This is a genomic window from Mucilaginibacter sp. P4_D1 (assembly GCF_056401935.1).
The window spans coordinates 1-57671 of the sequence record NZ_JBFUIJ010000014.1; the positions used below are offsets into that span (position 1 = coordinate 1).

The following is a 57671-nucleotide window of genomic DNA, read 5'->3' on the forward strand; positions in this document are numbered from 1 at the left end:
CGGAAATATCAAACAGAACCACGGGTTCCGACGCTTCATGCTCCGTGGGAAAGAAAAAGTAGCGATAGAATGGGGCTTACTTTCAATCGCACAAAACCTAAGAAAAAAAGCTGCCTAAAGGCCTTCTTTTCACTCGTTCTTAATCAATAATATTCGTTAGTTCGAAATCAACATCAAAAAACTACTTGAAATCGATTTATCCGCCGTAAAATAAAAAGACCGCATCATTTGATTTATGATACGGCCTCAGCTTTTTTATGGGTACTATAAATTAGTGTTTGTCGAAAAACAATTTAGTGGTAACCAAATCGCCACCAATAGCGGCCGAAGCAGCTTTATAGTTAGCACCGTTTACGTTACTTTCGGCAATTGGGTAAGGGAAACGTACCGGGAAAGCGCTTGACGCTGTAGATGGCGCAACCAATGCAGGTACATCCAGTCTACGGGTTTCTATCCATGCATCCCAGCCCCTGTTATAATCAGCAATCCATTTTTGGTAAGCAAGATTAGTTGCGGAATACGGATTAGTTACCAGATAAGTGGTTGCATCACCTGCTCCCCAATAGGAGTATGATGCCTGAACACCGGCAGCATAATAGGTTGCAGCAGTACCGGTAGTAATGTAGCCTTTAGCTGCAGCCTCGGCCAAATAAAATGATACCTCAGCATAATCAAGTAACAAACCCGGGAACGTTGCGGCAGTTATTGTTGGATTAACATGCGAATAGGTGTCATAATTAGATTTTGCACCGGGAGCACTACCCAGGTAAGTAGCAGTTGTACCTGTTACCGGAGTATAATATTTACCCACGCGCGCATCTAAATGATTATTCAAATAACTTATAAGCGTGTTACAACCAACATAGTCAAACCTACCGCTCTGAATTATATCAACATAAACGGGGTTAGTGTTTGGTGTTGCCCCAAGGTAAGCAAAAGTAGCATTGTCGCTATTGGAGGTAAATACACCACCTGCAACAGCCGCCGCCGCAGTTGAAGCTGCAGTGGTTGGGTCAGAATCAGCAATTGTTAACGCCATTTTCAATTTGAAAGAATTGGCGAACTTCTTCCATTTTGTTGTATTACYCGCGTATATTACATCGGCACTGCCAAAGCTGCCGGCACCTGTGTTTAACGCTGCGATGTCAGCATCTAAACGGGTAAGCAAATCTTTGTAAATAGTGGCCGCATCATCATACTTAGGGAAATTATTATTAGCATCAAATGCCTGGGTATAAGGCACGTTACCAAAAGTAGTTACCAGGTAATAAAAAGAATAAACCTGCAGAATATCCAGTATTGCTATATCATTTTTCTGAATATCGGCACTACCTACTGAAGCATCGGTAGGCACAATAGTTTTAGCCAACCTGAGGTTATTTAAAACATCGCGATAAAGCGCATTCCATTCTGCACCATTTATATTACGGGCATTGATAAGGTAATTACTTTCATCGGTATAAGTGGTTTCTTGCCATTGCTGCTCAATTAACCGGTAGATATTGGTATTTACACTTGATGTAGTAACTGTATTTGTTAAAACGCGCTCGGCCTGCGTAAATAATGAGGCGGCCGGAACCGTTGGGAAAAGCTTTGGGTTCGTATTTAACGAAGCCAGGTCTTTATGGCATGCCCCAAGCGAAAGGATTGGAAGCAATGCCGCGATAAAATATTTTTTCATAATCGTTAGAATCTTACTTTTAAGTTAAGGTTAAACATTCTGGCAGTTGGGAAAGCACCACTTTGATAGCCTTGCAGGTTACCTGAGCTTAAACCTTCTTCAGGATCGGTATAAGGGGTGTTTTTATGGATGATCCATAAGTTACGGCCACTTAAACCTACATCGATCCCTTTAACACTGCCAAGCCGCGAAATAACAGATTGAGGCAAAGAGTATGCAATTGCTGCCTCGCGTAATTTTACATAACCGGCGTCGTAAACGAAACCAGCTGCAGGATTATGCTCGTAGCCATATAAGCCAGAACCAGTGTTATCTGCTCTAACAGTATTTTGAGCTCCTGTAGATGTAACACCTGGTAAAATCACACCACCACCATCTGCCAATGCATTTCTTGATGGTTTACCCAGGTCATTTGTACCTACAGTTTCAGGATACAAACCAGTATCCATACCATAATAGGTATCTAACGAGAATACGCTGCCGCCTTTTTTAACGTCAACCAGGAAGCTTAAGGTAAATGATTTATACCTGAACGAGCTGTTGATACCGCCAGTCCAGTTTGGATTTACGTTACCCAACACTACGTTATTACTTGCCGAAAGTTCGTAATAACCATCACTTCCAACAACCTGCTGGCCGTTTTTAGTAGCAAGTGCGTTTCCGTCTTTATCAACATAACCATTACCACGAATATCGCCATAAGGGCGGTCAAGGCTTGCATTAAGCGAAACACCACCCTGGAAAGAACCCAGCTGAAGATTGGTGGCCTGCTGACCAGAGCCATCAGTATAAAGTTTTAATACTTTGTTTCTGTTGCGGGTAAAGTTAACATTCAGCTTCCAGGTAAAGTCTTTTGTCTGTACCGGCGTGCCGTTCAACGAAACCTCGATACCTTTATTTTGAATAGTACCAGAGTTAATGTAAGCGGCGTTATAACCTGTAGCGGTTGATAAAGTAACAGGAATCAGTTGGTCAACAGTTTTGTTGTTATAGTAAGTGAAATCAAATCCTAAACGGTTATTGAAAAATGCCATTTCCAAACCACCCTCAGATGCTCTTGTACGCTCGGGCTTTAATTTTGCATTGTTTTGAGTTGTACCAACAAATGCCTGAGGGCTTGAGCCAAATGCTGTAGTAAGCGAATAATAATTGCTTGTGCTTTGTGGTGTACCGCTGTTACCAACTTCGGCGTAGTTAACCCTTACTTTACCATATGACAGCCATGAGTATTGTTTAAGCAGCTCAGAGAAGGTAAAACCTAAGTTAACAGAAGGATAGTAGTATTTATTACTATATGAAGGCAAAGCCGAAGAAGCATCACGCCTTAAAGTACCATCTAAAACCAGCATTTTTTTCCATGTGAAAGTAGCGCCGGCAAAAATACCGTCTGTTTCAAATGGAACATAAGTTTCAGTTGGGGCGTTTGGTGTATTTTTAGAGTTAGATAAACTATAAATACTTGGTACAATCAGGCCACCGTTTGTAGTAGCTGCAATTGACTGATAAAGATTTTTACGTACGTTAACACCTAACAGACCTTTAAAATTAAGATCCTTGGTTATATTATTGTCGGTTGTTGCCAGGAAATCAAAGTTGGTTTCATTAAAATTCAGGTTTCTCCTGGTGTATGATGATAAACCAACAGAACCAACCTGCCTGCGTTCTTCCTGAAGCTGGCTCCAGTTATCAACAGTTACACGGCCTAATAAATTCAGCCAATTTGTGGCTTTGTAGTTTAGGCTAACATTACCAAAGTAACGGTTACGGGTATCTGTTTCAAAGTTTTGGTAACGGATAAAGTATGGGTTATCCCAATAAATTGGAACCAGATTGGTTGGACTTGCCCAGTTCCAGGTAATATTTTGACCACCAGAAGCAAAGTACTGATCTTTAAGCTCCTTGATATCGTTATTTACCTGGTACCATTGCCTGAAAGAGTTCAGGATGTTATCTGATTGATAACCGCTTCCGTAGCGTCCTTTACCATCTGTACGGGTATAGCTGACATTAGCGGCTGCAGTTAGTTTACTGTTGATGTTATATGTTCCGCCAAAGTCAAGGTTGTTTTTCAACTCGTTACTGTTAGGCATAAAACCGGTTTGGTTATTACGGGTATAACCTAATTTAAAAGTACCATTTTCGCCACCATTGGTAATGAACAAACTTTGGTTATTGCTTATTGGGTGTGTGAAAAATGTATTGGGGTCATTGGCAGCAGCAACCCAAGGTGTAGCTTTACCAAAATTAGGAGAGTATTTGCTAAACGCATCCCATTGGTAAACCTTCAGGTTTGGATCAAAGGCATGGCCGTATGAAGCATCTTCGGTTAAAGGATCAACCAAATCTTTAACACCGTCGCCATTGATGTCCCTATAAAGGAAATAACCGCTTGGATCTTCATAATAGGTTCCGTAACCACCACCGTATTGTTTTTGGTAGGTTGGCAAAGTTGATTTATCAACAGCACCGTAACCGTAACTGGTGTTAAAAGTAATACCAAGACCTTTATTAACTTTTTTGGTTGTAATTAAAATTACACCGTTGGCACCGATAGAACCGTATAACGCAGTAGCAGCAGCACCTTTAAGAACGGTAACCGACTCAATATCATCCGGGTTGATATCTGACGCAGGCGAACCATAATCATAACCACCTGTACCGGCCGCTACTGAGCTCGAGTTGCTGTTACCCTGGTTACCACCGCCAGAACCACCGTTGTTGTAAGGCACGCCGTCAACAACAAATAACGCCTGGTTATTGCCGAGGATTGATTTAGTACCACGTAAAACAACGTTTGTTGAACCGCCGAGGGCATTGTTCTGCCTGATTTCTAAACCGGCTACCTTACCTGACAAGCCGCTCACAAAATTACCGCTACGTTGTTTGCTAACTTCGTCGCCGGTTACTTTTTGTGCAGCATAGGCTTGCTGGTTACGTGTTCTGTTTAAGCCCAGCGCTCCCGTTACTACAACCTCGCCAAGTTGCTGGCTCGAGGCAATTAAAACAACATTAACTGTTGGTCCGTCTGCAGGCAGCGTTTGGGTAATGTAACCAAGAAAGCTAAATGACAATAAAGCATTGTTGGGCACGGATAAGGAGAACCTTCCGTTTGCATCGGTTTGGGTACCGGTTGTAGTACCCTTAATGCTTACTGATACCCCTGGCACCGGTAAGCCATCTTCCCTGGCCGTAACCTTTCCGGTTACGGTATGGTTTTGCGCATAAAGCTGTGTTGCAGCAAGTAAAAGAATGCACAAAGTCGTAAGTAGACTTTTTTTCATGAATAATGTGTTAGTTAATAGTTAAAAACTTTAAGAGGTTAAATCTATATGGGATTTATAAAAAATCAAATAAATAATTGTAACATTTCGTTTACATAAATATTATTTCACAAAAAGTATATTTTTCATAAAAAGTTCATAAACATTTATTTTCTTTGCATGTTCTTACGCTATTACTAAATCATTTAGTTAATAATAAGACAGTTAATAAAGTTAATTAGAACAGGGAAGATGCGCGAGGCATTTTCCCTGTTTGCTTTTATTACCTATTCTACAAAATGGGCCAAAAAACAGACTTCATTCTTCATAAAAGATAAGACATACCATAGCCAATCAAAGCACCATTCACAGGCAAACATTTTAAAGCACAATAAGTTCTTTATGCAAATATGCCAACATAGCCACAAAAAAGCCTGGGAAAGCCGACCAAAATGGAGTTATTAACTAATATCTATTATTGCAAATAATTCATATTAAATAACACTTTCTTTAAAGTAAACGAAATGTTACAATTCATTAACTCGTTGAAAAATAAATGGTTAATAAAAAAGGGCTTGTGAAAACACAAGCCCTTTTAAAACCATACAATATTGGGAATTATTTTTCGTTGCTCATCGAAAAAGGCACATCGGCGTCTTTGGTGCCACGTTCTTTATTGGGGGTGGCAATCATATCAAAATTCAATTCGGCACCGCTTAAAAGGCCTTTATGGCTCACCCAGTTATTGGTGTAGGGCTTGCCATCAATAGTCAGGCTGTTTACATATTTGTTGGCAGCACTGTTGTTGGGCGCGGTAATAGTCACCGTTTTACCATTCTCTAAATTGATGGTTACCTTTTTAAATAAGGGCGCTCCTAACACGTACTGATCGCTGGCAGGCGTTACAGGGTAAAAGCCCATGGCCGAGAAGATGTACCAGGCCGAGGTTTGCCCATTGTCTTCATCGCCGCAATAACCATCGGGGGTAGCTTTGTACAGTTTATTCATGGTTTCGCGGGCCCAGTATTGGGTTTTCCATGGCTGGCCTGCATGGTTGTACAGGTAAATCATGTGCTGGATAGGTTGGTTGCCATGCGCGTACTGCCCCATGTTGGCTATCTGCATCTCGCGGATTTCGTGAATAACGCCGCCATAGTAGCTATCGTCAAACGTGGGCGGCATGCTGAATACTGAATCGAGTTTGGCTGCAAATTGTTGTTTGCCACCCATCAGGTTTATCAAGCCCTGTATGTCATGAAAAACGCCCCAGCTGTAGTGCCAGCTATTACCTTCGGTAAAGGCATCGCCCCATTTAAAAGGATTAAACGGCGCTTGAAATTTACCGTCCTCATTTTTACCGCGCATCAGTTTAGTTTGCGGATCAAATACATTACGGTAATTCTGGCTGCGTTTTTTATAAATATCAATTTCTGATTTTGGCTTGCCCAAAGCTTTACCTAATTGATATATAGCAAAATCATCGTAAGCATACTCTAAGGTACGTGCAGCATTCTCATTTATTTTAACGTTGTAGGGCACATAGCCAAGGGTGTTATAATATTGCACTCCCCTGCGGCCGGTTGCGTTTGGCCCTTCGTTGTTGGCACCGTGTTTAAGCGCCTGGTACAATGTTTCAATATCGTAACCACGCATACCCTTCAGGTACGCTTCGGCAACTACCGAGGCCGAGTTATTGCCTATCATACAATCAGCATAACCAGGGCTCGACCATTCGGGCAGCCAGCCGCCTTCTTTATAATCATTTATCAGGCCTTCCTGCATCTCTTTATTGATAGACGGATAAACCAGGTTCAGGAACGGATACAAAGCCCTGAATGTATCCCAAAAGCCTGTACCGGCAAATAAATAACCGGGCATCACTTTACCATTGAAAGGGCTGTAGTGAATTTTTTCGCCTTTGGCATCTATCTCGTACATTTTGTTAGGGAAGAAAAGCATCCTGTACAAGCTGCTGTAAAATGTTTTGGTTTGCTCTACGGTGCCGCCTTCTACATTCAGCCTGCTCAGGGTTTTGTTCCAGGTGTCTTTGGCTTTTTGGCAGGTAACTTCAAACTTATCGTCGGCCAGTTCGCGTTTCAAATTTATTTCGGCCTGTTCAATACTTACAAATGACGAAGCAACTTTTAAATGCACCTGCTCGCCGTTGGTGGTTTTCAGGGTGATAACCGCGCCCGCGTGGTCGCCCGTATATTCCAGCTGGCCGTCGTCTTTTTTCCAATCGTGCCATGCCGATGCCAGCGCGAAAGGTTTATCTACATAAATAACAAAGTAGTTTTTGAAGTTAGCCGGTACAGCGCCGCTGTTTTTGGTGCTGTAACCTACAATCTTTTGCTCACCGGGAATAATCTTTACGTATGATCCTTTGTCAAAAGCATCAATTACAATATGCGAGCTATCGCTTTTGGGGAAGGTAAAGCGGAAGCTTGCAGCACGCTCGGTTGGGGTAATTTCGGTGGTTACATCATAATCGGCCAGGTAAACGCTGTAGTAGTAGGGTTTAACAATTTCGGCTTTGTGCGAAAACCAGCTTGCACGCTCTTTTTCGTTCAGCTTTAACTTGCCGGTTTCGGGGAAGATGGAAAACATTCCATAATCATTCATCCATGGTGATGGCTGGTGGGTTTGCTTAAAACCCAGGATTTTATCAGCATCATAGGTGTACTGCCACCCATCGCCCATTCTACCGGTTTGCGGTGTCCAGAAGTTCATGCCCCATGGCAGGGCAATGGCCGGGTATGTGTTTCCGTTTGACAAGGATGGCTTGGATGCTGTACCCATCAGCGGGTTAATCAGGTCGACAGGGTCGGTTACTTTTACGCTTTGCTGGGCTACGGCCACAAAGGGCAAAGCAGCAAAAGCTAGTAGGAATAGTTTTTTCATTATTTAGTTAGGATGTTTTATTTCAGTCACTATTAAAAAGCCGCAATCTTACAATTTTTACAGCTAAAACGGGGTGCTAAATGGTTTTCTCACGCGCAAAAGTACGCATCATTAATGCTATAAAAGTCGCTTGTTTTACCATTTTATGCTAACTTTTACACCATCGGGACTATTGGCAAAACCAAGGTATAAGGTATTTGAGGATGTATCCCATGATGTTTTAACATCGGTAATAACCAGTCCCTTATCATCTGTAACAATAGTTTCCTTCGGCTGGGTCGGCAACAAAACGCGTAAGCTGTTAAGCGTTTTAGCAGGACTTTTGGCCACAAAGGAATAACCGTCGGCAACCACCTCCTCGTCATAGATCCTTGATGCCGAACTTAATACCTGCGGAACATTTTTCTTGGTTACCCGGCCAACGTTATATAACAATGCCTGCTCGCCGGGATTGATCACCTTTTCGGCCAATATGGGAAGTTGCGGATCGAACAGATCAATTACCGGGCCTTTTACGGTATAAGGCTTGCTATCGGCATTTTCATCCATTACAGCTACAATATCGTAAGGGCCACGGGCCAGGTACAAGCTATTTTTAAATGTTAAAGTACCTGCATGGGCATCTTTTTCATAGGCTTGTTTAACGGTGCTGATGTAATTACCATCGTTAGCTGCCTGCAGTACGTATTCTTTTGGATTTTGCCTTAACACATATACTGCGCCTTTGCCAACGTTAAACTTTTGGCTGTCGCCGACGGGGTTTATTCCCAGCAGTTTAAATAAGTGTTGCGACGGCGCTTTGAAGTTATTGCCCTTAGTATCCCACCATTCCATTACAGATTGGTAAGGGTCATCATCCCGACCGCAATAAATGAGCACGCCGCCCTGCTTTACCCAGGCTGCTAATTGCTGGTGAATTTGGGCTGCTACGGGCTTCATATTAGCATAGCTCATCACCAACACATTGATATTTTTAAGCGATGCCGCATAGCCCAGGTTTTCCATATGCACCGTTTGTACCGGCACGCCATGTTTTAGCAGTGGCAATGTTTGGCCGTAAAAGTTTGAGAACTGCGGATCCTCGAATCCGTTGTGCGTAGGAAAACGTTGAAACATCAGCGTATTACTCATCAACACGCCAATGCCATTTACGCCGGTCACTTTATTGGTTGATGGTGGCATGCTGTTGAGGGCGTTAACCATCACCTGCATTTGGGTAGAGTAATACTGAGGGATCAGGATCTTTTCGTTACTATTGGCAACCTTGTACGGATGTGTATAAATGCGCTCGGGCCAGGGCATCACCTCATAATCAGATACGGTTGGGTACAACAGCTTTGCTGTAAAAGTGGCCTGGTAATTTCGCTTGTAATCGCTCCAGTCCTTTTGCCTGTCTTCAATTGGGTCGGTTAAAAAAAACATTTTGCGGCCGGTTGGCGCTGTCATGGATACCATCGACCCATATTCCAGGTAGGCGTTTTCAAATACGCGCTCTTTTTGCAGGCCGTTAAAATAAGTCGGCTCGCGCGAGGTACCCGTCCACACCTGGGCTATGTAACCATCAATACCAGGCAACGAAGCCAGGCTGGCCTCGGGGCTAACAATTTGCCACGACGAATAGTTAACCAGCGAATGCGTGGCGATAAACACTTTTATATTTAAGCCCTTGCTTTTGCCATAGGCTTTAGCGTACGATGATACTTTTTCAATGGCATCATAATACAGGTGGTACTTTAATTTGCTGGATAGGTAAGTATTCTCGGCCGATGCATCCTGCGGCTTCCAGGGGAAACCGTAATAGCTTTGCCATTGGGCTTTGAAGCCCGCGCTATAGCCCGCACGTGCCCAAAATTCAGGCTCTTCTAAAAATATATTGGTAATGCCAACATCAATTACTCTTTTAATAACCGCTGTTTTCATATACTCGATGAACGAGGCATCGGGCACCGCATATGGCATATCCCTGCCATGAAAAATGGTATCGCCCTTTTGGGTAACCTGCCCAACGCCCAGGTGGTTTTTACCATCCCATTTACCCAGGAAATAATCTTTGTAATCGCCCCAGGCTATGCCGGTCATGAAGTTGGTTTGATAACCATGGTCGCGCCAGGTTTGTACGCGCTGTTCAAAGGTCATGCCGGGGTGGTCGTTGGTTCCGTAAACAATGGCAATGTCGCTGCGTACGTCAATCTCGGGCATCCAGGGGCTGGCGGTTTGGAAAGCAGTCTTCTCTTTTAACGGTGCCGGTGCCTGCTGCGCAAAAACAGCAGACGCCAGCATTGTTAAACAACAGGAAACAAAAATGTTTTTCATAGGTAGGTGCAGGGCGGTAGATGCCGCTTATTACCATACAATGATAGCATAGGTGGTATTAAAACAGGGGTTAATAAATGGGTTAACCCGGTTTAAATTTCATTAACCCGTTGAAATTAATGTTGTGTCAACCATGAAATGACAGAAAGTCTTTAGTCGGAAGTCTTAAGTTCTCAGTCAAAAAGCACAATTCAGATTTAGGACTTACGACTGATGTTATGTTAATCACGTAATGACGGATAGTCTTTAGTCGAAAGTCTTAAGTTCTAAGTCAAAAAGGACAAGTCAGATTTACGTGTACTTCTGACTTAATACTAATCGTTCTGTTAACGCCCCTTATTTCCCGCAAATTTTATCAAATGGGATGGGGTAATCAATCCCCAATGATCTTTTATATTCGGCTATAAAATCATCGTAGCTACGGCGGGCGTGTTCAATACCCCTGGTGCGCCTGATGGCTTTCAGTTTATATTTAATGCCGGCATCGCTAAACGGGTCGATATTTAAAATCAGCCGGCTTATCTCCAGCGCCTTTTTAAACTGTCCCTCATCATAGGTGTTTTTTATTACAGGCTGCAAAGCCGGCATTAGTGCTTCTTCGTACCCCTCCTTAAAATCATCCAGCCAAACATCGGGCATAGCCGGCAGCAGGCCGCCACGGGCCATCAAATCAAAATGCTGAACCTCCAATGCAGCTGCACCCTGCCTGTTATTAAGGCTGGCCTGCACCACAAAATAATCACAAAAAAAGGTATCTGAAACAGTGAAGCTATACGTATCATTAATGTAAGCCAGCTCAACCCCATCCAGGTCGGCAAGAATACTTCTCAGGTGATTTAAGGTAACACCCCTGATATTTTTTGTTTTGGCTACATCTTTATCGGCCCAAAGGGTGGTTGAAATGCGCCTGGAGGTTACACCGTTTTTATCGCGGCTGTTCAGTAAAATTAAAATAAATAGCTGTTTAATTTTAGGGCTAAACAGGTAGGTAATATCCTTGCCGTTTCTATCATACACCGCAAATGCGCCCAGCAAGTAAACCGCATTAATCTTGTTGCCAATAATTTCTAAGGCGCTTTCATCCTGGGTTAAATCAGCAGTTTCCTGCACCGGTTTGGCTTTTTTCCTTTTCATGTAGATGAATGCTCCACCGGCCACAAGCAGTACCGCCACCAGCCCTGCAACGTAGCTATACAAATTGGTTGTTGTACTTTTAGCCTGTTTCGATTTTAAATAAGCGGCATAGCTTACCGGGGGAAATGCCAGCGAATACATTTTGATACCCGATTTTACAGGCGAAGTAAACTCCTGGGTGGTGCAATAAAATTCGTTCGCGTCGCTATTAAAAAACAGGTTAACATCGGTTTCAATCCGTTCGGATGTTACCGCAATCTCGCCGCTTACAACCTCGTATGATCCATCTTGAATAGCATATTTATAAAGCTTCAGGCTGGTTTTAGGTCGCTCGTGCGGGTAACACAGCACATAAAAATATTTTCCATCCTTTGATGGTACAAGGTTATTGGCAGGCACAAAAGCCTCTTCATCAGGCTTAATTTCCCATAGTTTTTTGATGGTGCGGCTGCTTAGGTTAACCCGGTACAAATCATAAAAATGCATGCCACCTACAACCTGGCTGCCCGATTGATTGCCGATGCCGCCGAATATATACACGTCGTTATTCGCGTCGGCAGCGCTGCAGGCCGAAAAAAACCGTGGATCGATATGGTCGCCGGTAAAAACCACAGGCTGCCAAACCTGTTTCAGGGTATCAAACTTAAAAAAATCATTATAGTACCTGAACGAGCCATAGCCGCCAAATAAATAAAGATCATGGTAATCTTTATCATAAAACACATTGTGGTGATGCCGTTGCGATGGCAAGGCAGCGTTTCCTTTAACGTCCCAGTTTAAGCCCGAAAGATCAAGCGATACCAGGCCGGAGGGGCGGCCCGGGGCGTTGTTAACCTCATATACATACAGTTTATTTTGCCTTGGGTTAATAATGCTTTTGCCCAGTAACAAGGGCATAGGTAAGGTATTTTGATAGGGGCTGGATGATTTCTCCTCATTCCTTACATTATATTGCGTTACCGAGTTGCTGCCAAACAGCACCATGCGTTGTTTTTGCTGATTAAAGTTTAGCCCCACAACCTCGTTAAAACTTTTTGACAACCGCGGCTTCCAGAAGTACGATTCATTAATAAGCCAAACCGGGTTTTCCACAAAACCAACCTCGTCGCCACTGCTGCTGTGCACGTTTTGGCCTTCCCACTCATCTAACGGGAACGAATAAGTTTGAGAAGCATCGCCAACTTCCAGGTTGCGGATAGCCATATTGGGCACATCGGAGTAACGCGAATTTTTGCCAAAGGTAATTACCGGGCTGATGCTGCCTGTGAAACCAAAGCCCGAAGCGCCATACGGTTTACCGTTAACCCACACGGTTGCTTTATCCCCACGCAAGTCCAGTTTGATTTTGATGGCTGTCCATGTCCTTTTTGACAACTGGGCGGCGCTCAGCGGGATGGTGATTTTATTGCTCTTACTGTCGATATTGAAATTTAAGTAAGGGGTTCCGTTCAAATAAATATAACTGAGGCTATAGGAGGCGTTTTTACCATCGGCAAGGTTTAAAACATAGCCCAGGTGCGAATTATCCCATAAAGCCAGTTGGAAGGCGATGGTTAATTCATCATTAAATGTGGGGTTTTCCTGTTTAAAAACGGAATAGGACGTCCGTTTTTCCATTAAACTATCGTTCGAGTTGAATTGTAAACCCTGCGCTTGTAATTTTGAGCCCGAGCCAAGGCAGGCAGCAAAAACCAAAATCCTATATACCCAGGGATGAAGTAATAAAATCCGGCTCGCTTTTGTCATTGAATACACTTGTCTAAAATCCCCGGGACCAGGGGAATGGCCCGCTGTTGAACGCAAGTGCTAAAATATGTTTTTTTTAAGTATGGCAAACGGGGAATTTCTTTATTACCTCTCCGGCCCAAGTTTATTATAGGCATCTACAAGAATTGCCTCTTTTTCCTGTATCGTATAATATTCCGCACACAGGCTTAACCCCTTGTCARTGCGCTCCATTGTTACCTTGACAAAACCATGCCGGGTGTCACACGAATACTCCAGTTTGGCACCATTCAGAACTTCGCTTTCGGCGCTAAAACGCGCGTCATCGGTACGGGCCATAGGATGTAGTTCATCAAAACCACCGGCACCGGCTACTATGTATGGCACATTGATACCATTTGGATAACGCTTGCTGATACGCTGGTAATTATGCACGTGCCCGCTAAAAACCATATCGGGCCAAACATTGGTTTCGGTAAATGCGCCCTCCAGGAATTCGATCATAGGCAAGCTGGAACCGTGGTTAACATCGGCCGAGTATGGTGCATGATGTATACAAACCAACAATGCCTTTTCCGGATGGTTTTGTGCAGATGACTTTAATTCCTGCAGGAACCAACCCTGCTGCTCAGGCGTTATTACGCCATATTTGGGCACATTGCTATGCAAGCCAATTATAGTGGCCAACGGGGTATCCAACGTCCAGTAAATATTGGGCTGAACCATGCTTTTCCGCGGGCTGTCGCCGGCAAATGGTATTGCCCGTTGTTGGGTATCGCAAAAAACAGCAGCAAAGGCATTCAAACTTTGGTATGGCTTATCGGCATTGGGGTTTATGTCACTGTCGTGATTGCCGGCTATGGCGAATACCGGGCCGGGGTAATTGTTATAGGGATCAAAAAACTGGCTCTTGTAATATTTTTCTTCGCCATGGCTATACACTACATCGCCCAGGTGATACAGGAATGAAGGTTTGTTTGCTGCCTCCGAGGTTTGATACTGGGAAGCCATGGCATTGGGTACCCTTTTCTGAAAATCCGGATCGCGAAAGCCGCCGGTATCGCCCACTACATGAAATACCATGCGGTTATCGTTCATATCAGGCAATATGTCGTTAACATTTAAATGGTAGGGGTACTTTCCGGACGGCGACGGAGGCGGCAAAAACTTATAGGTATCGTCGGGCTGATCTTTTTTAAAAACGGGGGTGGTATATTTAGGGGATATTATCATTTAGCGTTAATCATCGAAAGACCAAACATACCAAACAAATATAAATTGAGGGTGAACAAAAGTTTAAACGCAGGGTACCTTCGGTTTATGCCATCGGGCTATTCGTGCAGCACCAGGATAGCTTTAACTGATTTATTCATTACCTGGTTTACCGTACTTCGGGTAAATAGCCGGTAAACAATGTTATGATGATGTTTAACCAGGCAAAGGATGTCGGTTTCGTGCGTTTGTACAAAATCAACAATGCCGTTTATGGCGCTGCTGTTGTTAATATAGTTAAAATCAAGTTCGGCATTTTTTATTAAGCCGCTTAATTTTGCCTCTCCTGTCTTGATATGTTTATCGTCGGGTTTATCTGCTACATACAATACCTGCATTTTAGCGGATTCAAATGCCTGCACCATCTCGTTCAACGCGTTTACATCTTCGGCAGACAGGCGGGTTTCAAAGTCTGTGGCCAGCGTAATCACCGGCACCCTGGAAAACTTACTTTCCAACGGAATAATTAAGGTAGGCGTTTTCACCCGGCTTACCATCATACTTGCGTTACTGCCCACGATACCGGCAATACCTGTTGCACCGGTTATACCCATCACCAAAAGCTCCACCGGGTTTTTAGCAACATAACGTGTTATTACGTTTTTCAAAAAACCAACATCGCAAAGTGTGCTAACCTTTACCGAAGCATACACTTCCTGCCGGGTAAATTCGGCCGCCCACTCCTTTAATGCCTCCCTTTTGTTGTTGTAATAATCTTCAATAAAAATAGCGTTGTAAGTGCTGTTGTTAATGCCTTCGGTAGGGTGTATGGCATGTATAACGCAAACATCCCTGTTTAATACAACGGCCAGCTCCATAGCGTAAGCCATTGCGTTGGCAGCGCTTTTTGAAAAATCGGAAGCAACAAGAATCTGTTTCATTTTCGGCCTTTTAAATAAACAAATGGAAAAACATGAATAATAAAGATGCTAAAATTATTGCTACCGGTAAAGTAAGCACCCATGCCATCGCAATATTTTTTATTGTTTTATTATTAAGACTGCCTTTACCGCCCGAAGCAACCATAGCCCCGGCAATGCCGCTTGAAAGCACATGTGTAGTACTTACCGGCAAGCCAAATGCCGTACTAAGGCCAATGGTTGATGCCGCAACAATTTCGGATGTAGCACCCTGCGCATAGCTTAAATGTTCGTTGCCAATTTTTTCGCCAATGGTAACTACAATCCTTTTCCAGCCAATCATGGTGCCCAGCCCCAACGATATGGAAATTATAGCGATTACCCACACCGGCGCAAAATCTGTAACATGCTCCAGTTCGTCAGAGGCCGATGTAAGCGTGGTCCGGTCATTTGTGGGTAACTGCATCTTATTGTCTTTAAGCACCGCCCTGATTGCTTTTACGGTTCCTTCTACCTGTTTACGGTAATTATAGGTTTTGGCTACATCTGTTTCATTTTTTTCGGCCAGCGAGGCTTTTGCCTGGGCAATTATAGCTGCCAGTTTGATAAATTCACTGTTGGGGGCATTGCCTGTTGCCGTGTTTTTAGTTATCACGAGGCTGGCCTGGTTAAACGCCGCCAAAACTTTATCATTACTTATATGATGATTAACAGCAAACCTGGCTGGTAAAAAGGCTATCAGGATAAGCATGAATAAGCCAACACCCTTTTGCCCGTCGTTACTGCCGTGAAAAAAGCTAACCAGGGTACAGGTAGTGATGAGTAAAAGCCTGATCAAAATTGGCGGACGGTCATTTTCGCCGGTTGGGATATGAAACAAGGCATGTGATTTGGTTACATGCTTTAAAAACAACATAAGCAGGGCCGCTGCACCAAAACCAATTATGGGCGATAAAATAAGCGACATGCCTATCTCTTCCGCTTTACCCCAGTTTACGCCCGGGCCGTGATAGTACCAGGTAAAAGCCAAACCCGCTCCAATCATTGCGCCAATCATGGTATGCGAACTGGAACAGGGAATGCCGAGATACCAGGTGCCCAGGTTCCAGATGATGGAGGCAAGCAACACCGATAACACCAGGCAAGCGCCTACGCTCACGGGCAAAGTCATCAAAGCATCAAGCGGTACCAGTTTTAAAATACCCATGGCTACCGTTACACCGCCCAGAAACACGCCTAAAAAATTCCATAAGCCCGACCACGGGATAGCGTAAACCGGCTTTAGGGCCCTGGTGTATATTACTGTTGCTACGGCGTTAGCTGTATCATGAAAGCCATTCACAAACTCGAACCCGATAACAGCCAGGATGCAGACGATAAAGACAACCAGTAAATAGCCGCTTAAATTAACCTGGCCAATAAAAGGAAGTGTGGCTGCAAGTATTGAAATATGCATATCAAATTATGTTTGTACCCCGGCAGGCTTATTTAGCTTTTTAACCTGCTCTCAAATAACAGCTTCAAACATTGCTTTAATACCAATTCATGGTTAATTATTTGTTATTTAATTGTTTATGCTTTTATCGATCCCGATTAGCTACAGCTTTATCAGCTTACCATTATACACCACATGCCCGGCTAATGATATTACGTACATATAAATACCCGGATTAAGGTTTACCGGCACGGTATTTTGCAGGTTATTAAGCGTTTGGGTTATGCTGAGTTTGCCGCCGGCATCGTATAATTTAAAATCGTAATTATTGATGTCGCCGCTTAAAATGGTAAATTGTTTGTCGACCGGATTCGGGTAAACGGCGAATTGCTTGTTTTGCAGCACAACGGCTTTTACGGTATCGGTATAAATAACCTGGTTATCGATGGTGGTTAGTTTGGCCCGGTAGTATTGTACTGGTTTGGGCGCGGCATCTGTAAACTGGTAACTGAGTTGGCTTGCTACAACAGACGATGTGCCAATTGACGTAAAGGAAGCCGGGCCGGTCATTTTTTCCCAGGTAATAGATTTTAGGTTTACGGTGCTGCCCAGGTAAAGATCTAATAAAACTTTATTGCCAGTAATGTTTGCCAGTAATGTTTTCACATAACAGCCAACACCTTGCGTGGTAACATCAATGGTATAGCTTTTTAAGCCTTCAAAACCATTACCTGTAGCACCTACGGCAAAATATCTGGAGGTTTGCTGCCCTGCGGGGATGATAACCGATGTATCTGTTACCGCACTTAGTTTTTGCAGAACATCATCTTTTATGGCGTAAACCACATAGCCTGTACTGCCTTGCTGTGGCGACCAATGCAACAAAGTACCATTTGTACAGTTATAACCAACGCTTAACGCTATCGGGGCAGAGACACTGAAGTCGGCACTTAAAAACGAGTTGTTGCCAATATCCATTTTCAGCATGGCTGTACTGAATACATCCGGGGCCTGCCAGTTATAATAATTATTTTTCAGTGTTACGTTATTAATGGCTTTCCAGGTAACTCCGTGATCGTAGCTGATACTTAGCTTGCCTGTTGCAGTATCAAAGGAGCTTTGCCAGCGCAGGTAATTATCGTCGGCAGCAAAAAGCTGACTTGCGGCAACGGGGTAAATCCATTCGAACTTATTTGCCTGGATTGCCTGGTAAGCCATATAAAACTTTTGTGGCCCCAACGGTACTTTGCGGCCTTTTACGTGTATAGCGTAAATACCAGCTGCGGGGTTTGCAATAGCAACCTGCTCGGTATTATTTATGGTATCTATCTGCCTTTGCGCCGGCTTGTGTAACGAATCGAGCGAGGGGAAGCTGCTTAGCGTCCAGGGCAAAATAATTTTTCCATCGGGGCCGGAAACTGACAGATCAAGGTCATTAACCAATGCATTGGGGGCATTTAGCGCGGCTGCAGGATCTGTCCAGGCTATGGATACCTTTAGTTCCTTTGTGCCCGCAGGTACATCTACCGAAAAATCGCTTTGACCTCCATTACCAACGGTGCCGCTGTTAAACCTGTTATCCTGCATGGTACGCATGGTTTCCAGGGCGTTCAGTTTGCCGTAGCCGGTTTTAAAATCAACATATGCGTTGCCTATATCATCGGCCGAGTTAATTAGTATTGCTTTAACTAAAGCAGCAGGGGGTAAGCTTCCATGCTTTAGTTTATAGGCCTGCTGCAACAGGGCAACAGTTCCTGACGCAAGAGCGGCGGCGCCGGATGTTCCGTCTTCACCATCGGCCACCAGCTCGGGTTTTACTCGGCCATCGTAGGCGGGCCCGGTAGAGCTTAAATCTTCGGGAATGTTTGTGCGCCCGGTTCCGCCAATTACCAGCACATTTTTGGCCTGCTTAAAATCGCCCGATAAATTGGCTACACCTGTTAAACCATTATAAACGCCCGTAGCAGGCGCATTGAGCCCAACATTGCCCGATGAAAACACATGCACTATGCTGTCATTTGCCCATACCTGCTCATCATACGCCACAGATTCGGCACCGTAATAGTTTTCAATGCCGGTTCCATAGGAGTGATTTTGCAGACCAATATCAAAAGCTTTAAAAACAGCAATGCTGTCAGGAAACAGGTTGATAAAATCGGCAGAAGTAAAACGCACCCCGGATGCAGCACCAATCCCTTTTATAAATGAATTGCCATTACCGCCAATAAGCGTGGCCATGGTGGTAGCATGCCCGGATGTAATAGCTGCGGCAGGGAAAGATTCAAAAGTACGACCGAGCAGATCAAGATCATTGTCGTATTTATCTTCTTTAACACTTACATTGATGCCCTGGCCGTTAATGCCGGGATAAATGCTTTGTATTGTACTGATGGTATTTGCGCCCAGGTCGATATCGCTAATTGCCAGTTCGGCGTGCGCCTTGCGGGTATTATCTGCAAAAATAACATAAGGCTGCTGTAATAATTCGTTTAGCTTATTAATGGGGATACTGGTTGTTACCCTATTGCCATATGTGCTGGTTAGCCTGCCATACTTTTCCACCTCTTTGATGGCCGTTACATTGTTCAGGGTAATATCAACAGCAATTTTACTGCTGCTTTTGGGATGCTTTTGGGTAGTTAGGGCAAGGTTATCTGATGCCTTCCACAGGGAATTTGCAGGGCTTACTACTGCTATATTGGCAGTTTGCGGCATGGGCTTATTTGATGCTACAACATAATAGCTGTATGACAGCCTTTTTACAATTCGGACGTTTGCGATTGCCTGCAGTGGATGTTTATTGAACTTGACTACGTAATAACTTACAGAATCGGCGGTGGATGTTTTATCTGCTGCCGAATAAAGGTCTTTAATTATTTTGTCGCCTGCGGTTTGCTGCGACCAGGAATACTTAAAACAAAGCAAAAAAACAAAAGGCAATAATTTTTTAACCATGCTTTAAGTTTAATAAAAATAAGGGAGAGCACAGCCCTCCCTTATAATAATGGTAAATAATATAATACCCGATAGCTTTACAAATGTTTAGTATAAATAATTTAAAGCTATTACATCATTCGGGTTAAAGGTGCGATCGGTACCTGATGAACAAGCCAGCATCCATGAGCCAGCATCGGCCTTTGTTGGTGTACCGGGGATGTTAATTGCACCTATACCAGCACTTCCTTCATTAGATTTGCGACCACCACAGCTAAATGCGCGGTTCATGTAATCGGTATGGCGGAAACCTATGCAATGACCTATTTCGTGCTGTAAAACCGAAGTTAAGTAATTTACATCGGGATTGGTGCCGTATGCCTGGGCATTGGTATTCATTTGAATTTGGTTATAAGGATCGCCGGCTGATGTTGGGAACCCRGAAGAGCCCAGGGTAATGTACCCACCGCTTGGCCCCTCGTTAAAACCTATTACCTGGATATTGCCTCCGCTGCTTACAATCTGGAATTTAATGGTGAGGTTTAACGCGTTGTAACGGGCAACAGCGGCGCTTGTAGCTGTTGCATAAACAGTTGGCAGGTTTGATACCGAAACGGTAATCGTTCTGGGCAGGCTTTTAACCAGATTGGTGGTTCGGTACTGCTCATTCTCGGCAATCCTTAAATTAGGGCTTGTACTTGCTTCTGATAAATTAGCTGCTGTTAAGAGGATGTCGCCTTCTACCAGGTAATTATCACCCTGCTTTCTGACTTCATCTGTACTGAAACCCAGGTCACTTATTTTCTTTAATACATCTGCCGAAACTGCCGTTGTTTGCTTTGCCGGCTGGCTGTTATTTTTAGTACAAGAAAATAGAACAGACGCAGCAACAGCGGCGCCAAGGCCAATTGTTAGTAATACTTTGTTTTTCATGTGTGTTTTTCGTGTTAAGTTATGTTCGTAAGGTTTTCCTAAAAACTACAATTGGCTGGCCAGCATTGAAAAAATATAATTTATCGGGTAATTATATTATTCGGTTAATTGTATTCAATTACAATTTTAATTTTTAGTTAAGCGTAAATTAATTTATATTTTTCTAAAAAACAAAAAATGACAATTAATTTTTTTCTGAATTAAACATATAACCCCTTGGCTATTTGTGAATTTGCTATTACTTATTCATTAACAAACGCACAAAGCGGAAGCAGATACAGGGCACAGCAATACCCTAACGAACGCCGGTCTGCAAAAAGAAGTCTTGATAGCGTACCATGTCCAAGAATGGATATAAGCTAAAAGAGGCCGATTATGGCCTCTTTTTTAATATGATCTCTCACTTGTTTTTTTGGGAATTTGGCCAATCGTGAAAAAATTATTGGCCTCCCGTTTAACTACTTATTTTTTGGGTTATATTTCTAATCACGTCGTCCAATTCATTTGCCGACAAATCTAAATATTCCAGTATCGTTTCCCTTTCAGGGTCATCCGGGGCAAGATTTTTAATAATCGGAATTAGCCCCATTATCCTCACCAGCGGCGCCCTGATAATGTGCGATTGGATCCATGATATTTCTTTGAGTTTTTTGTTTTGCTTTTCAATTTCAATGATATGTTTCAGCTGGTCGGTAATATCATGGGCTATAATTAGTTTGGCTTTTTTACCTTTATAATCCATGCAATTACTCTGAATATCAACCTGGATAAGTTCGCCGTCCTTCTTTTTATGTACAAATGTTCCCCTTTTAGTCAGCCCATCCGTATTCCCGGGCTCTTTTATGAGCTTCTCCACTTTTGCAATATCCTCCTGTGGCCTGATGTCCCTTATCGTCATCGATAAAAATTCATCGCGGCTGTAGCCATATTTTTTTATGGCAGCGACATTTACGTCCAAAAAACGCAAGGTCTCAATATCCACCACCCATTTGGGCAAGGGACTTAAATCAAATAAATCACTGTATCTTTTTTCTGATTCAAGTAATAGCAGGTTTGCTATTTTACGTTCGGTAATGTCTTTAAAAAATACAGATAGGCCATCCTCAGTGGGGTATGCGCTAATGTCGTACCATTTTTCTAACGGGGTAAAATAGTCTTCAAAGTGCACATATTGTTTAAGCGCCATTGCCTCATGGTACTTGTTATAGGACTCGGAATTTACCGAACCTGCAAATACATCCCATAAATTTTTTCCTAAAATGGTATTCCTCGGCGTTTTCAGCACCTTCTCTGCCGTATTGTTCCAGTAGGTAACAGTCCAATCATTGTTTACAGCAAAAAAAGCATCACCTATGCTTTCCAAAATCCTGTTTCTCTCTTCAGATAATTGTCTTCGCTCAAGTGTAAACTGTACCTCCTTTTGCATTTCGGTCATTTTTATACTCTGGCCAACCTGTAATTCGTTGTACTTTTTGAGCTGAAACGCCCATAGGGCGCAAATAAAAGAGATAATTGCTGTCAGAAATATGTGTATACCAAATGTGCGAAGATCAAAATAACTGAGTTGGGTAAAATACATTTCTGGCAGGCCGGCATCCTGAAGATAACTGAATAGCCCGTGGTGAATAACAACCACCACAATTATAGGAATTTGAAGTTTCCAGTTTTGATAGGTGATCATTGCGGCGCAACCAATGAAAGCAAAAAAATGCATTTCAAACATCCCGTGCATCTGGTAAATAAACTGCGCCATAAATAAACCCAATATTGCACTTAAAACATATTGGTAAAGGGTTGAACCCGGCAACAGTATTTTTGTAGAATAGTACGCAGCAAGGCAAATACTCCCTACTCCGATAGCAATGAGCCAGGTATCGTAAAAGCTTGCTAAAAAAAGCCCAACCAGCAAATAAGCGGCCAAAAAATAATTCATTATTTTATCCGACCGTTCTTTTACCCCAAAAAGGAGTGCATCAGGCTGATCGGTTAATGAAAGTTGGTTATGCATACTTAAATAATCATTTATTACAGTCAGGAAGCCGGCAGCCGTACGCCTGTAGCGCAAGTTCATTAAAAGCCAGCTTAGGTTGCATACCTAATATTCCTTTTATAGCCATTGCCGCATAGCTTGTTTTTTCATTAGTACAATACCTGCTGCGGTTATAGTTGCCCCGATAATATAATTCATGCCTCGAATTTAGCAGCACCGCCTGCGGAGTTGAATATACGCCACAAGCCTTAGCGATAGATTGATCAAATATCACCGGAATACTGAGGCCCAATTTATCCTGTATTTGTTTGGTCGTATAATAGTTATTATTTAATACTACAACAGCAAACTTTACCTGGCTGCCATATTGATTTACCAGCGATTTAAAAGCAGTTAAGTTAAACCGCGAACAGGCGCAATCGGGGTTAAAAAAGTGCAGGAAAACGGGCTGCTTATTTTCCTTTTTTAATTGCCCTCCAAAGCTAACAAACTGGCCCTGGTAAACCGGCATATAGTTTTTGGGTACCGGGGTTGGCAACTGATAAACAAATTCATTGTACCAGAATAAAGCTGCGGCCGCGCCAAATAAAAAAATCAACCAAATAGCCACCACCAGCTTTTTCATCCTGTTTTTTACGTAAGGGGCGTTTAAAAGTTACTTATTTATAATAAGATATAGTTAGCCGCCGATATAATCAGCAGAGAATGGATACGCCACATCCAGCCGGCAATTCAAATATTTGGTAAAACAGGTAACTGTACTTTATTTAGCCGATCAAAGACTCCCCAGTTTCCCTAACTTTCAAAAAGATTACAAAAAAAAGATAAAAACAGTTTTTTTTCCTATCATTACGGATGCGATTTTATCTGGGAACCCTTACCCTCTTATTTTTCCTTATTTCGGCCAATGGCTCTGCGCATGCAACACGCCGCGCGGTTCGCAAAAATCATAAAACAACCAAATCTGCAAAAAGGCATAAACATTTTACCGTATATACCAGGCCTGTAATTGACACAGCCATTTCAACAGGATGCGCCAGCCCCGAAGAATTGATAACTTTTGCAAAATCGCTGCAAGGCATCCGGTACAGGTTTGGATCAACCAATCCCGAAAAAGGTTTTGACTGTTCGGGATTTGTTAACTATGTATTTAATCATTTTGGCATTGCTATCCCCAGGAGTTCGGTTGACTTTACCGATGTACAGGGCGGAGTTGATTTAAGGGATGCCAAATTTGGCGACCTGATATTATTTACCGGTACCAAAAAACATACCCGCAGGGCCGGCCATATCGGCATTATTGTATCTATGYCCGGCGAACCAATTCAGTTTATCCATTCCACATCTGGCGAAGCAAATGGTGTAACCCTGACAACAATGAATGATTATTACATGGGCCGTTATATGCGTACAATCCGTGTATTTTCTGATAATAACCAGGCCTATACTTACCCTGAAACTGCTTCGCGTTAAACTTGAGCTATTGCCGCAGGTAAACATCTACTAAGACTTTTCCCGGAACAATTAACAACCTTAAAACGAACGGGATACAAATATCCGGGGATATTATCGCTGAAACTCGCCCTTAATGTCAAAAGTTATCATACCTTTGCAGCCCATCAAAACAGTGCGGGATGGAGCAGTTGGTAGCTCGTCGGGCTCATAACCCGAAGGTCGTAGGTTCGAGTCCTGCTCCCGCTACATTTAAGTCGAAAGCCTCAAGTCAAAAGATTTGAGGCTTTTTGTTTGGGTTAACCGGGGACTATCGTGTATAAAATGTGTGCATGTAGGTTACATCTACTCCCAACAAAAAAGCCACCCTACTTTCGTAAAACGGCTTTGTACCCTATGAGAATCAAACGCCATAGACCCGATATTATTTAAAGGTATTTTTTGCCTGTTTGTACTTCAAAAAAAATCGCCAGCGATAATAAACCCGCCTGTAAATCGATGGCAAACGTTTCCGCAACATCTTAAAAAAACATGCTTATCACAAAGATTTTGTTGCCGCTATCAACCAATTTTTCAGTCAAAAAAATTAAGGTTATTCCAAAGCTAATCACGTTTTAACTTTTGCAACAACGGTAGTTGAGGGTGAATTTGGTATAAGTTGACAAATGTTGTGTTTTTATGTTAAAAAATTGGGTACTTGAACCTGCTTCAAAAGTAATTTTACTCCTGCACAGCTGCTACAATTCTAATTAAATAGCTGCTGAATTATAAACCAATAAGCCGATCGGCAAGTTCTGTTAATGTTTCGATTTAAGGTATAATCTTGATCGGCCTGTTTATTACAATTAGTTGTATTCAGGAAACGTACAAACAGGCCCGGCTTCACAATCGATTGCAAACCTTTTATGAGGGATATTTATGAGGGAATAAATTAAAAATTTTGTTTTGCCGGTTGCAGATTGTGACCCGCATTAAACTACACCGGTATCCATGTTATCTATCTTATAACTAAAAAATCCAATCCTGATACAGCTACCGGTTAAGCCACTAATTTAAGTAAACCGATCTTTTATTAAACCAATGGAGTGTAGTTAAACCATATGACTTATAACTGTGGGTAAGTGTAATCCATCCATAAGTTAACCATATGTAATAGCCGAACATGTTTGATAAAAGCGCTAAATCTTACCAATTTCTAAACCAACGTTTTCAATTAACAAACCAAAATATGAAAAAAAAATATTTACTAAGTACTTTCATGAGAATGACGGTTGTAATAGTATTTATAAGCATTACTATTATAAGTTCCGCGTTTGCGGCTAATGGCCCGGCCAATCTGCCGTATACGGATGTGATAAAAGCCAACGTGAACAAGGTTATAACCGGTAAGGTAACCGATGAAACCGGATTAGCATTACCAGGGGTAACCGTTACCCAAAAAGGCACCACCAATGCCGTTGGAACCGATGTCAATGGTACATTCCGCATTGAAGTACCCAACGACCAGGCGGTACTTGTTTTTACTTTTGTAGGCTATGCCCCGAAAGAAATTACCGTTTCCGACAAATCGGTAATTAACGTATCGTTAAGGAGTGATTCCAGGTCATTAAATGAGGTTGTTGTTGTTGGTTATGGCACGCAAAAGCGTGCTAACGTAACAGGTGCTGTTTCGTCCGTAAGTGGCAAAACAATATCAGCTTTACCCGTTGGCGGTGTCGATCAGGCTTTACAAGGCCGGGTGGCAGGTTTAACGGTTACCAATAATGGCTCGCCGGGTTCGGCGCCTATAGTACAGATACGCGGTGTAAGTTCTGTGGGTTATGGGTCTGATCCTTTGTATATTATTGATGGTTTTCCGGGTTCAATCGGCAGTCTCGATCCAAGAGATATACAATCAGTTGATGTACTTAAAGACGCCAGCGCCGCGGCGATTTACGGTTCACGGGCCACTAACGGCGTTATCATCATTACAACCAAAAAGGGTTCAAGTGGTAAAGTTGTGTTAAGCTTCGATTCGTATGTCGGTTCTCAGGGAGTTACTAAAAAGTACGACCTTCTGAATACAAACCAATATCTGCAATACGAAAGAGCTTTGAACGGTGCAGCCGGCATTGGCATACCGCCGCGTTTACAACCGGCAAATTTTAATCAGCCTATTTACGCGGGCTCTTCGCAAACCTTCGCCCAAACCAATACAGACTGGCAGAGCGCTTACTTCAGAAAAGGACCTGTACAACAGCACTCTGTTTCGTTAAGCGGAGGGAATGAGAATTCGCGCATATTTACATCTGCCAGTTACTTTAATCAGGATGGTATTACCGTAGGAACAAGTTTCAGCCGTAAAAGCTACCGAATGAATTCTGATCATAATTTGAACAAGTTTATAACAATAGGCGAAACGTTCAATGTTTCGGAAACCCGCCAGCGGTTTGGGATTCCCCCAGGCAACAGAACGCCTATTACCAATGTAATAAGGATGCAGCCATACATACCTGTTTACAATCCGAATAATCAAGGCGGTTTCTTTGGCCCTCAAAGCAGTTTTGACGGTGCCGACCCGGTAAACCCGGTGGAACAGGCGTTAATTAACGAAAACCGGAATTTTGGTGTTGGAATACGCGGTAACGCTTATTTAACGGTTAAGTTTACGCCATGGCTTAAATTCAATTCAACCTATGGTATTGATTACGGAACCAACAGGCAGGAGCAGTATACCCCAATATATAATGATGGTGGTACCTCAAGCAATCCGCTTGCATCTATAACCGAAAATACCGGATCGGGTACCACTACGTTGTATACACAACAATTAACCTTCGACCATACTTTTGCCAGCAAACACCACGTTTCGGCCCTGGCAGTTTACGAAGTGCAAACCAACCGCGGCGATAGTCAAAACTCTTTTGGTAACCAAAACAACAACACTATTCGCACGCTTAACAACGCCACAAACACCACCACCAATTACACTTATGGCACAAACGTGCTTCATTCATTAGTAGGCAGGGTTGGGTATGATTTTGAAGGGAAGTATTTAATTTCCGGTTCAATACGCCGCGATGGCTTATCGGTTTGGGCCCCCGGTCACAAATATGAAAATTTCCCTGCTGCTTCAGTAGGCTGGAAAGTTGATCAGGAAAGCTTCATGAAGGATGTAAAATCGGTAAGTGAACTGAAGATACGCGGCGGTTATGGTGTTACCGGGATAAACGGAACCGTTTTGGGAAATTATCCTTACGTTTCCAATGTATCTGCAGGCGGCACAACATATCCGTTTGGCAACCTGGCAACTGGTGCCAACTCAGGTAACGGTTCTTACTACAGTGCATTAAGTAATTATTTTCTTCATTGGGAAATAACCAAATCAACAAACATTGGTTTCGACCTGGGCTTATTTCAAAACGCGTTTACCCTATCGGCCGAGGTTTATAAAAGAAAAACTGAAAACTTAATCTTAACAGTACCGGTACCACCAAGCGAAGGTGTTGGCGCCCCGCTGGCAAATGTTGGCTCGATGGAAAACAAAGGGGTGGAAATAACTTTAGGTTATCATAAAACATCCAACGACTTCAAATATGATATCACAGGCGTATTTGGATTAAGCAGAAATAAGGTTACCTCGTTAACAGGCGCAGCAAATGGTACTATAACTGCAGGCGGTGATGCTGATTTTGGTGGCGGCGGTCCGCTTACCAATACCTCGATTGGTCAATCTATCCAGTATTTCTACGGCTATGTGGTAGAGGGCATATTCCAAAATGCAGCTGATGTAAGCGGCCACGCAACTCAAACAGGTGCAGCACCGGGCGACCTGAAATTTAAGGACATTAATAATGATCATGTAATTGATGCTAATGACAGGGTTAACCTGGGCAGTTACCTCCCTAAATTTACCTATTCATTAAATTACTCTGCCAGTTACAAGAACTTTGACCTTGCCTTATTTTTCCAGGGCGTGTATGGCAATAAAATATTCAACGCCGAGAAAATCATCTCTCAGGGCATGTCGAGGTTATTTAACTCAGATGTTGCAGTGCTAAATGCCTGGACAACCACCAACACCAATACCAATATCCCAAGGGCAATTTCAGGAGATCCGAACTCGAATGTAAGGCCATCATCCCGCTGGGTTGAAAGCGGCTCATACCTTCGTTTAAAAAACCTACAGTTAGGTTACAATTTGCCAACGCCGTGGCTTAAATCGGCCAGCAGCAATTTAGTAAGCAAAGTGAGGATCTATTTATCATCAACAAACCTGTTCACCATTACAAAATACACCGGGCTTGATCCAGAGGTGGGTTCCAAAAACGGAACGCTTACAAACGGTATAGACTATGGCCAATATCCTTCGCCAAGGGTGTTCCAGGTAGGTTTACAGGCAACATTTTAACAATCATTAAATTGATATATTATGAAACATAGAAAAATTTATTTATTGTCAACCGTTATTTTATTAGCGATAACGGTGATCGCATTATCCTGTAAAAAAACAGCACTGGATACTTCTGATCCAAATAACCTTACTACAGCCAACTATTATAAAACAGCAGCGCAATTAAAGTCGGGAGTTAATGCCATTTATGCGGTTATGCATCAAAACAACCTGGTATCTCGGGAATGGTTTTACCTGCACGATACAAGAAGCGACGAGGTAGCACCAGGCGGCGGGCAACTGGAAGCCCCAAGACTCCAGTTGCTTAACAATACCGATGACCCTACAAACTCGGTGATGAACTCTGTATGGAACGGCTGGTACACGGTAATTTTCCGTGCAAATGTTGTTACAGATAATGCGCCAAATGTTACCGATGACGCAGCAGACGCTAAAAAATCAGTAGGCGAAGCAAAATTTTTGCGCGCATGGGCTTACTTTGACCTGGTTAGTATGTGGGGCGGGGTGCCACTGGTAACATCAGTGCCAAAAAGCCCAACAGACTTTAAGCCACGTGCCGATGTTGCTGCCGTATATGCACAGATTGTTCAGGACCTTACAGATGCTGCAGCAGCACTTCCGGGTAAATCATCTACTGATAAGGGAAGGGCCACAGCAGCTGCCGCTAATGCTTTACTTGGCAGGGTACTAATGCAACAAGGTGATTATGCCGCCGCTAAAGCCGCATTGCTTAAGATACCTACCTCCGGGGCCGATGGCTATTCCTTAACTCCACGCTATTTAGATAATTTTGAGTTAGCAACTGAATTTAACCAGGAGTCTATTTTTGAAGTTGTATTTGTAGATAAGGGAACTAACGGTTACAACTGGGGTGGCGAAAGTGCAACCGAGGACCAGGCAACAGTTAGAAACCAGGAATATAACCCTGTTGCATGGAGAAATCTTATCCCCTCAAACAAATACCTTAATGAATTTGAAAATGCGGCAACGGGTGCTGTGAAAACAGACCCCCGTTTCTCGTATAGCGTTTATCAATCCGGCGACAAGTATAACAATGGTCAAAGCACTTTAACCGATGCTGATCAAAATGGTAACTCCTCGGTTCTTAACGGTGTTACCAAAAAGATAAGCTGGCGTAAATTCATGATCATTTACCAGGAAAGCGCCGCAACTGCTGGTTTCCACCCGGGTGGTAACAACCAGCGCATTATACGCTACTCAGAAATTTTGCTTGACCTTGCCGAATGTGCTAATGAAACCGGCGATATTGCCGGGGCCGTAGCTTACCTTAACCAGGTGCGTGCAAGAGCAGATGTTGCCATGCCTCCTTATCCAACAGCTCAATTCCCGGTAACATCCAAAAGCGACGTGGTTAAAGCCATCATGCACGAAAAAATGGTAGAGCTGGGCGATGAAGAAGTACGTAACATCGATATTTTAAGATGGCGTAAGAAAGGGTATTTTACCACCGAGCCTATTGCCGGATTCCATGCCAACAGAGACGAATTATTACCTATACCTCAAGCCGAACTGGATAATAACCCATTAGTTAGCGGTCATCAAAACCCAGGCTATTAATTTATTTTGCAGTTAATTTAAAAGCGGGCGGCCTAAAAGCCGCCTGCTTTTTTCTTATATTTAAATTACATTTTATGAAGAGGCTCCTCATAGGTTTTACCATTGCTGTATCACTTTGGTCGTGTAAAAAGCATACGCTATTTGTGCAAGTGCCATCTTCCGGCTCGGGTATTGTGTTTAATAACCTGATCACAGAAAACGACTCCATTAACCCCATTGATAACGCTACTGTATATAATGGCGGAGGCGTAGGCATAGGCGATTTTAATAACGATGGATTACAGGATATTTACTTTGTAGGCAATATGGTGCCCAATAAGCTATATATCAACAAGGGGAACTTCAGGTTTGACAATGCTACTGCAATAGCAGGGGTAGATGGTAAGGGACGCTGGGGAAAGGGTGCTGCTGTAATTGATATCAATAACGACGGTTTGCCCGATATATACGTATGTAATTCGTTTTCCAACGATCCTCAAAAAAGGCAAAACCTGCTGTATGTAAACAAGGGGATCAATAAGGATGGTATTCCTGTATTTAACGAGGAGGCAAAGGAATACGGCCTTGATATTCGGCTATTCTCGACGATGGCGAGTTTCTTTGACTATGATAATGACGGCGACCTTGACATGTACTTAACCGTTAACGAGCCAAACCCAGCTGAGTTTCCCAACCAATTCAGGCCGATTAATATTACCGGCACCGGCAGAAGCATGGGACGATTGTACCGGAACGATTGGGACCCGAAACTTAAGCACCCTGTATTTACAGATGTGTCATTAGCAGCCGGCATCAAGATTGAAGGTTACGGGCATGCTGCAACTATAGCTGATATTAACCTTGATGGCTGGAAAGATATATATGTTACCAACGACTTCCTATCTAACAATATCCTGTACATCAATAACCATGATGGCACCTTTACAGATAAGTCGAAGTCGTATTTTAAACATACCTCGTTCAATGCCATGGGACAGGATATTGAGGACATCAACAATGATGGGCTGGCCGATATATTTGAACTGGACATGAGCCCTGCCGATAATTACCGAAAAAAAATGATGTCGGGACCGAGCAGCTATAATACCATTCAAAATTTCGACCATTATGGCTATCAATATCAATACGTCCGAAACACATTACAGCTGAACCAGGGTCCATCTATGGGAGAAAATAACCAGGTTGGCCCCCCGGCATTTAGCGAGGTTGGCTTTTTAAGCGGCGTAGCCCAAACAGACTGGAGCTGGACCCCGATGGTAACCGATTTTGATAATGACGGTTACCGGGATGTTATTGTTACCAACGGTTACCCGCGCGATGTTACAGATCATGATTTTATCGCTTACAGATCCAATGCATTTTTAATAACGCCAAAGAAGGAAGTTCTCAAGCAGATACCATCAGTTAAAATTCACAATTACGGCTTCCGTAACCAGGATGGTTTGCAATTTAAGGATGTGAGCCTGGATTGGGGCCTGGGTATCCCCTCATTTTCAAATGGTGCAGCCTATGCCGACCTGAATAATGACGGTGCAATGGACCTTGTGATTAATAATATTAATGACGAGGCGTTAATTTATAAAAATACCGCCGGCGAGGACGCGGAAAACGTGCAGCACTACCTCAACATACAATTTAAGGGCCCAAATCAGAATGTAGAGGGAATTGGAACCTTTGTTGATATATATTACCAACACGGTTTACACCAGGTTTATGAAAACAACCCTTACCGGGGCTATCTTACCAGTATTCAGCCTATAGCACATTTTGGGTTAGGCAAATGCAAAACCATAGATTCGGTAGTTGTTAAATGGCCCAACAAATACAGGCAAACATTTTTAAATGTAGCTGCCGATCAAACTTTGGCTGCAAACATTAATAATGCCGGCCAAACCTATACATGGGCAAATCCGGGGCAACTAAAAAGCCCGTTATTTACCAATATCACCGGCAAAAGCGCTGTTAAATACATTCATCGTGACACAGATTATACAGACTTTAATATTCAAAAGCTTTTGCCGCATAAACTTTCAGAATATAATCCGGCGCTGTCAGTCGGCGATATTAACAGTGATGGMTTAGATGATATAGTTGTCGGTGGAAATTTGAAAAATCCGGCTCAGATTTTTTTTCAACAAAAGAACGGCACATTTATACAACGGGGCCTTTTAGAAGGAAAGAAATATGAGCACCCCTATCTTGATGGCGGAATTCTGATTTTCGACTCAAACGGCGATAGATTTCCTGATGTACTAATTACCGGCAGTGGTTATAAGACAGCCGCAAACGATCTGGCATACCAGGACCGCTTATATATTAACGACGGCAAAGGCCATTTTGCGCTTGCAAAAGATGCGTTGCCGGTCTGTTTTAAAAGTAAGTTGTGTGTAAGGGCTTTTGACTTTAACAACGACGGCAAATTAGATTTGTTTATTTCGGGACGGGTGGAGCCATGGAGATACCCCGAACCGGTGAATAGCTATATTTTAAGAAATGACACAAAGGACGGAAAAGTAAAATTCACAGATGTAACTGGTGAAGTTGCCCCAGACTTAAAAAAGATAGGGTTGATATGCGATGCCATTTTTAGTGATTTTGACAACGATGGTAAAACAGATTTGATATTGGCAGGAGAATGGATGCCGCTAACCGTCCTGAAAAACACAGGCGGTAAATTTGTTAACGTCACAACCAAAACCGGCCTTAGCAATAAAACCGGGTGGTGGAACTCAATAGTTGCGGGCGATTTCAGGCATACAGGCAGAATGGATTACATAGTGGGTAATACCGGCCTCAATACCCTTTACCAGGCCAGTGACGAATTCCCGGCCTTTATTACAGCAGGCGACTTTGACAAGAGAAACCGGTTTGATGCATTTCCATCATTGTACCTGCCGGGTAAAGACGACGTTAAACGGGAATACCCGGCAAATGTAAGGGAGGATGCTATTAAGCAAATGATAACCCTGCGTGCCAAATTCACCAATTATCATTCATACGCCGAGGCTACGATGCAAGATGTGCTGAGCGCCGATCAAATGAAAAATGCGTTACGGCTTAAAGCCACCGAGTTAAGGTCCTGCTATTTCAGGAACGATGGCGAAGGTAAATTCACGATAATTCCCCTGCCAGTTGAAGCGCAGGTTTCTGTATTGAATGGGATGGTGGCCGACGATTTTGACGCGGACGGCAATCTCGATCTGTTGATCAATGGAAATGATTTTGGCACCGACGTTTCTATTGGCAGGTATGATGCCTTAAATGGCTTACTGCTGAAGGGTAACGGCAAGGGTAATTTTGCGCCCATATCAATTGCGCGCAGTGGGATATATTTACCAGGAGATGGAAAAGCCCTTGTAAAATTAAAGGGTGCAAACAATAATTATCTGATGGCGGCAAGCGAACATTTAGGGCCGCTCCAGATTTTTCAATTAAATGCTAAAGTATCTATGTTAAAATTAGATGATACAGATCAAAGCGCTGTTATAACATACAAAAATGGCAGCCAGGCTAAACAGGAATTTTACTATGGCAGTTCGTTTCTTTCCCAATCGTCCAGGTTTATTCTTATTAACGATAAAATAGCACAGGTATCAATAAAAAACACCTCAGGGACAAGCAGGCTTTTTAAATTCTAAATCAAATATCGCCGCAGGGCGATTAGTTGGTTGGCTATTTTAACAAAGGTACTTCAACCAGGGCAACTCTGATCATCGTTCACGGCACGCTGAGTGGTAAAATTTCGCGAAAYTCTGAAGGAGGAATGACATCGTAAAAAAGGGMTGTCATGGTGAGCYYGTCGAACCATAGCGGGCAAAGGCCTCTCCRSGCGACCCTTCGACAGGCTSAGGGTGACAGGCCMRCGCACYTCGAAAAGAAAACATGTCATRGGTAGCGATGACCAGGGTTCCCCTTTTTATCCTGGAGCAGGCGCAATAACCTAACTTAAAAACACCCTCGCCTTTACATGCCAGCCATTTGCATTTGCATCGCGGGCTCGCTTGTATTAAATTTAAGTGGCTTCAAATTAAGTGGGGTTAACTTGCCATCCTCCGTTATTTCCAGGAATTGATTGGGCTTTACATCGTAAAAATGCTGCACAGTACCGCTGCCTGCCCATCGTATCTCGATGTCATCAATCATTTTGGCCTGTCCTATCCCTATCTCCTGCCTTAGCGGAGATGAGCCGAAGCTGCCGCCGGAATTTACATCCTTGAACACACTTCGCTGTACGCCATTTTCTGTGAAGGTTACCTTTATTCTTGAGCCAATAGCCGACTTATTTGAGTGTGTTCCCACCAATTTTAAACCCACCCAACTATTATTATTTTGACCCGGATTAAGGTATAATGCGCTTTTGTAGGCATCGCCTATATAAGCGCCGCCCATTTCAATAAAAATATCCTGCAACCCGTTATTTCTAAAATCGGCAAATGATACGCCATGCCCCTTTTGCAAATTGCCGGTACGCGATGAACTGGTTACATCGGCAAATTTTTTGCCGCCAATATTTCTGAAAAGCTTGTTAGGTATCAGTGATCCAAAATCGGGATTGCCGGTACCAAAATAAATATCGGGATAGCCGTCATTATCAATATCGCCAAAATTGCCTCCCATGCTAAAAACTGCCTTGTTCAGCCCAACATCGTGGGTTACATTGGTAAAAGTACCATCGCGGTTGTTTTTAAAAAGAAAAATATTGCCATTATCTGCCACTGGGGTACCCAACGCCTCCAATGCGGCGTAATATCCCAAGGTTGTGTTAAAATTGTAACTGCTCAACAAAATATCGGGCCAGCCATCATTGTTGTAATCATAAAACCAGGTGGTAAATGTATTTTGTTTGATATTGATGCCTGCCTTTTCGGCTACATCATCAAAACCTACGTTGTTCCCTCCTTTACATTTATTTTTCAGCAAATATTTTCTTCCACTCATGGTAGATATAAAAATATCAGGCCAGCCATCATTATTGTAATCGGCCGATGTTACCCCTTTCACAAAGTCGTTGATCTGGCAATGGGCCTTTTGCGCCATTTCTTTAAAAGTACCATCATGATTATTCATATAGAGCGCAGATGGATGGTTATTGTTAGGGTTGGTTCCGCCATGGCTTTCCATCCCGATAAAAACATCAAGCCAGCCATCGTTATTAAAATCGGCCCATACGGCAGTTTGTGTAGGATGCATAAATTTAAGGCCGGCTGCAATGGTAACATCGGTAAACCTGCCGTTACCGTTGTTTTTAAGCAATGAACCCGGCTGGTTACCAAAACCATCCCGAAGCCAGCCTCCCCGCATGATAAAAATATCCGGACGGCCATCATTGTTGTAATCGGTTTGTTGGATATTTAGGCCGCCAACTTCATCCTGTAAGCCACTTTGAGCGGTACGGTCGCTAAAAGTCCCGTCGCCGTTGTTATGGAAGTAATGCATATGATCCTGCAGATCCATCCCCGATGTAATAATATCTATATATCCGTCGCCGTCAAAATCGTCGGCTATGGATCCGCCCGCCCTGCTGTTCAGGTTGATGCCAACATTTGCGGCTACATCTGTAAATGGTTTTACTTTGTACGGCCCGTCATCTGCATTTAAGTTAGGGATCAGGTATTGGGCAGGAACTTGCTCCGGATAGCCATTTAAGGTCATATAAGCAATATTTAACAGCCAGCGGGACTGGGCATCCTGTGGATTGCTTTTCAAAATATTCTCCAGTGCTCCAATTGCCTGCCGCGATCCTGTTTGAACCTGGTGTATGCCTGCCCCCTTAATAGGAAATATGCACGATGCCCCGTTGTGGCCAAGCATACAATTGGCACGTTCGCCCAAACGCATAAATGCAACAGCTTCATCGGGCTGTGTATTAACAGGGTTCATGTAACGCGGCAGCTTCGCAATTTTCGAATATATGTCAACAGCTTGTTGTTCGTGTCCTTCCTGTAACTCAAATAATGCTTTTTTCGATAATAGCTGCACATCATAATTTGGAGAACCGGCCTTTAACATCGAATCGCAGGAGGCAAGGCGGGCGTCGGAACTAAAAACATTTTGAGCGTTATAATTTCGCTTTTTAAGCTGTTGCAGCAAGTCGGCCATTTTTATTGGGGAGTGCGGCTTGCATGATAGTAGTAAACTACAAATAGCCGCAGCAAAAAACATGGTTATTTTGGCAAATCGTGATAGCATGATAATTGGTTAAAAAAACGACACGGATTTCTGCCCCTAACCATAAAAGGTGACCAGCTAAACAAATTCACTCGTAAAACGAATAGAAACAAACTAATTGATATCTGATAACCCTTGTTAAGCAGCAGTTAACAAATATAAAAAGCGATGATACTATCAAACACAACGTTTGTTTATATTCCTATAACACCTGTTTAAATTTCCAGGAACTCTATTTTAATAGAATTTTAAATTGTTTTGTCCATTGTAAAATCGTCAGACTAATGCAAACTGTTATTGATAATCGTATAAGTTTTACCCGGACGCGTAGCTACATCGTACATCCGGGTTTTAGGTAAGTCGGGCAGAAGATTTTTATCACTATTTTTCACTATTGGTGTTTTCAAATCCATTGTTTGGTAAAAGCGGTTTTTATTTATACCACTTGCTGCTGTCAGCAATGTACAATTGATCTGTTGATTAACACGCAGACGGCAGTTTCCGCCGAGTGAGGAATGTATCACCAGTTTGATAATTTTATGGTTAGTCCATTTTATATCTACTTTAAAACCACCTCTTGCCATTAACCCCGATATGCTGCCGTCCTTCCATTCATCAGGCAATGCAGGCAATAGGTAAATTGCACCGTCATGGCTTTGCAAAAGCATTTCTGCTATCCCGGAAGTACAGCCAAAGTTACCATCAATCTGGAAAGGCGGATGAGCGTCAAAAAAATTGGGATAAGTGCCACCAGAGCCCCCGCTTATAGGTTTTATTTGATCCTTAATAAGCTTGTAGGCGTGATTACCATCCAATAAACGTGCCCAAAGATTAATCTTCCAAGCCATAGACCATCCGGTTGATACGTCACCCCGATAATTAAGTGATTTTTTTACAGCAGCAAAAAGTTCCGGTTGTGTAAAAGGAGATATTTGGTTTCCCGGAAACAAGCCATATAGGTGAGAAACGTGGCGATGATGGTCATCCGGACGATCAAGGTCTTCCACCCACTCCTGTAACTGACCATACCTGCCAATTTGCATTGGAGGTAATTGGCTCCGGTAGTTCTCCAGGCTATCTGCAAATACTTTATCAGTATTTAATTCGGCTGCGGCTCTTATAGCATCAGTAAATAAGCCATAAACTAACTGATTATCCATGGTAGCACCGGCGGTGACAGAAATCTGGTTTTTTCCATCGATATATTCGTGTTCGGGCGAAATCGACGGAGACACCAACAGCCAGCCATGTTCCGGATCTTTTTGAAGGGCATCAACATAATACTCAGCCGCCCCTTTAATTATTGGATAATATTGTTTTAAAAACTGCTTATCGCCTGAGTACAAATAATGCTCCCACAGATGTTGGCAAAGCCATGCATTTGACGTTGGCCACAAACCCCAGAAGGCGCCGTCTACAACACCGGTTATACGCCAAATATCAGTATTATGATGTAACATCCATCCACGTGCTCCGTACATTATTTTTGCAGTTGGCTTGCCTGTAACAGACAAATCTCTGATCATATTAAAAAGCGGGGTGCTCAATTCCGCCAACTGGGTTACCTCACTTGGCCAATAATTCATTTCAGTATTAATGTTAATCGTATACTTACTGTCCCACGGGCCTTTAATTTCGCCATTCCAGATCCCCTGTAAATTGGCTGGCTGCGATCCCGGTTGAGATGAACAAATCAACAGATAGCGACCATATTGAAAATACAACTCGGCTAATTGCCTATCATTATTGTTTGAGAAATTTTGGATACGAATGTTTGTAGGCTGTTTTGCGGCGCCATCTACACCAAGATCGAGTTTAACCCTATCAAAATACGAGTGATAATACTTTATATTTTCAGTTAACAATTCATCAAAACCGTGGTCATAGGCCTTGCTTAAAATATTTTCTGCCCGAAGCATTGAATTTGCAGAAACATCGTGATAGTTTACAAAATTGGTGGCCATAGAAAGATATATCACAGCCGTATCTGCATTTGCGATAGTAATGCCCGAAGTATCTGCAACGTTTGTGCCTCCGGAATTTTTGACCCTGGTGAGCACATTAAATTCTATTTGGCCTTTTTGTCCTTCGTGCTCACTGCCCTGCCCGGATAAAACCAATGCTTTTTGGTTATTTATGGTGACTGAAGATTTAAGAGGGCTTTGAAGCTTTAGCTTGCAGTTTATCATGCCTGGCTTATTGGCCGTAAGTTTTACCATGAGCACATTTGCGCCGAACGAGGTATAAAACTCTCTTTTATAGTCAACCCCGTTTAAAGTATACCTTACTGTAGCTGTGGCATTCGCTATATCCAGGTCGCGATAATAATTGCTAACTGTATCTGTTCCGGGAAAGCTGACGTATAAATTACCTGCAAGTTGGTACGGCATGCCGCTATTCCCTTTTGGGCCAAGTTTACTGTTGGCCAATTCTTGTGCTTCTGCGTACTTTTTCTCAGCGAGCAGCCGCCTCACATCATTAATGTATGGCCTTGCACTTGAATCAATTGTTTTATTGGGACCTCCTCCCCATATGGTTGATTCATTGAGCTGAATACGTTCGTTTTGCACATTACCAAACACCATGCCCGCTATATAACCGTTTCCAAGTGGCAGTGCCTCGTTCCAATTTTTAGCGGGTTGATTATACCATAATTTATATCGCCCGGAATTATCGGATACTTTACTTTTTTTAACGGCGTAATTTTTCTGTTGAGCTTGTACCGATAAAAACATCAATAATACCACGGCAAATAAGTACCCTCTTTTATCAACTAATCTTGTCATATACTTTGGTTTGTAATTTGCAATTCGCATTGGATCGCATTATTATCCTGCTATTCTATTGCCTGTTTCAGCAATATCCGCATTTTAACCCCTTGCCGCCTAACTAATGCCTATAATTTTCGGCGGTAAAACTCTTTGATCGCGCCTAATTACGTTGTTTAACAACGTCTCCTGTTAAAAATTCACTACAGACCAGTATGCTTTTTTGCGCTGCCGGTTTTCATCAAACAATAAGGGATAGGCTTTTTTAACCATGCGTGGCGTGTTGCCGCCTGCGGCGGCTCCGCCCATTAGACCCCCGCCTCTCTGGTCAAGCCAGCTGTACCGGTCAGATACATTCCAGAATGTAACGTTTGTTATAAACTTTTTATACTGCCGGAAAATATCGAAAGCCATTTTGTATTGCGCTATTTGTTTGGCTTCCAATTCTGGCGTATAACCAGGGTCAGGTACGGGCGTCGTTGTAGCCCCCGGCGCAGGGTTTGGTTGTGGCAAACGTATGGTAATATCCAATTCGGTAAATTGCACCTTTAAACCTAATGAGGTTACTTCATCCAAAGCTTTACGTAATTCGTCGGGCGATGGTTCATTTAACTTCCAATGCGCCTGCATGCCCACCCCGTCAATCGGCACGTGGTCATCAACCAATTTTTTTAATAATTTATATATCTTCTCCCTTTTTACCGGGTGCTCACTATTATAATCATTATAGTAAAGCTTCGCCTGCGGATCCGCTTCGTGCGCATACCTGAACGCAGCCTCTATAAAGTCGGGACCATTGCATACGTTGTACCAGTTGCTTTTGCGGTATATCTGGGTTGTATCATTGCTGTCATCAACGGCCTCGTTAACCACATCCCAGGCGTAAATTTTACCCTTGTATCTTCCCGCAACAGCAAAAATATGATCCTTCAGGCGTTTTAACAGCAACTCTTTGGTAACAGGCTTTCCATCGGCCCCTTTAAACATCCACGCTGCCTCCTGGTTATGCCAGCATAAGTTATGCCCGCGTATTTTAATATGATGACTCGTGGCAAAATCAACAATATCATCGGCATTTTTCCAATTATAAACATTTTCTGAGGGGTGTATCGGGCCCATCTTCATATCGTTCTCGGCCGTTACACTGTTAAATTCTTTGACAATTAATGCAGAATCAGGGCCATGCAAGGCTGCCGTGTTAACGGCTACACCAATTGGGAAATAGCTTTTATAATAATCTTTTAAACCCTTATTCGGATCATCGGCGGTAGTACCCGCCTTGAATGATGAAGCCACCTGGTGTTTCGGTGTACATTGAACGAGCGACAAAACAATAATGGCAATTGCCGGGAGCAGGAAGCCGCGGTTAGCTTTTTTATTAACAGCAGAAAAATTCATTGGTTATTAGTGGTTTTAATTGGTAGTGGTTAACTTTTATACTTCGCTCAGCATGTTAATGAATCGTGGTTTCCTTAAGCTTGTAACCTAATAATGAAAGCATAGCCTCGCCATATCGTTTGCCTAATAACCTGTACCCTGCTGCATTAAAATGCAGGTGATCGGGAGAACTGGTGCAACCCGCTGATGAAATAACGTATGAGTTGGCAACTGTTTGTGGCAGGGTGGCGATAATTTTATTCATCGCGGCGCAAGCACCTCCCTGGTCGGCATTTACTAACTCGCCTGCAAGTAAAGGCACTTTTTTAGGTTTCAGCTTTAAATCCCTGGTTAAATTATCATAAATCCCTTTTACTTTTTCTGTCCATAGCGTATCATTAGGGTTCGATTCTCCCTGGTGTAACAAAACGCCTTTAATTACGCCATACTTTTGAGCTAACGTGGCCAGTTCTATCAACCTTGCATATGGATTACCGCCATATTCGGCGGCTATACCTTTCATCCAGCCGGGGGCCGTTGCAAGGTATGATTGATAGGTGTCCTTTTCAAAAACCTCGATTTTGGCACCGGCGACAGAAACATTGATAATGCCGATCCGTATCTTTTCAGGAAGATTCGCCACCAAAGTCCGGCCGAAATAATCTGCCGGGGTTAAGCCAGTTGTGCACCGCGCCAATGGCGGTACAGCTGTATACCAATTATCTTTTATCCTGCCTCTGTCGCCGCAATCAACAGCCTGCAATACCTGAAGCCTGTTATCAACAGCGATAGTATCCTGGGCCTCAACTCTTGCATTGCCTTCCATATTTGATTGGCCGAAGCAAATAAATATGTAAAAATTCTTGTCTTGCGAAAAACTTTTGAGGCTTAACAACGTAAGGCATGTTACAACTATCAATCTAAGCTTCATTTTCATAAATAATTTCAATTCTTGAATATCAGGCTTGCAAATTGGTTTAAGGAACGCCTCCAGGATTGCCACTCATGCGCAGTGCCCGGCGATTCGTAAAACACATGTTTAATGCCGGCCTTTTCAAGTGCTTCGTGAAAACCCTTTACCGTGGTTTGCATTCTTTCCGGCTCGGTAGTTCCAACACTTAAATAAAGTACTTTAAGCTTTTTGTTAAAAGCATTGGCATCAGCAAATACACCATTATACATTTTGGTTATATCGGTACCGGGCTGCATAAAGGCCGCGCCGCTAAAACCTCCCACGTAGGCAAACTTATCGATGTTGGTCATGGTAGTTTGTAAAGTTTGAAACCCTCCCATTGAAAGCCCTGCCATAGCGCGGTGATCGCGGTCGGTAAGCGTCCTGAATTTTGCATCAACCATCGGGATAATTTCCTTTACAAGCACATCCGGAAAAACATTACCTGCCATACTCATTCCGCGGGCGTTAGTAGTAACCGGTTGCGTTGGATCTGTAGCATACCCCCTATCCATAACAACTATCATAGGCGTTGCCTGTTTCCCGGCTATGAGATTATCCAATATAAAATTCATTTTACCTTGTGTGGGCCAGCCGGTTTCGTCTTCGCCCGAGCCATGTTGTAAGTAAAGCACCGGAAATCTTTTGTCGGTTTGGGTATCATAACCAGGAGGGGTGTATACATTTGCACGCCTCCATGCCTTTGTTATGTTTGAGTAGTAGTTTACCGAACGCACCTCACCATGAGGCACATCTTTGGTAGTATAAAAATCACCCTTTGGGTCTGGAATATCAATGCCGCTTGCCATTCTTCCCATGCCGTAAAATGTTTGACTTGATGGATCGACCACGGCGACGTCGTCAATTATCAACGAATAGTAGTGAAAGCCTAATACAATCGGATCAGTAGTAACCGTCCAATACCCCGCGGTATCTTTGGTCATTGGATACTTTTTCAACAAGTCAATTTGCACACTTTGCGCTTTCGGGGCCTTTATACGAAAAAAAACTGTATTGTCTGGAAATATCTGCGGGTACTGTACCCCCGGTATATTAGTGGGCGCCGATATACCAGCTTCATTATAAGTATATTGTGGAAAAACTGAGGCATCTACCGGCTTAAAAAGCATTTGTGAAAACATATATAAGCCATTTTTCCAAACCTTAAAGTTATGCACACCCGGCTCAATATAATAGACATGCGGCACGCTTTTTTCTGCCAGGTAATCATGAGTACGTTTGCTAAATGCAATTAGCCCGTCGCTTGATCCGCATGATATCCAAAGCAACTTCAGTTTTCTTTTTGCCTCGTCGGGGTTAGGGACCAGCTCTTCAGGCTTTTTAGTATTGGGGGCCGAGGAAAAGCCACCAACCCATGAAAATACGTCAAGGTTTCCCAAGCCAAAATTTAATGATTGCCCGCCGCCCATAGAAAGGCCGGCCACTGCCCTATGGTCCTTATCTGTATATACACGGTATTTACTATCAATAAAGGGTATCAGATCGGTTAACAAATCTTTTTCAAAAACGGCAAAACCTTGTACTTTATCAGGTGCCATGATGTTTCCTGTCGCACGGTCGTCCTTTAAAGCCCTTCCGTTCGGTAACACAACTATCATGGGCACAATTTTGCCTTCGGCATATAGATTATCCAATATAACCTGGGGGCTTCCACCGTTATACCATTCTTTTTCATCGCCACCTATGCCATGTAAAAGATACAACACGGGGTATTTTTTACTTTTAGAATATCCGGGAGGTGTGTAAATAAGCGCGCGGCGGGTATTGCCCACAGTTTTTGATTGATAAGTAATGGTATCAATTTTACCATGCGGAATATCTGCACGAAATACATCGAAGCCCGCCCTTGCCTGGTGAACTATATTTTGTGAAAAAACCGGTATGGTAAATAGCAGAACAGCGTATGCCGCAAACAAAACTTGCCTAATATGTTGTAATATACTCATTGTTAATATTGTTGACAGGTAAATAATTTATCAATTGGTTTGTGGTTGTATAAGCTGGTATTTGCCGCTGAGATGCATCAGGCTGAATAAATACAACAAGCCGTCGTAATATGGATCGAAATATCCATCTGTATAAGGTTCGAGTTTAGCGCTCCAAAGAGGCCGCACGAAATCGAATTTTGTATTATCGGCTATCATGAGCGAGGCTGCGGCAGAGGTGGACACCAATCCCAAAGAATGCCGTAATTTTTTGACTCCTCCTGCCGGAAGAACAAAAGCGGGTGTAGATCCATCTGTGTTAAACTGATCCTCAAAATCATTTATCCCCTTCGATCTTAAAAAGTTTTGAAAGCGTTTTGCATAATCCTGCTGCCACTTTTTGTCTTTCCCAAACCACACATAATCCATCGCGATATTCATTGGTACGCGCCAGGAGTCGAAACGAAAAGCCGACGGCATTCGCCTTCCACCGAGTGACTTGCCATTAAAATCGGTATTATCGGGGTTAAGTGCTGTAACGGGGTCACAAGCCCTGTGTAAAAACACTCTCGCAGTATCTGCACAATCCCGGTAAAATTGTTCATGGCCGTCTTTTGCATAAAGCGCCCATACCTCGTAAAATGCAGGCAGATGATAGGACGGATCTGTCCATCCATACCCGGCGCCTTCGGGCACAAAGGAAATTTGCTTAGCCGCCATGTTTATTAAAGGATGAACATTCGCGGCGCCTTCTTTTTTCCACATGGCATCAAGTATCCGCCTGGCCTCCGCATAATAATTAATGCCTGTACTGTTTCCCCACTTATTGGAGGCAAAAAGCAGGTCGGTTACATAGTATAGTTCTCCATCAGATGCAGAACCCTCTGAGTTATGCTTCATGGTTTGCGGATTAATGCTCCAGGCAAAATATCCCTCGCTTGGCCCGTCCTGGTGTTGAAGATACTTTTTTGACCATCTCCATATGCGGTCGAAGACATCTTTTTTATTAAGCTGCACAGCGATCATCATACCATATGAAAGACCCTCTGTCCTGGCATCGTGGTTTTTCACATCAGACACGTAGGCCATTGAATCGCCTACCTCGAAATAAACCTTGTTGGGGCCTTCAAACACATCATGATAAGCCTTGGCCACCTTTATGTTGATATCACCCTTGCTGTATCCTGCTTCATGAAAAAGATCAGGATAAAAACCAGAAGCAACAGCCCCTTTACCTGGCATTTTTTTGGAAGCTTTGTGGTTTTGGCTATTTGCCAAAGCGGGTAGCAAAGCAATCATTACATACAATAACACTAATTTTTGCATACTTAAGTCGTAGTTAAATAAAGATTTTGTCTTACTAATTTTCATATTGGTCAATAACTAAAGTCATCCTACTTGCCGGGAAACCTTATGCTTTTAATAAAGATGCTTTGCGGAACGCCTGCTGGATACTGCACAAAAATGTCATGTTGCCCGGTAACATTTTTAAGTTGTTTGCTGAATGTTTTATAACCACCGTTGCCTGTAGCACTTAGCGGTATTGTAGCTATCAATTTACCGGTCCGAAGATCATCAAGCCATATTTGAAGCGTGCCTTTGCGATTTGACGAAGCAAGTACCTGGACTGAAGACGGCGACTGACTTCCAAGTTCCACACCAGATATCATAAACCATCCGCCATACAAGGATGTATTGGTTACTGTTTTCTCCATCCCTTTATTAACAGTTGCTATCCCATAGTAATTACGATAGCCTGCTGCCTGTAAGGATGAGGCCCCGTCCTTGCAAATAAAACAGTCGAAGTCCGCCGGCTTTCCTTCTGCAAATAACCCTACACTTGTACCTACCCATGAATTATAATTTGGCTGGGTTCCATCAAGTTTAACTGCATTAATTGGCCCGCCTAAAGAAACCCAGGTTTTTCCGTCGCCGCTATAATATCCGGTTAGTTCGTGGCCGTTTCTTTCCAGTTTCAGCCAAACTGTGTTTCCGAAGATGTTCGGCGCGCTCCTACTGGCGGTATCCATAGTAAAAACAATTTTCCTTCCGTTATTGTAACCACTGTAAAGCCTCACCACTACTGCCTGGTTTCCGTTAGTAAGGTAAATGCCAGCCTTGGTAGCGTCATTGGTTGCCCGCAGGTCAACCTTGGTAACAGCGGAATAATAGTGGTCTGTTTCCTTTTGAACAAGATGGGTACGGGCAGAATCGGGCGTAAGCCTTATCCATCCCCTCCGGGCGGTAAGCGAATAAGAGGCCGAAGTTTTTTTGGTGAGGAAATGCCAGTTAAGACTCAATACGCTGCCGTCAAAATAATCAGTCTTTACACTTGTCCATGAAATACCTGATGCTGGCAGGTTCGGTTTCGGAACAGGCAAGGTGGTTGGCGCCATGCCCCATGGCCTGTCGCCCTCCCAGGTTACGGGATAAAGAGAGGTTTGGCGCCCGGTACCAGACCAGTCGTCGCCGTCGTACTTTTCATAGCTTTGCCCTATGGTCCACCACGTTCCATCGGCTAATTGAACGGGAGCCGAAATGTGGTTTGGGCGGCGAAAACCTGCCTTATCATCGGTAACCGGCTTAAAAAAGTTACCCAGCCTCTCCCATTTTGTCGAATCGCCTGTCAATGCTCTTCCTCTTAAAACATATTGTCCGCCGGTAACATCGCCAGCCGGGAAGTAGTAATAATAGCCATTACGTTTACACATTACCGGGCCCTCTGCCCAGCTATATTGTAGCCTGGCGTTTACCCAATCGAGATTTATCACATGATCTGTTAATTGGCCATCCCTGCCCAAGGCTTGTAAACGATTAACTTTTTGCCCGTTTTTTATGACCATGTAAGGTTTTCCGTCATCATCCACAAAAATGGAGTTGTCATAACCAAGATTACCTGTTTCGGGGTTAGACTTTACCTGTACAGGAGCAGACCATGGCCCCTTAGGCGAACTTGCCTTACAAAACCACTGCCCGCCAGCCGAAAAGTAGATCCAGTAGGAGCCGTAAAAGTAGGTTATAGCACCCTGCCAGATACCCACTGAAGGCCTATCGGTAACCCAGGCTGCTTTGGGTGATGGCAGCACCCTGCTTATTACCTCCCAATGAACAAGGTCTTTTGAGTGATAAATGGGCAGGTAGGGGTTAAAATGAAAGGAAGAGCCGCAATGATAAAAATCATCTCCTACCTTAAGTAAGGTGGGGTCCGGGTGATCGCCAGGTAATATAGGGTTCACATAGGTGTTAACTGTTTGATAAAACCGAGAGGAATCTGGTATTTTTTCCTGGCCGTTTACCAACAAAACGGAGCGCGTGAAGATGAAGATAAGGCCCGTAAGCCGGATTAATTGGTGCATAATATTTGATAATTCCGATTGTGCCCGGCGCGTTTTAAATTGAAGTGTTGGTTTACAGAATGGTTGTTCATCTGGCGATTTAAGCATTCAACGTTGTGAAACCAACATTTGTTAAATCAACTCTGACCAAAAGTATTTTGAAAACAGAACTTGATGTGCCACAAATGTTGAATTAATCAACACTTTGGTTGAAATAAGTACGCTTTTACGACACCTATGCCTTAATCAGGCAAGGCAACAGCAAAACTCTAAATCATTTGATTGCTTAATATCCATTTCTGCATTGGAAAGTAAATTGTGATACCGAAGGTTTATCAGCAATAAACGGCGGCCTCAAGTTGCTACAAATTAAGAGGCTTTACCTCGATGTTTTACGTTACAAATTCAAATATGCAAGTAAATATTGCACCGGGCATTCAGGTTAAAATCGCTATTTTTTTATTTATGCAATCGATTGCTTTTTATTAATTTATAGTTTATATTTACGTTGTGTGATTTTCACCAAACACTTGTTTGAAGTTGCACCGTTATAAACCTCCTATTTTTGAAAATGAAATTATTAGTACATCATCTGCGGATAAAGCGGGATGCTGTACAAATTTTTTAAACAGTACCGGAATGTTAAATTGCCTATTACAACTTAAGCGAGCTGCGGTTACACGATTATTCTTAATTGTATTCACAGTATCAATCCTTATCACTAATCAATGCCAGGGGCAGTCTTTACGATTTACTGTACTTACATCTCACGATGGTTTGCTGTCAAACACGATTAATGCAATCATTAAGGATCGTTATGGTTTTTTGTGGTTTGCAACGGCGGATGGGCTGGACAGATTTGACGGTTTAGAACATAAGCCGTATCGCTTTGACCCTGCGGATAAATCGGGCTTTCGCTCCAGGGAAGTTACAAGTATGTACGAGGATGAGGCGGGGCAGTTTTGGGTAGGTACCATGGGGGGCGGCCTATATTACTTTGACCGTTCTCGAGATCAGTTCCGAAATTACAAGGAGAGTTCTGCATCCGGACATCTTGCAAACAGCTACATCAAATCTATCTACGGTGATACGCACGGCCGGCTTTGGATTGGTATGCTAGGAGGCCTGTGCGTGCTTGACCCTAAAACAAAAAAAGAGGTATTTTACAAAACCGATGAGCAAAAACCAGGACAGCTACATTCGGGTGTTATATTATCCATCTTTCAGGACAGTCAGCGCCGGATGTGGATAGGGACAGGTAAAGGCCTTTATCTTTATAATGAACCATCAAACAGCTTCATTGCCTTTATGCACAAAAAAGACAACCCCGCAAGTATACCGGGTGAGGCGATAAATACCATAGCCGAATTTCAGCATAAATTATGGATAGGGACTGACAATGGCTTAAGCACCCTATCGGCAGATTTAAAAACCTTTACAAGTTTCAAATACAGCCCTGATGATGATAGTACCCTTAGCGGTAACCTTATATATAGCATTGCTGCGGATGGCCATAAAATTTGGGTAGGTACCGAAGGCGGTTTGGATATCTTAGATCCAATAACCGGAAAGGTAAAACGTTACAATCATGACGATAGGGATAAATACAGCGTAAGCAGTAAATCCATCCGTTGTATTTATAAGGACCCCGATGGAATTTACTGGCTTGGCACTTACCAGGGTGGTGTGGATAAGTACGACAAAAACCTTACTTTATTTAATTCAAAGCAAAACAATGCTTATGATCCTGCCGGGTTAAGCGCGCCATTTGTTTCGTCATTTGCCGAGAATAAGGACGGGGACCTGTTTGTTGGCACAGATGGCGGAGGCTTGAATCTTTTTCATGTCAAGAGCGGCTTGTTCAGTCATATTTCTATTAAATCAAAAACAAGCAGCAACTCGGCCGGGCTTCCTATACTAACCATGATGCTCGACCGCAATCAACAACTCTGGATAGGCACGTTTCAGGATGGTTTGTTCATTTACGATACAAAAACAGGCGCGTACCAACAGTTAAATGCAGGAAATGATAATGCACACATAAACCACAACGAAATTTTTTGTTTAAAGGAAGACAGTAAAGGCCGGGTATGGATAGGGACCAATGGTGGCGGCGTTAATGTATTTGACCCTGGCACAAAAACCTTTTTTAAATATACGTCAGCTCCTGCAACTGCCGGCGAACGTAATTTGCCTGTAAATGGTTATATCAGAGCTATTGAAGAGGACCGCGACGGAAACATTTGGATTGGCACCTATGGCAGTGGAATAGCAGTCTTAAATCCCGCAACTCAAAAGTTCAGGGTGTATAATAATAAGATTACCGGAATGGCTATTGATCGCACTTTTTCGCTGTTGCAGGACCATAAGGGCAACATGTGGATTGGCACTGCCGGAGATGGGCTATTTTGCTTTAACCTCGACCATAAAAAATTTGTCAATTACTCGGCCCCAAACGAATTGCCAGATGGCGTTGTACATAAACTACTGGAGGACTACAGCGGCAACATATGGTTAAGCACTGATAAGGGAATATGCAGGTTTAACGCAGTATCTAAAAAGTTCACTCATTATTCCACCTACAATGGCCTACAAAACGATGCGTTCATCGACGGATCGGGCCTCCGGACAACCAAGGGCCTGCTTTTCTTTGGCGGGGCCAAAGGCTTTAATTATATTGACCCGCAGCAGGATGTAAAACTTAACAACAATACTCCCCCGGTATTTTTAACCAGCCTTAAAATTAACAATAACGTTGTGTTATCCGGCAGCCACTCACCGCTTAAACAGGATATTTCGGTAGCAACCCAAATTGACCTGGATTATAAAGAAAACTTTTCAATCAGTTATTCTGCCATTAATTACACGCTTCCCCAGCAGAGCAGGTATGCCTATATGCTTAAATCGTTCAATAAAAACTGGAATTATGTAGGTTCGGCTACAACGGCGTATTACACCAATTTAGATCCTGGCGAATACCTGTTTGTTGTGCGGGCTTGCAATAACGATGGGATATGGAATAATTCAGGCGCCCAAATTCGTATTATAATTCATCCACCAATATGGATGACTTGGTACGCCTATTTGTTATACGCCCTGATGGCCTCGGGCTCGTTATTGTACATCCGTCACAGAGGGATAAAGAAATTAAAAGGAAAACTGGCGCTGGAACAGGAAAGAAGGGAAGCAGAGCGATTGCATGAACTTGATGAGCTTAAAATTAAATTTCTTACTAACCTCAGCCATGAGTTCCGCACACCAATCTCGCTTATCATGGCACCTGCAGATAAGCTGTTGGCAGAACATAAGGATGAACAAACCACAGGCCAATTGGCCGTGATACGGCGCAATGCGCGGCGCTTGTTGAATTTGGTTAACCAGCTTTTAGATTTCCGCAAGTTAGAAGAACAAGAATTAAAGCTTAACCTCACCGAAGGCGAAATATTTTCATTTGTAAGCGATGTTGTAGATTCCTTTCATGACCTGTCAGAATCGCGAAGCATCACCTTTAATTTTAAGGCGCCCGTCGAAAAGTTGTTCGTTCGATTTGACCACGATAAGGTAGAGCGCATTTTATTTAACCTGCTCTCCAACGCATTTAAATTTACACCACCCGGTGGGGCGGTTTCTGTTGATGTTATTCAGCACCCTACGCCGCACATTGATAAAACTGCTTTGGAATTTAAAATAAGTGACACCGGTATTGGCATCAACCCGGACAGAAAACACCTGATATTTAAACGGTTTTACCAGGCAGGAGAAACTAACGCCGCAAACGTAAATCCGGGAAGCGGAATCGGTTTGTCAATTACTAAAGAGTTTGTTGAAATGCACGGCGGCACCATTACTGTTGAAAGCGAATTAGGAAGAGGTTCTGACTTCAGCGTGAGGATCCCTCTTGAAGTTTTTGCTGAGCGGTCAATACAAGTTCAACTTGCTGGTAAAACAGATATTAAGGAAAAAGAGCTCCGTACAAAAAGAAATATTGCGCAGGCAATTACAGACATGCCGTTACTGCTTATCGTGGAAGATAATGATGAGTTTCGCTTTTACATTAAAGACCATTTAATGGCGCAATATAAAATTGTTGAAGCTTCAAATGGTGCAGAGGGTTGGGATAAGGCACTATCATGCCATCCTGATTTGATCATTAGCGATATAACCATGCCATTTATGAATGGCATTACGCTGAGCAGAAAGATAAAAGCCGATAAACGTACCAGCCACATTCCGTTTATAATGCTTACTGCCTGCACACGCGAAGATGAGCAGTTAAGAGGGCTTGAATCGGGAGCAAATGATTACCTGACCAAACCCTTTAATTTTGAAATTTTGAATGTCAAAATTAAAAATCTGTTGCAGCTTAATACCATGCTTAAAAACACCTACAAAAAGCAATTGACGGTCATTCACCCCGATATAGCGGTTGAATCGGGCAGGGAGAAATTTTTAAACAAGGTGATCAATTACATAGATAACAACTTAAATAACCCGAAATTTTCTGTTGTGGACCTTAGCGAACATTTGGCAATGAGCCGGGGAGCACTTTACACAAAAATATTTGAGCTTACCGGGCTTCCCCCCGTTGAATTTATCCGCTCATATAAGCTTGACCGTGCTGCAATACTGCTTCTAAAGAGCGATCTGACAGTTACTCAAATAGCCTATGAAGCAGGCTTTGCGACACCACATTATTTCTCCCGGTCATTTAAAGAAAAGTTTAACATGTTGCCATCCGATTACAGAAAGGCAGAAAATAACAGCGTATTGGTGTAGAACAGAATCCCGTTTATTATTGAAAACATCAACCCGTGCCCGTAAAATTCACGCGGCTCCTTTTTGAACGAAAATGCATAAAAAGAGAGCGCAGCTTGTAGATTTTTCGGACATAGGTTGATTACTAACACAGCGTGTAAACATATTTATCTCAATATGTTTACACGCTGGTAGGTTTATCACGAAACCTTCGGCAAGTAGTGTTTAATTGAAGCTTATCCAGTCAACTTCTACATGGCCGCTGCCTTCTGTTTGCACAATAATGTTTTTTACGCCGGCAGGCATCGATATCAAAGTTTTTTTAACAACACTCCAGCTGTTACCCTTTGGTATAATAACTTTTGCAATAACCTTGTTCGGGTTATCTTCTGTACTTATTGCTAACGTTCCGCCAGTTGCCGAACAGGCGTTTACACTAATGTGTCCTGCTGTTTGTTTACCAAAAAACACACTGTTGTATTTTATCCAAGAGTTGGTTTTATTGAAAATCGCTTTCCAGCCCTTGAATTTGTTTAGCGTGTCTATAAATTCCACCTCTACTCCATCCGCGCTTTTAGCACTATACCTATCTACCTGTATTTTTTTTGATGAGGCAGTTACGCCAACGCCACGTAATGTAGGGATGACCTTGCGGATAGTGCCATCTTCATTAAAAAATAAACTATCGGCCTGTACAGCCCGGTTTTTATCAAAGGCCGGCGATAAGTCGTCATTATGATAAAACAAGTACCATTGGTTTTTAAATTCTATGACAGATTGATGATTTGTCCAGCAACCCGAAGCTGATTCGTCCATAAGTACGCCGGCATATTTAAAGGGCCCGAGGGGACTATCTGACATGGCATATTCAAGCCGTTCTGTTTTATCGGCCACATGCGGATAAGTCATGTAGTAAATACCTTTTCGTTCAAATAAATAAGGCCCCTCCTTTAATCCCTTATCAGGGAAACCATCAAGTTTTATCGGCTCTGATGCCAGTTCAAGCATATTAGCTTTGAGTTTTGCGCCGTACAGATTTCCTTGGGCCCAATAAATATATGCCTGTCCGTCCTTATCAATTTGCACATTCGGGTCTATACCATGAACCCCGGCTATGGGCATCGGTTGAGGAACGAAGGGACCGTAAGGTTTATCGGCTATTGCAACACCAATTGAAAAGCCTTTGGCGCCGCCAGGTTTTGCAGGTGCCGGGAAATAAAAATAATATTTACCGGCCCGCTCAATACAATCAGGAGCCCACATGCTATAAGCTGCCGGGTCGGCCCAGGGTACTTTATTTTGGCTCACAATTACGCCGTGATCCGCCCAATCGGTTAGGTTGACTGACGAGAACACATGATAATCCTGCATACAAAACCAGCCAGCCCGGCCATGCCCGGGTGTAGCGGGAATGTCATGCGACGGGTAAAGGTATATCTTGTCATTAAAAACACGTACCGAGGGATCGGCGGTAAACTGGTTTTGTATAAGGGGGTTTTGTGCCATTAAACAATTGAACCATAAGATAGATACCATTAGCGCCGCGCATTTCTTAAAATCCGTCATTATTTATAGTTTGTTATCTTGTTTGTTAAATCGATTTCATTTATTGCCCATTAACTATTTAGCTGTATTATTATTTAAATAAAAGCGGGGCAAAGTTGTAAAGGTTATTCCTCCACACCGGCCATGTATGGCCTCCGGGATATTCATAATATATATGGCGTATGTTGAGTTCATCCAGTTTGGCCAGCATTATTTGACCGTTTTTATAGGCTATATCCTCTGTCCCGCCTTCTGATACCCAAAACAACTTCAAATTACTGTTGATCTTTGCACTGTTTTGTTTCAAATATTCATATTGTGGGTTGGCAATATTATTTTGCATGGGCAAAATCCAACCGGAACTAAACACGCCCAGGTATGAAAATGAATTGGTATTATATATGCCCGTATAAAGTGTATTAATACCCCCCATTGACAAGCCTGCCAATGCACGGTATTCGCTGGAGTTTTTAATCCGATAGTTTTTTTCAATAAAGGGAATAATACATTGCTTTATTTCTGCCTCGAATGCCTTCAAGCCATCCTTGCCAAATGCGCCAGCCCCCAAATTAGCATCAGGCATTACAACCAACATAGGCCTGGCTCTCCGCTCTGCAATAAGATTATCCATAATCATATTCGTTTTTCCCTGGGTAGCCCAGCCGCGTTCGTCTTCGCCGCCGCCGTGTAAAATGTAAAGAACCGGGTATTTTTCGCTTATGTTCGCGTCATAAGCAGGCGGGGTATAGATATAAACCTGCCGCCAGGATTTGGTAACTGTTGAATAATATCTTTTTATCCTGATATCGCCGTGCGGCACATCTTTCTCTGCATAATAGTCGCCTTTGGCAAAAGGAATTTCTATACCGCTGGCCATCCTGCCCATGCCATAAAAACTTTCGCTTGCAGGATCGGCGGTGGCGATGCCATCTATCAAAAGCGAATAATAATGAAAACCTTCGCCTATTGAATCTGTAGTAATACTCCAAAAGCCATCATCCCCCTTCACGAGATCGTATTTTTTTCCCAGCTCTATTTGCACCTTTTGAGCATCAGGGGCCTTTAACCGGAACATTACATGATGGTTGGGCAAAATAAGCGGGTACTGTGCCCCCCTGATATTTGTAGCAGCAGGCACACCTCCTGGAAAGCCTATACCCGGCGCTTTGTTGTCCTGGGATTTGGCCTGCAAGCACGAAAGTAACAAAAGGCAAAAAAGAGGTATTAAGTTTCTCATAGTTTTATATTCTGGATACTACTATCCCGATTAAAGCCCGAGGATAGTGCCACAAGGTAAAGTGATTATCAACTTGAGCGTAACACTGATTATTGCAATTGTAACACTGTTGTTTAAATCGGGCAAATAAAGGTACTTTCCCCTCTTAAAAATGGATGCGGGTTTTATGTGGTGGCTTTCAAACAGCAAAAATCATCTATTCTGATAAATAACCGGATTAATGCTGGGTACCTATTTATTGCCTAATCGAAAATAATCGAAGTCCGCATATCCGCCGGTAACTTTTGTTGCGTAGTTAAAAAGACCAAACCGGTAACCCATAAAATGCGGAATAGTATACGCCATTTGAAGCGTGGTACCAATGGAAATCCAATTATTTCCGTCGGTACTATAATAAAAATAGGCTTTGTCTGTCCTATCTTTAAAATCACACGCGGCCTTTAAATACACCCGGCTTTGGGCTAACGGAATAATTGCCAACTCTGCCGGCGAACCGCCCTGCGCATTTACCATAACGATAAACTTTTTTCCGTTTTCGGCTTTTACGCCCACCCATCCAAATTTTTGCTGTAACAATGCAAGGCCGGCACAATCACCATCTTTAAGTCCGGATACATCAATAGCTGTAATGGCCGAACATTCAGGGCCAAACGTGCGCTGCGTAAGCGTATTTCTAGCCGTAATTAAAGTAGTATCAAGCCTCCCTGTAGTTAACCTAAGGTATCCCTTACGCTGACTTAGCGACCATAATTGATTAACAGGATTGTGGTTCCATTGCCAAACCAGGGGCAAATCGCGTTCACCACGCCTGCGGTTAAACTCATCCGATGAGATGATACCTGGCATGAGCGGTTTATTTGCCGGTAGCGCGACAGTATCGGGCGCCTGATGATTTACACCCAATACAGGCCAGCCATCTTCCCATTTTACAGGCACCAGGTAAGGCACCCGGCCTACTGAACCAAAATCGCGGAAAAGATAGGCAAACCACCGGCCGTTTGGTGTATTTACCAAACCACCCTGGGCTACGCCTTTGTCCTGTAATGCCAGCCGGCCCTCATATGGGCCGGTAATATTATCTGCCCGGTGAATAAGAACACTTCGCATTCCACCACGCGGCCATGAAATGTTGAACAGGTAATATTTCCCCTTGATTTTAAACATCTGCGAGCCTTCTGCCGGCAAACCCAAATTCGGCCCGGCAGCCAGGCTGGCGTTCTCTATCAACACCCGTGGCTTTGTGCCGGGTTTTAAGCCAGACAGGTCATCCTTTAATTGTGCCAGCATGATGCGCCCGCTTCCATAAATCATATAAACTTTGCCATCATCATCAAAAAACAAGGAGTGGTCATGCAGGCTTGGTTTAAAGGATAAAGCCTTCCACGGGCCCTTTTCAATATTATGAGTGGTATAAATATACGTTTTGCCGGTATTGCCCGCAAAGGTAGATACATAATAAATGCCATTGTGATAGCGCAGGCTGCTTGCCCATGAACCTCGCCCATAGCTACTTTTACCATTGTTTAAGTTTAGGTCATCGGTATCATCCAAAATATCATACGCATAGCTTACAAGTTTCCAGTTAACTAAATCTTTAGATTTCATGATTGGCACCCCGGGGCTCATATGCATAGTAGTACTGCTCATGTAATAAGCATTACCGACCCTGATTATTGAAATATCAGGTACATCCGCGTAAATAATTGGATTATGAGCCGTTTGGGCAAAAGCCGCGCAGGTGGCCAACAAAAAAAAAGCGAACCCCAGAAAATAGTTATTGAAAATTTTGCTCATGGTTGGTTTATGGTGTTATATGCATAAATAGCAAAAACACGCTTAATTGCTTTACTCACAATTAAGCGCACTTAAATATATTAACACAGCAAGGCAGCTTAGTCTTTAAACAGCAGCGGCGCAAGTTCTTTCAGGCTGCGGCGCCCGGTTAGAAACTCATGGGCAGTATTCTCTGAAATAAAAGGCACGGCGTTGTAGCCTGCTTCTTTTAATGCAGTCGCAGCTTTATTTACTATAAGTAAACACTTTGAATTCATATCTTTCGTCATTTACATTTCAAGATAGTTGTATTTCCAGATGGCCATTCAACAAAATAGTATTAAGCCAACAGCACTAAGTCGTAAGTCTAAAGTTGAATTTTCCTTTTTTGGCTTAGAACTTCAGACTTTGGGCTAAAGACTATCCGGCAATTTATCATTGACATTAGTGAGTCCTGAAATTCCACTTGGAATTATCACTATTCATATCAAATTTGGCAAGTGTAGGTGTGCTGTCTCCAGATGAAACTAGAGCCAATTGCTCTTTCGAATTTGGAACCACTTTTGGCATAATCCGATAAGTTCCATCAGTCAGCTGATCAATTCGCCATATTTGTTCCGGCGCTCCGGTAAATGTTGGTACTGTCACAAGCTCAGCTTCGGCTGTTGCTGCTAATGCGCGGTCTGTTCCGGCAATTACTATTTTATAATATGGTCCGCCCAGGTATCCCCCTGCGCCAGGGACTGGCGAAATTGCCCATTTTTGATGCGGGCGAAACATATAATCACTTATCCGCACATCAATGTTTCCGGCTGGCCAGCCTTTAACTACATCTGCTAACTCCTGCGATGGTACCGGTTTCACGGGTTCATCATTATTCCGGTTAAAACGCATCCCACCCGGCATTCTTATAAAATCAACGCCCAATTCTAAGGCATATCCCCTTCGCTCAGACTCAATCTCATAAGTTCCTTCTTTAAAGTTATCACCTCCCACAGGCCATCCATTTTTCCATAGCAACGGGCGGATACCTAATACGCTACGGCCACTTTGATCCAGATCTGCCTCGTAATGGCAAGACATTTTTTCTACCCCATCGCCAACTACAATGCGTCCAAAATGTCCTGGCCCAATCAGCCTGTCGCCAGCTGCAACTACCATTTTGCCGCCTCCTTTCAACATATCCCTTCCCATATTATCAAGATATGGCCCGGTTACTTTCCTGGAGCGGCCAACAACAATGTTATAAGTTGAGTTTGGGCCATCGCAACACGTACCATGTGTTCCAAGCAAATAGTACCATCCATCACGGTATAACAAATCTGTGGCCTCACAATCAATAGCTATGTTTAATGCTTTATTACCTTCAACACGCTTACCCGTTTTAGGGTCAAGCTCCACCAGGCGTATATACCCAAAATAGGTGCCGTACGATAACCATAACCTTCCATCGGTTGGGTCAAGCAGAAGCCCCGGATCTATCGCGTCATTATCCTCGATACCATCAGACGAAGCAACTTTTACAGGCTCTGAATATTTAAAGTCCGGAGATTTTGGATCAAGCGACTTATTCCACATGGTCAGTATTGTTCCGTTATGACCGCCTGCCAGGCCACCGCCGGTGGCGCCATAAACAATAAGGTAGCGGTCACCAATTTTTAATACATCAGGAGCGGCCCCGCCGCCTGGTCTTACTCCGCCTCCATTCCATGTCCAGCCATCTTCGGATATTAACCCGCCTCCAAATGTTCCGAATGTGTAATACTTTCCATCGCATTCTGCAATGGTAGAGGGGTCATGTATAAATGGTTTGCCAACTTGTGCATTGGCCTGTCCGGTTAATAACAATGAAAACAGGGCTATAGTACTTAATACCTTTACTATTAATTTCATAATAACTCAATTGCTTTACAAATTCGATGTTAAATGGGATGATCAGTTAATTTATTGCAGC

31 protein-coding genes and 1 tRNA gene (1 of these 32 running past the window's edge) are annotated in these 57671 nt (G+C 43.1%); 7 read left to right on the top strand and 25 right to left on the bottom strand.

The annotated features are described in order from the left end of the window. The coding region (locus AC1DV1_RS14275) for a transposase (RefSeq protein WP_477360453.1) at positions 1-118 on the top strand (118 nt) is incomplete at its 5' end. A 153-nt stretch (positions 119-271) separates the two neighbouring features. Here AC1DV1_RS14275 and AC1DV1_RS14280 read toward each other — a convergent pair. The 12 genes from AC1DV1_RS14280 to AC1DV1_RS14335 form a co-directional block, all read right to left on the bottom strand. Next, on the bottom strand, positions 272-1681 hold the full coding sequence (locus AC1DV1_RS14280; protein WP_477360254.1) for a SusD/RagB family nutrient-binding outer membrane lipoprotein: 1410 nt from the start codon (positions 1679-1681) through the stop codon (positions 272-274). 5 nt (positions 1682-1686) lie between these two features. Then, entirely contained in the window at positions 1687-4962 is a 3276-nt protein-coding gene (locus AC1DV1_RS14285) for a SusC/RagA family TonB-linked outer membrane protein (RefSeq protein WP_477360256.1), read from the bottom strand. A 597-nt stretch (positions 4963-5559) separates the two neighbouring features. Further along, positions 5560-7842 (bottom strand): GH92 family glycosyl hydrolase, encoded by a 2283-nt coding sequence (locus AC1DV1_RS14290; RefSeq protein WP_477360258.1) that lies wholly within the window; start codon positions 7840-7842, stop codon positions 5560-5562. Positions 7843-7977: 135 nt separating this feature from the next. Then, positions 7978-10155: a hypothetical protein gene (locus tag AC1DV1_RS14295; RefSeq protein WP_477360260.1), complete on the bottom strand. Its 2178-nt coding sequence runs from the start codon at positions 10153-10155 to the stop codon at positions 7978-7980. Positions 10156-10491: 336 nt separating this feature from the next. After that, on the bottom strand, positions 10492-13035 hold the full coding sequence (locus AC1DV1_RS14300) for a Kelch repeat-containing protein (protein WP_477360262.1): 2544 nt from the start codon (positions 13033-13035) through the stop codon (positions 10492-10494). A 105-nt stretch (positions 13036-13140) separates the two neighbouring features. Then, positions 13141-14247, bottom strand: coding sequence for a metallophosphoesterase family protein (locus AC1DV1_RS14305; protein ID WP_477360264.1), 1107 nt, complete (start codon positions 14245-14247; stop codon positions 13141-13143). 98 nt (positions 14248-14345) lie between these two features. Further along, the gene (locus tag AC1DV1_RS14310) at positions 14346-15167 is read right to left on the bottom strand and encodes a universal stress protein (RefSeq protein WP_477360266.1); all 822 of its coding nucleotides are present in this window, start codon (positions 15165-15167) and stop codon (positions 14346-14348) included. Between the two features lie 10 nt (positions 15168-15177). Continuing rightward, positions 15178-16602 (bottom strand): inorganic phosphate transporter, encoded by a 1425-nt coding sequence (locus tag AC1DV1_RS14315; RefSeq protein ID WP_477360268.1) that lies wholly within the window; start codon positions 16600-16602, stop codon positions 15178-15180. Between the two features lie 141 nt (positions 16603-16743). Then, positions 16744-19536, bottom strand: coding sequence for a S8 family peptidase (locus AC1DV1_RS14320; protein WP_477360270.1), 2793 nt, complete (start codon positions 19534-19536; stop codon positions 16744-16746). Positions 19537-19623: 87 nt separating this feature from the next. Then, positions 19624-20448 (bottom strand): M57 family metalloprotease, encoded by an 825-nt coding sequence (locus tag AC1DV1_RS14325; protein ID WP_477360272.1) that lies wholly within the window; start codon positions 20446-20448, stop codon positions 19624-19626. Between the two features lie 454 nt (positions 20449-20902). Further along, positions 20903-22519 (bottom strand): PAS domain-containing protein, encoded by a 1617-nt coding sequence (locus AC1DV1_RS14330; protein WP_477360274.1) that lies wholly within the window; start codon positions 22517-22519, stop codon positions 20903-20905. After that, entirely contained in the window at positions 22467-23063 is a 597-nt protein-coding gene (locus AC1DV1_RS14335) for a TlpA family protein disulfide reductase (RefSeq protein ID WP_477360276.1), read from the bottom strand. The genes AC1DV1_RS14330 and AC1DV1_RS14335 overlap by 53 nt, the downstream gene beginning before the upstream one ends. A gap of 230 nt (positions 23064-23293) precedes the next feature. Between AC1DV1_RS14335 and AC1DV1_RS14340 the strand changes: the two genes are divergently transcribed. From AC1DV1_RS14340 to AC1DV1_RS14360, 5 genes are all read left to right on the top strand, one after another. Next, complete coding sequence (locus AC1DV1_RS14340; RefSeq protein ID WP_477360278.1) at positions 23294-23911, top strand: C40 family peptidase; 618 nt, start codon at positions 23294-23296, stop codon at positions 23909-23911. Positions 23912-24066: 155 nt separating this feature from the next. Next, positions 24067-24139: transfer RNA gene (locus AC1DV1_RS14345), tRNA-Met, on the top strand. Positions 24140-25118: 979 nt separating this feature from the next. Continuing rightward, positions 25119-28280, top strand: a complete 3162-nt coding sequence (locus AC1DV1_RS14350) for a SusC/RagA family TonB-linked outer membrane protein (protein ID WP_477360280.1) — start codon at positions 25119-25121, stop codon at positions 28278-28280. Between the two features lie 21 nt (positions 28281-28301). After that, positions 28302-29861: a RagB/SusD family nutrient uptake outer membrane protein gene (locus tag AC1DV1_RS14355; RefSeq protein WP_477360282.1), complete on the top strand. Its 1560-nt coding sequence runs from the start codon at positions 28302-28304 to the stop codon at positions 29859-29861. 74 nt (positions 29862-29935) lie between these two features. After that, positions 29936-33499 (top strand): VCBS repeat-containing protein, encoded by a 3564-nt coding sequence (locus AC1DV1_RS14360; protein WP_477360284.1) that lies wholly within the window; start codon positions 29936-29938, stop codon positions 33497-33499. Positions 33500-33824: 325 nt separating this feature from the next. Here the strand turns inward: AC1DV1_RS14360 and AC1DV1_RS14365 are convergent, their stop codons facing one another. The 7 genes from AC1DV1_RS14365 to AC1DV1_RS14395 all read right to left on the bottom strand — a co-directional run bounded on the left by AC1DV1_RS14365 (position 33825) and on the right by AC1DV1_RS14395 (position 46428). Continuing rightward, positions 33825-36050, bottom strand: a complete 2226-nt coding sequence (locus tag AC1DV1_RS14365; RefSeq protein ID WP_477360286.1) for an FG-GAP-like repeat-containing protein — start codon at positions 36048-36050, stop codon at positions 33825-33827. A 260-nt stretch (positions 36051-36310) separates the two neighbouring features. Next, complete coding sequence (locus AC1DV1_RS14370) at positions 36311-38815, bottom strand: glycoside hydrolase family 95 protein (RefSeq protein ID WP_477360288.1); 2505 nt, start codon at positions 38813-38815, stop codon at positions 36311-36313. Between the two features lie 174 nt (positions 38816-38989). Beyond that, a complete protein-coding gene (locus AC1DV1_RS14375; protein ID WP_477360290.1) occupies positions 38990-40195 on the bottom strand; it encodes an endo-1,4-beta-xylanase in 1206 nt (401 codons plus the stop codon). 55 nt (positions 40196-40250) lie between these two features. Beyond that, positions 40251-41105 carry a sialate O-acetylesterase gene (locus AC1DV1_RS14380; protein WP_477360293.1) on the bottom strand — a complete coding sequence of 285 codons (855 nt, stop codon included), beginning with the start codon at positions 41103-41105 and terminating at the stop codon, positions 40251-40253. A 14-nt stretch (positions 41106-41119) separates the two neighbouring features. Then, the gene (locus AC1DV1_RS14385) at positions 41120-43093 is read right to left on the bottom strand and encodes an alpha/beta hydrolase (RefSeq protein ID WP_477360295.1); all 1974 of its coding nucleotides are present in this window, start codon (positions 43091-43093) and stop codon (positions 41120-41122) included. Between the two features lie 30 nt (positions 43094-43123). Beyond that, positions 43124-44398 (bottom strand): family 8 glycosyl hydrolase, encoded by a 1275-nt coding sequence (locus tag AC1DV1_RS14390; protein ID WP_477360297.1) that lies wholly within the window; start codon positions 44396-44398, stop codon positions 43124-43126. 68 nt (positions 44399-44466) lie between these two features. After that, complete coding sequence (locus AC1DV1_RS14395) at positions 44467-46428, bottom strand: family 43 glycosylhydrolase (RefSeq protein ID WP_477360299.1); 1962 nt, start codon at positions 46426-46428, stop codon at positions 44467-44469. 756 nt (positions 46429-47184) lie between these two features. Here AC1DV1_RS14395 and AC1DV1_RS14400 point away from each other — a divergent pair. After that, the gene (locus tag AC1DV1_RS14400; protein WP_477360301.1) at positions 47185-51183 is read left to right on the top strand and encodes a hybrid sensor histidine kinase/response regulator transcription factor; all 3999 of its coding nucleotides are present in this window, start codon (positions 47185-47187) and stop codon (positions 51181-51183) included. A gap of 204 nt (positions 51184-51387) precedes the next feature. On the opposite strand, the gene AC1DV1_RS14405 is transcribed toward AC1DV1_RS14400, so the two are convergent. From AC1DV1_RS14405 to AC1DV1_RS14430, 6 genes are all read right to left on the bottom strand, one after another. Further along, positions 51388-52728: a family 43 glycosylhydrolase gene (locus tag AC1DV1_RS14405; protein ID WP_477360303.1), complete on the bottom strand. Its 1341-nt coding sequence runs from the start codon at positions 52726-52728 to the stop codon at positions 51388-51390. A 70-nt stretch (positions 52729-52798) separates the two neighbouring features. After that, positions 52799-53944, bottom strand: coding sequence for an alpha/beta hydrolase-fold protein (locus AC1DV1_RS14410; protein WP_477360305.1), 1146 nt, complete (start codon positions 53942-53944; stop codon positions 52799-52801). Between the two features lie 231 nt (positions 53945-54175). Further along, the gene (locus AC1DV1_RS14415) at positions 54176-55738 is read right to left on the bottom strand and encodes a glycoside hydrolase family 43 protein (RefSeq protein WP_477360307.1); all 1563 of its coding nucleotides are present in this window, start codon (positions 55736-55738) and stop codon (positions 54176-54178) included. Positions 55739-55836: 98 nt separating this feature from the next. Beyond that, positions 55837-56007, bottom strand: a complete 171-nt coding sequence (locus AC1DV1_RS14420) for a hypothetical protein (protein WP_477360309.1) — start codon at positions 56005-56007, stop codon at positions 55837-55839. A 154-nt stretch (positions 56008-56161) separates the two neighbouring features. Then, complete coding sequence (locus tag AC1DV1_RS14425; RefSeq protein WP_477360311.1) at positions 56162-57610, bottom strand: family 43 glycosylhydrolase; 1449 nt, start codon at positions 57608-57610, stop codon at positions 56162-56164. A 51-nt stretch (positions 57611-57661) separates the two neighbouring features. After that, positions 57662-57671, bottom strand: partial view of a hypothetical protein gene (locus AC1DV1_RS14430; RefSeq protein WP_477360313.1) — the 3' portion only. The gene runs 722 nt beyond the window's last position; 10 of the gene's 732 nt are visible here — the last part of the coding sequence; its start codon lies off the right edge, out of view — the gene reads right to left on this strand; it ends in the stop codon at positions 57662-57664.

Excerpts from the sequence above, each read along its gene's own strand:
- AC1DV1_RS14285 (WP_477360256.1), bottom strand. The coding sequence starts at position 4,962 with ATGAAAAAAAGTCTACTTACGACTTTGTGCATTCTTTTACTTGCTGCA.
- AC1DV1_RS14290 (WP_477360258.1), bottom strand. The coding sequence starts at position 7,842 with ATGAAAAAACTATTCCTACTAGCTTTTGCTGCTTTGCCCTTTGTGGCC.
- AC1DV1_RS14295 (WP_477360260.1), bottom strand. The coding sequence starts at position 10,155 with ATGAAAAACATTTTTGTTTCCTGTTGTTTAACAATGCTGGCGTCTGCT.
- AC1DV1_RS14300 (WP_477360262.1), bottom strand. The coding sequence starts at position 13,035 with ATGACAAAAGCGAGCCGGATTTTATTACTTCATCCCTGGGTATATAGG.
- AC1DV1_RS14310 (WP_477360266.1), bottom strand. The coding sequence starts at position 15,167 with ATGAAACAGATTCTTGTTGCTTCCGATTTTTCAAAAAGCGCTGCCAAC.
- AC1DV1_RS14315 (WP_477360268.1), bottom strand. The coding sequence starts at position 16,602 with ATGCATATTTCAATACTTGCAGCCACACTTCCTTTTATTGGCCAGGTT.
- AC1DV1_RS14320 (WP_477360270.1), bottom strand. The coding sequence starts at position 19,536 with ATGGTTAAAAAATTATTGCCTTTTGTTTTTTTGCTTTGTTTTAAGTAT.
- AC1DV1_RS14330 (WP_477360274.1), bottom strand. The coding sequence starts at position 22,519 with ATGAACTTGCGCTACAGGCGTACGGCTGCCGGCTTCCTGACTGTAATA.
- AC1DV1_RS14335 (WP_477360276.1), bottom strand. The coding sequence starts at position 23,063 with ATGAAAAAGCTGGTGGTGGCTATTTGGTTGATTTTTTTATTTGGCGCG.
- AC1DV1_RS14350 (WP_477360280.1), top strand. The coding sequence starts at position 25,119 with ATGAAAAAAAAATATTTACTAAGTACTTTCATGAGAATGACGGTTGTA.
- AC1DV1_RS14355 (WP_477360282.1), top strand. The coding sequence starts at position 28,302 with ATGAAACATAGAAAAATTTATTTATTGTCAACCGTTATTTTATTAGCG.
- AC1DV1_RS14365 (WP_477360286.1), bottom strand. The coding sequence starts at position 36,050 with ATGCTATCACGATTTGCCAAAATAACCATGTTTTTTGCTGCGGCTATT.
- AC1DV1_RS14370 (WP_477360288.1), bottom strand. The coding sequence starts at position 38,815 with ATGACAAGATTAGTTGATAAAAGAGGGTACTTATTTGCCGTGGTATTA.
- AC1DV1_RS14375 (WP_477360290.1), bottom strand. The coding sequence starts at position 40,195 with ATGAATTTTTCTGCTGTTAATAAAAAAGCTAACCGCGGCTTCCTGCTC.
- AC1DV1_RS14380 (WP_477360293.1), bottom strand. The coding sequence starts at position 41,105 with ATGAAGCTTAGATTGATAGTTGTAACATGCCTTACGTTGTTAAGCCTC.
- AC1DV1_RS14385 (WP_477360295.1), bottom strand. The coding sequence starts at position 43,093 with ATGAGTATATTACAACATATTAGGCAAGTTTTGTTTGCGGCATACGCT.
- AC1DV1_RS14390 (WP_477360297.1), bottom strand. The coding sequence starts at position 44,398 with ATGCAAAAATTAGTGTTATTGTATGTAATGATTGCTTTGCTACCCGCT.
- AC1DV1_RS14395 (WP_477360299.1), bottom strand. The coding sequence starts at position 46,428 with ATGCACCAATTAATCCGGCTTACGGGCCTTATCTTCATCTTCACGCGC.
- AC1DV1_RS14405 (WP_477360303.1), bottom strand. The coding sequence starts at position 52,728 with ATGACGGATTTTAAGAAATGCGCGGCGCTAATGGTATCTATCTTATGG.
- AC1DV1_RS14410 (WP_477360305.1), bottom strand. The coding sequence starts at position 53,944 with ATGAGAAACTTAATACCTCTTTTTTGCCTTTTGTTACTTTCGTGCTTG.
- AC1DV1_RS14415 (WP_477360307.1), bottom strand. The coding sequence starts at position 55,738 with ATGAGCAAAATTTTCAATAACTATTTTCTGGGGTTCGCTTTTTTTTTG.
- AC1DV1_RS14420 (WP_477360309.1), bottom strand. The coding sequence starts at position 56,007 with ATGACGAAAGATATGAATTCAAAGTGTTTACTTATAGTAAATAAAGCT.
- AC1DV1_RS14425 (WP_477360311.1), bottom strand. The coding sequence starts at position 57,610 with ATGAAATTAATAGTAAAGGTATTAAGTACTATAGCCCTGTTTTCATTG.